General features: G+C 62.0%; 45 protein-coding genes (1 of these 45 running past the window's edge). 26 read left to right on the top strand and 19 right to left on the bottom strand.

Features of this window, described 5'->3' with window-relative positions; genetic code table 11:
* The 4 genes in view from GAL_RS20855 to GAL_RS20840 are tightly spaced (at most 20 nt apart) and all read left to right on the top strand, a layout consistent with a single transcriptional unit that may run on beyond the window.
* A protein-coding gene (locus GAL_RS20855) for a carbohydrate ABC transporter permease (protein ID WP_024099577.1) crosses the window boundary here: on the top strand, window positions 1-309 show its final stretch. It extends 621 nt beyond the left edge of the window; only the last 309 of its 930 coding nucleotides appear in the window; the start codon falls outside the window, past its left edge; the stop codon is at window positions 307-309.
* 6 nt (window positions 310-315) lie between these two features.
* The gene (locus GAL_RS20850) at window positions 316-1,401 is read left to right on the top strand and encodes an ABC transporter ATP-binding protein (protein WP_024099576.1); all 1,086 of its coding nucleotides are present in this window, start codon (window positions 316-318) and stop codon (window positions 1,399-1,401) included.
* 20 nt (window positions 1,402-1,421) lie between these two features.
* Window positions 1,422-2,165 carry a sugar phosphate isomerase/epimerase family protein gene (locus GAL_RS20845; RefSeq protein WP_024099575.1) on the top strand — a complete coding sequence of 248 codons (744 nt, stop codon included), beginning with the start codon at window positions 1,422-1,424 and terminating at the stop codon, window positions 2,163-2,165.
* 9 nt (window positions 2,166-2,174) lie between these two features.
* Complete coding sequence (locus GAL_RS20840; RefSeq protein ID WP_024099574.1) at window positions 2,175-3,308, top strand: Gfo/Idh/MocA family protein; 1,134 nt, start codon at window positions 2,175-2,177, stop codon at window positions 3,306-3,308.
* 35 nt (window positions 3,309-3,343) lie between these two features.
* Here the strand turns inward: GAL_RS20840 and GAL_RS20835 are convergent, their stop codons facing one another.
* Complete coding sequence (locus GAL_RS20835; protein WP_024099573.1) at window positions 3,344-4,231, bottom strand: LysR family transcriptional regulator; 888 nt, start codon at window positions 4,229-4,231, stop codon at window positions 3,344-3,346.
* Window positions 4,232-4,349: 118 nt separating this feature from the next.
* On the opposite strand from GAL_RS20835, the gene GAL_RS20830 reads away from it, so the two are divergent.
* A complete protein-coding gene (locus GAL_RS20830) occupies window positions 4,350-5,900 on the top strand; it encodes a proton-conducting transporter transmembrane domain-containing protein (RefSeq protein ID WP_024099572.1) in 1,551 nt (516 codons plus the stop codon).
* Window positions 5,901-5,918: 18 nt separating this feature from the next.
* Window positions 5,919-8,369, top strand: coding sequence for a YbcC family protein (locus GAL_RS20825; protein ID WP_024099571.1), 2,451 nt, complete (start codon window positions 5,919-5,921; stop codon window positions 8,367-8,369).
* A gap of 99 nt (window positions 8,370-8,468) precedes the next feature.
* Here GAL_RS20825 and GAL_RS20820 read toward each other — a convergent pair whose 3' ends face one another.
* The gene (locus GAL_RS20820) at window positions 8,469-9,080 is read right to left on the bottom strand and encodes a helix-turn-helix domain-containing protein (protein WP_024099570.1); all 612 of its coding nucleotides are present in this window, start codon (window positions 9,078-9,080) and stop codon (window positions 8,469-8,471) included.
* A 165-nt stretch (window positions 9,081-9,245) separates the two neighbouring features.
* Here GAL_RS20820 and lpdA point away from each other — a divergent pair, with 165 nt between their 5' ends.
* The 7 genes from lpdA to GAL_RS20785 all read left to right on the top strand — a co-directional run bounded on the left by lpdA (window position 9,246) and on the right by GAL_RS20785 (window position 18,808).
* Window positions 9,246-10,628 (top strand): dihydrolipoyl dehydrogenase, encoded by a 1,383-nt coding sequence (lpdA, locus tag GAL_RS20815; protein WP_024099569.1) that lies wholly within the window; start codon window positions 9,246-9,248, stop codon window positions 10,626-10,628.
* Between the two features lie 37 nt (window positions 10,629-10,665).
* Complete coding sequence (lipA, locus tag GAL_RS20810) at window positions 10,666-11,628, top strand: lipoyl synthase (protein ID WP_024099568.1); 963 nt, start codon at window positions 10,666-10,668, stop codon at window positions 11,626-11,628.
* A 154-nt stretch (window positions 11,629-11,782) separates the two neighbouring features.
* Window positions 11,783-13,159 carry an alanine/glycine:cation symporter family protein gene (locus GAL_RS20805; protein WP_024099567.1) on the top strand — a complete coding sequence of 459 codons (1,377 nt, stop codon included), beginning with the start codon at window positions 11,783-11,785 and terminating at the stop codon, window positions 13,157-13,159.
* A 78-nt stretch (window positions 13,160-13,237) separates the two neighbouring features.
* Window positions 13,238-14,335 carry a glycine cleavage system aminomethyltransferase GcvT gene (gene gcvT / locus GAL_RS20800; protein ID WP_024099566.1) on the top strand — a complete coding sequence of 366 codons (1,098 nt, stop codon included), beginning with the start codon at window positions 13,238-13,240 and terminating at the stop codon, window positions 14,333-14,335.
* Window positions 14,336-14,353: 18 nt separating this feature from the next.
* Window positions 14,354-14,719: a glycine cleavage system protein GcvH gene (gcvH, locus tag GAL_RS20795; protein WP_014889455.1), complete on the top strand. Its 366-nt coding sequence runs from the start codon at window positions 14,354-14,356 to the stop codon at window positions 14,717-14,719.
* A gap of 100 nt (window positions 14,720-14,819) precedes the next feature.
* Entirely contained in the window at window positions 14,820-17,675 is a 2,856-nt protein-coding gene (gene gcvP, locus GAL_RS20790) for an aminomethyl-transferring glycine dehydrogenase (RefSeq protein ID WP_024099565.1), read from the top strand.
* Window positions 17,676-17,764: 89 nt separating this feature from the next.
* The gene (locus GAL_RS20785; protein ID WP_024099564.1) at window positions 17,765-18,808 is read left to right on the top strand and encodes a helix-turn-helix domain-containing protein; all 1,044 of its coding nucleotides are present in this window, start codon (window positions 17,765-17,767) and stop codon (window positions 18,806-18,808) included.
* Window positions 18,809-18,851: 43 nt separating this feature from the next.
* Here the strand turns inward: GAL_RS20785 and GAL_RS20780 are convergent, their stop codons facing one another.
* Window positions 18,852-19,496, bottom strand: coding sequence for a TetR/AcrR family transcriptional regulator (locus GAL_RS20780; protein ID WP_024099563.1), 645 nt, complete (start codon window positions 19,494-19,496; stop codon window positions 18,852-18,854).
* 138 nt (window positions 19,497-19,634) lie between these two features.
* Between GAL_RS20780 and GAL_RS20775 the strand changes: the two genes are divergently transcribed.
* A complete protein-coding gene (locus GAL_RS20775; RefSeq protein WP_024099562.1) occupies window positions 19,635-20,048 on the top strand; it encodes a DUF4345 domain-containing protein in 414 nt (137 codons plus the stop codon).
* A 93-nt stretch (window positions 20,049-20,141) separates the two neighbouring features.
* Here GAL_RS20775 and GAL_RS20770 read toward each other — a convergent pair whose 3' ends face one another.
* The 5 genes from GAL_RS20770 to GAL_RS20750 form a co-directional block, all read right to left on the bottom strand.
* The gene (locus GAL_RS20770) at window positions 20,142-21,479 is read right to left on the bottom strand and encodes an NAD(P)/FAD-dependent oxidoreductase (protein WP_024099561.1); all 1,338 of its coding nucleotides are present in this window, start codon (window positions 21,477-21,479) and stop codon (window positions 20,142-20,144) included.
* A 97-nt stretch (window positions 21,480-21,576) separates the two neighbouring features.
* On the bottom strand, window positions 21,577-22,335 hold the full coding sequence (locus tag GAL_RS20765) for an iron ABC transporter ATP-binding protein (protein ID WP_024099560.1): 759 nt from the start codon (window positions 22,333-22,335) through the stop codon (window positions 21,577-21,579).
* Window positions 22,332-23,333, bottom strand: a complete 1,002-nt coding sequence (locus GAL_RS20760; protein ID WP_024099559.1) for an iron chelate uptake ABC transporter family permease subunit — start codon at window positions 23,331-23,333, stop codon at window positions 22,332-22,334. The genes GAL_RS20765 and GAL_RS20760 overlap by 4 nt, the downstream gene beginning before the upstream one ends.
* Window positions 23,326-24,330, bottom strand: a complete 1,005-nt coding sequence (locus GAL_RS20755) for an ABC transporter permease (protein WP_096596935.1) — start codon at window positions 24,328-24,330, stop codon at window positions 23,326-23,328. Before GAL_RS20755 ends, GAL_RS20760 begins: the two co-directional genes overlap by 8 nt.
* The gene (locus tag GAL_RS20750; RefSeq protein WP_024099557.1) at window positions 24,323-25,306 is read right to left on the bottom strand and encodes a siderophore ABC transporter substrate-binding protein; all 984 of its coding nucleotides are present in this window, start codon (window positions 25,304-25,306) and stop codon (window positions 24,323-24,325) included. The genes GAL_RS20755 and GAL_RS20750 overlap by 8 nt, the downstream gene beginning before the upstream one ends.
* 270 nt (window positions 25,307-25,576) lie before the next feature.
* On the opposite strand from GAL_RS20750, the gene GAL_RS20745 reads away from it, so the two are divergent.
* The 6 genes from GAL_RS20745 to GAL_RS20720 all read left to right on the top strand — a co-directional run bounded on the left by GAL_RS20745 (window position 25,577) and on the right by GAL_RS20720 (window position 34,985).
* Window positions 25,577-27,571, top strand: coding sequence for a TonB-dependent receptor plug domain-containing protein (locus GAL_RS20745; protein ID WP_024099556.1), 1,995 nt, complete (start codon window positions 25,577-25,579; stop codon window positions 27,569-27,571).
* A 363-nt stretch (window positions 27,572-27,934) separates the two neighbouring features.
* Window positions 27,935-29,770, top strand: coding sequence for an IucA/IucC family protein (locus GAL_RS20740; RefSeq protein WP_024099555.1), 1,836 nt, complete (start codon window positions 27,935-27,937; stop codon window positions 29,768-29,770).
* On the top strand, window positions 29,757-31,517 hold the full coding sequence (locus GAL_RS20735; protein WP_024099554.1) for an IucA/IucC family protein: 1,761 nt from the start codon (window positions 29,757-29,759) through the stop codon (window positions 31,515-31,517). The genes GAL_RS20740 and GAL_RS20735 overlap by 14 nt, the downstream gene beginning before the upstream one ends.
* A gap of 2 nt (window positions 31,518-31,519) precedes the next feature.
* A complete protein-coding gene (locus GAL_RS20730; RefSeq protein WP_024099553.1) occupies window positions 31,520-32,824 on the top strand; it encodes an AMP-binding protein in 1,305 nt (434 codons plus the stop codon).
* Window positions 32,821-34,140 carry a DUF6005 family protein gene (locus tag GAL_RS20725; protein ID WP_024099552.1) on the top strand — a complete coding sequence of 440 codons (1,320 nt, stop codon included), beginning with the start codon at window positions 32,821-32,823 and terminating at the stop codon, window positions 34,138-34,140. Before GAL_RS20730 ends, GAL_RS20725 begins: the two co-directional genes overlap by 4 nt.
* The gene (locus tag GAL_RS20720) at window positions 34,137-34,985 is read left to right on the top strand and encodes a sugar phosphate isomerase/epimerase family protein (RefSeq protein ID WP_024099551.1); all 849 of its coding nucleotides are present in this window, start codon (window positions 34,137-34,139) and stop codon (window positions 34,983-34,985) included. The genes GAL_RS20725 and GAL_RS20720 overlap by 4 nt, the downstream gene beginning before the upstream one ends.
* A gap of 53 nt (window positions 34,986-35,038) precedes the next feature.
* Here GAL_RS20720 and GAL_RS20715 read toward each other — a convergent pair whose 3' ends face one another.
* Window positions 35,039-36,934 (bottom strand): ABC transporter ATP-binding protein, encoded by a 1,896-nt coding sequence (locus tag GAL_RS20715; protein WP_024099550.1) that lies wholly within the window; start codon window positions 36,932-36,934, stop codon window positions 35,039-35,041.
* A 274-nt stretch (window positions 36,935-37,208) separates the two neighbouring features.
* On the opposite strand from GAL_RS20715, the gene GAL_RS20710 reads away from it, so the two are divergent.
* Entirely contained in the window at window positions 37,209-37,508 is a 300-nt protein-coding gene (locus tag GAL_RS20710; RefSeq protein ID WP_024099549.1) for a DUF2218 domain-containing protein, read from the top strand.
* 7 nt (window positions 37,509-37,515) lie between these two features.
* On the opposite strand, the gene GAL_RS20705 is transcribed toward GAL_RS20710, so the two are convergent.
* Window positions 37,516-38,622, bottom strand: coding sequence for a Fic family protein (locus GAL_RS20705; protein WP_024099548.1), 1,107 nt, complete (start codon window positions 38,620-38,622; stop codon window positions 37,516-37,518).
* A 480-nt stretch (window positions 38,623-39,102) separates the two neighbouring features.
* Here GAL_RS20705 and GAL_RS20700 point away from each other — a divergent pair, with 480 nt between their 5' ends.
* Window positions 39,103-39,900, top strand: coding sequence for a helix-turn-helix transcriptional regulator (locus GAL_RS20700; RefSeq protein WP_024099547.1), 798 nt, complete (start codon window positions 39,103-39,105; stop codon window positions 39,898-39,900).
* 138 nt (window positions 39,901-40,038) lie between these two features.
* Window positions 40,039-41,241 (top strand): helix-turn-helix domain-containing protein, encoded by a 1,203-nt coding sequence (locus GAL_RS20695; RefSeq protein WP_024099546.1) that lies wholly within the window; start codon window positions 40,039-40,041, stop codon window positions 41,239-41,241.
* Between the two features lie 61 nt (window positions 41,242-41,302).
* On the opposite strand, the gene GAL_RS20690 is transcribed toward GAL_RS20695, so the two are convergent.
* From GAL_RS20690 to GAL_RS20675, 4 genes are all read right to left on the bottom strand, one after another.
* Complete coding sequence (locus GAL_RS20690) at window positions 41,303-44,443, bottom strand: efflux RND transporter permease subunit (RefSeq protein WP_024099545.1); 3,141 nt, start codon at window positions 44,441-44,443, stop codon at window positions 41,303-41,305.
* Window positions 44,440-45,846: an efflux RND transporter periplasmic adaptor subunit gene (locus tag GAL_RS20685; protein WP_024099544.1), complete on the bottom strand. Its 1,407-nt coding sequence runs from the start codon at window positions 45,844-45,846 to the stop codon at window positions 44,440-44,442. The genes GAL_RS20690 and GAL_RS20685 overlap by 4 nt, the downstream gene beginning before the upstream one ends.
* Window positions 45,847-45,849: 3 nt before the next feature.
* Window positions 45,850-46,602 carry a MipA/OmpV family protein gene (locus GAL_RS20680; RefSeq protein ID WP_024099543.1) on the bottom strand — a complete coding sequence of 251 codons (753 nt, stop codon included), beginning with the start codon at window positions 46,600-46,602 and terminating at the stop codon, window positions 45,850-45,852.
* A gap of 209 nt (window positions 46,603-46,811) precedes the next feature.
* Window positions 46,812-47,378, bottom strand: coding sequence for a hypothetical protein (locus GAL_RS20675; protein ID WP_024099542.1), 567 nt, complete (start codon window positions 47,376-47,378; stop codon window positions 46,812-46,814).
* Window positions 47,379-47,672: 294 nt separating this feature from the next.
* Here GAL_RS20675 and GAL_RS20670 point away from each other — a divergent pair, with 294 nt between their 5' ends.
* Complete coding sequence (locus GAL_RS20670; RefSeq protein WP_024099541.1) at window positions 47,673-48,047, top strand: ArsR/SmtB family transcription factor; 375 nt, start codon at window positions 47,673-47,675, stop codon at window positions 48,045-48,047.
* Window positions 48,044-48,457: an SRPBCC family protein gene (locus GAL_RS20665; RefSeq protein ID WP_024099540.1), complete on the top strand. Its 414-nt coding sequence runs from the start codon at window positions 48,044-48,046 to the stop codon at window positions 48,455-48,457. Before GAL_RS20670 ends, GAL_RS20665 begins: the two co-directional genes overlap by 4 nt.
* A gap of 60 nt (window positions 48,458-48,517) precedes the next feature.
* On the opposite strand, the gene GAL_RS20660 is transcribed toward GAL_RS20665, so the two are convergent.
* The 5 genes from GAL_RS20660 to GAL_RS20640 form a co-directional block, all read right to left on the bottom strand.
* Window positions 48,518-49,441 (bottom strand): hypothetical protein, encoded by a 924-nt coding sequence (locus GAL_RS20660; protein WP_024099539.1) that lies wholly within the window; start codon window positions 49,439-49,441, stop codon window positions 48,518-48,520.
* 257 nt (window positions 49,442-49,698) lie between these two features.
* Window positions 49,699-51,711, bottom strand: a complete 2,013-nt coding sequence (locus GAL_RS20655) for an ATP-binding protein (protein WP_024099538.1) — start codon at window positions 51,709-51,711, stop codon at window positions 49,699-49,701.
* 225 nt (window positions 51,712-51,936) lie between these two features.
* Complete coding sequence (locus GAL_RS20650) at window positions 51,937-52,785, bottom strand: PRC-barrel domain-containing protein (protein ID WP_024099537.1); 849 nt, start codon at window positions 52,783-52,785, stop codon at window positions 51,937-51,939.
* 320 nt (window positions 52,786-53,105) lie between these two features.
* On the bottom strand, window positions 53,106-54,188 hold the full coding sequence (locus GAL_RS20645) for a ParB/RepB/Spo0J family partition protein (protein ID WP_024099536.1): 1,083 nt from the start codon (window positions 54,186-54,188) through the stop codon (window positions 53,106-53,108).
* A 1-nt stretch (window position 54,189) separates the two neighbouring features.
* Entirely contained in the window at window positions 54,190-55,560 is a 1,371-nt protein-coding gene (locus GAL_RS20640; protein WP_024099535.1) for an AAA family ATPase, read from the bottom strand.
* Between the two features lie 809 nt (window positions 55,561-56,369).
* Here GAL_RS20640 and GAL_RS20635 point away from each other — a divergent pair.
* Window positions 56,370-57,647 carry a replication initiation protein gene (locus GAL_RS20635; RefSeq protein WP_024099534.1) on the top strand — a complete coding sequence of 426 codons (1,278 nt, stop codon included), beginning with the start codon at window positions 56,370-56,372 and terminating at the stop codon, window positions 57,645-57,647.
* Window positions 57,648-57,671 lie beyond the last annotated feature (24 nt).

The following is a 57,671-nucleotide window of genomic DNA, read 5'->3' as shown; positions in this document are numbered from 1 at the left end:
GGCGCCGGGTTCTGGGGCATCTACCTGCGCGTCATGGTGCCAATGTCGATCCCGATCTTCGTCGTGGCCATGATCCTGCAAGTCACTGGGATCTGGAACGATTTCCTGTTTGGCGTGATTTATACCAAGCCGGAAACCTACCCGATGACAGTGCAGCTCAACAATATCGTCAACTCCGTCCAGGGGGTGAAGGAATATAACGTCAACATGGCCGCAACCCTTCTTACCGGGTTGGTGCCGCTGGTGATCTACCTCGTCTCTGGCAAACTGTTTGTGCGCGGCATCGCTGCTGGCGCTGTGAAAGGCTGATCTCTCATGACACTTATGACCCACTCCGTTGAGATCCGCGACCTGGACCTCCATTTCGGCGAGCTGCAGGTGCTGCATCAGCTGAACCTTGATATCGAACAGGGCGAATTTCTGGTGCTGCTCGGCTCATCCGGCTGCGGCAAGTCCACTTTGCTGAACTGTATTGCGGGCCTGCTGGATATCAGCGACGGGCAGATCTTCATTCAAGGCCAGAATGTCACCTGGGCGGAACCGTCGGAGCGCGGCATCGGCATGGTGTTCCAGTCCTATGCGCTTTACCCGCAGATGACGGTGGAGGGGAACCTCTCCTTTGGCCTGAAAAACGCCCGCCTTCCGAAGTCGGAGATCGCCAAACGCGTGGCCCGCGCCGCCGAGGTGTTGCAGATCGAACCGCTGCTGAAACGCAAACCCGCCGCCTTGTCGGGCGGGCAACGTCAGCGCGTCGCCATCGGGCGGGCGCTGGTGCGCGATGTGGATGTGTTCCTGTTCGATGAACCGCTGTCCAATCTGGATGCCAAGCTGCGCGCCGATCTGCGGGTGGAGCTGAAGCGGCTGCATCAGCAGCTGGCCAACACCATGATCTATGTGACCCATGATCAGGTCGAGGCGATGACACTGGCGGACCGTATCGCCATCATGAAGGGCGGGCGGATCATGCAGCTGAGCAGCCCGGATGAGATTTATAACCAGCCCCAGAACCTCTATGTCGCGGGTTTCATCGGCAGCCCGGCCATGAACCTGATCGAGGGGGTGCTGATTGACGGCGTGTTCCATGCCGGCGATCTCGCCCTGCCAATGCAGGGGTACGCCTACCAGAACGGGCCGCATCATGGCGCCGCTGTAATCGGCATCCGCCCGGAGCATATCCTGACCGGAGAGCAGATCACCCGCGCGGATACCACCGCCGAGGTGCTGGTGGATCTGGTCGAGGGGCTGGGGTCGGACACGTTGGTCTATGCGACCCATGGCACGCAGAATTTCCGCCTGCGCATGGATGGGGCCAGCCGGGTGTCGGCAGGCGACCGGCTGCGCATCGGCTTTGACACGGGCCGCGCCTCACTCTTTGACCCCAACACCGAAGCGCGCCTGTGACGGCGCCGGAAGGACTTACTATGACTGCTATTTCCTACCAACTCTATGGCTCGCGCAACTGGCCGCTGGCTGACACACTCACCATGCTGACAGAGGCTGGCTACACAGATGTTGAGGGCTATGGCGCGCTGTTTGCGCAGGTGCCGACGTTGGCCGAGGATCTGCGCGCGGCGGGGCTGAGTATGCCGACGCTGCATTACGGGCTGGACGATCTGGAGCGCGATCCGCAAACTGCCATCGCAATTGGGCGCGTAGTGGGCGCCGAGGCGATTTTTGCACCAATGCTGCAGGCTCCAGACCGGCCTGCGGATCGCGCTGGCTGGGAGGCGTTTGCCGCCCGTCTGGTGGCCGCCGGGCGACCGGTGCAGGAGGCCGGATTCGTCTTTGGCTGGCACAACCATGATTTTGAGTTGGTGGATCTGGGCGCTGGGGTGATGCCGCTGGATCTCATCGCCGGGGCCTCGCCCGAGTTGAAACTGGAACTGGATCTGGGCTGGACGGCCCGCGCGGGTCACAACCCGGTTGCCATGGTGGAGCGTTTCGCAGGTCAGATCCACGCTGCCCATATCAAAGACGTCGCGCCGGCCGGTGCCTGCGCGGATGAGGATGGCTGGGCCGATGTCGGCCATGGCACGGTCACCTGGGCCCCAGTTCACGCCGCCCTGCAAAAGGCTGGCGTGGATCGTTACGTGATCGAACATGACAACCCCAGTGATCATCGCCGCTGCGCCCGTCGGTCGCTGGCGACGGTACAGGCATTCTGAGAGGTCACCATGAACGAGCTGGGCATTGGCATCATCGGATGCGGAAATATCTCTCTCACCTATCTGAAAATGATCCCTCTTTTCAGCGGGATGACTCTTTGTGCGGTGGCAGATATCAACCCCGAGGCGGCACAGGCGCGGGCGGCGGAACACGGGCTGCGCGCCGAAACCGTGGAGGGTCTCCTGGCGGCTGAAGATATCGACGTGGTGGTGAATCTCACCATCCCGGAGGCGCATTATCCGCTGACCCGGCGCATTCTGGAGGCAGGCAAACACGCCTATTCGGAAAAACCGCTGGCGCTGACGCTGGATCAGGCCATTGCCCTGCGGGATCTGGCTAATCAGCGTGGCCTGCGTGTGGGATCTGCGCCTGATACATTTCTGGGCGGTTCCCATCAACTGGCCCGCGCCATGATTGATGAGGGACGGGTTGGCCGCGTGATTGGCGGCACCTGTCATGTGATGTCGCGCGGGATGGAGCACTGGCATCCGAACCCGGACTTCTTCTTTCAGCCGGGAGGCGGGCCGGTTCTGGATCTCGGACCTTATTATATCGCCAATCTCATTCAGTTTCTTGGCCCGGTGCGATCGGTGGCGGCGATGACGGCGGCCAGTTTCCCCACCCGCACCATCGGCAATGGGCCGCGCCACGGCGAGGAGATCCCGGTCGACACCGTCACCAATATCCATGCGCTGCTGGAATTCGACACCGGCGCGATCATCACCTTGGGGGCCAGCTGGGATGTCTGGACCAGCAGCCATCCCAATTTGGAGCTTTATGGGACCAAGGGCACGCTGCAGCTGCCCGACCCCAATTATTTCGGCGGCGTGGTCAGGATGAGCGAAGGGGATGGTGGTCTGACCCCCCTGGCGCCCGGTGATCACCCCTTTGCCCAGCCGAATGAAACGCGCCCCGACGGGCGCCGTCAGGCCAATTACCGCGCTGCCGGTCTTGCGGATATGGTTGCCGCCGTCACCCAGAACCGGCCCCATCGTTGCGACATTGAGCTGGCAGCCCATACGGTTGATGTGATGATGGCCATTCTGAAGGCCGGCGAGACCCGTGCCTGGGTCGCGACCACCACCAGCTGTCCTCGCCCGGCCCCGCTCCCCCCGCAAGAGGCCCGCGCGCTGATGCGCTGAAGGTGGCCGGAATCTTGCTGGTCAGGTCAGCGGCCTCATTCATCCAGAACGGAGGTGCCGACGGCCAGCAACTCCTGAACCAGCGGGTTCGGGAAGCGGCGTCTCAGGGTGATGGCATAGAAGGTTTCGCGGATGCGGGGGTGCTCTTCTGCTTCCAGCAACCGCCCGGAGGACAGTTCATCCTGCACCACGATCGGGGCCACCAGCGCCAGGCCGATGTCTTCGCGGGCCAAGAGACGCATCATCGCCATGTCGTCGACTTCCGCCGCGACCTGCGGCACCACGGACAGGCGACTGGCCATGGCATCAAAGGCGGTCCGCACCGTAGTGTCGGTGGTCGGGAGCACAAAGGGCTGGGTGGTCAGCAGTTCCCGGATGGGCAGGCGCGGGTTCAGCCGGTCCGGGGTGCCGACGATGCTGACCGCCTGATCCGCGATTTGATGGGTTTCATAAGGCGTCAGGCTGTCATTGGGCGGCTCTCGGTTCATTAGAACCAGATCAAGGTTCAGCGTCGCCAGCCCTTCCAGCAGTTCGGTCGGGCTGCCGGATCTGAGGATCACCTCAACATCGCTGCGCGCCAGCATCGGGCGCAGGAATCCGATCTGAAAGTTCCGGGACAGGGTCGCCAGCGCACCAACGCGCAGCGCCTGACGGCTGCGGCCCGTGTCTTCAAGCGTGGCGATCAGCTCCTGCCCGGTGGCAAAAATCGCATCCGCATGATCCAGCGCGATCCGCCCGGCTTCGGTCAGATGCAATTGCCGCCCGCGCCGGTCAAACAGGGGGTGCCCCAGCCGCTCCTCCAGCTGTTTGATCTGCACAGACAGGGCTGATTGCGACAGGTTCAGCCGCTGTGCGGTGCGGGTCAGATTGCCGTCATGGGCCACCGCCCAGAAATAGCGCAAGTGATGATAGTTCAGGGGCACTCATTCGTTTTAATAGAACGAATTCAGCATAACAATGAATTTTTATTAATACCCATACCGCGATAGCTCTCTCGCTGACGCAGCGTCGCGTGCTGCATTGTGATTGGGAGAGCCTCTTATGCTGTATCTGTTTCTGCCGCTTCTGGCCCCGGCCCTGCTGCTGGCGGTGGCGGTCCGTGCCCGCCGCAGCCCCGGTCTGCGCCCTGCTGCATTGCCGCGTCTGGCGGAATATGCGGGGCTTGGTGCCTTTGTTGTCTCGGTGATGTCGGCGGGTTTGCTGATGATGGAGGGTCCGGGCAGCTCGCCGCTGCTGGGTCTTTTGGGGGTCGGGCTGTCGGTGCGGCTGGATGTGGTCAGCGTCGTGATGCTCTGCCTGGTCAGTTTCATTGGCTGGATCGTGCTGCGTTACAGCGCCACCTATATGGATGGCGAGGCGCGGCAGGGTGCCTTTACCGGTTGGATGGCGGCCACTTTGGCGGCGGTTCTGCTTCTGGTGATGTCGGGTAATCTGGTGCAGCTGGTGCTGGCCTGGACTGCCACCAGCCTGTGTCTGCATCAGCTGCTGTTATTTTACCGCGACCGGACCACAGCGCGCCGCGCCGCCCGCAAGAAGGCTTTGGTGGCGCGGGCCAGCGAAGTGTCTCTGGCCATCGCCGCGCTCTTGCTGATCATGAGTTATGGCACCAGCGATATTGCCACCATTCTGGCCACCGCTGCGCCAGATCTGCTGACAATCACGGCCGCCGTGCTGATCGCGCTCGCGGCGGTACTCGCCTCGGCGCAGTTTCCTACCCATGGCTGGCTGACCGAGGTGATGGAGGCCCCGACGCCGGTGTCTGCATTGCTGCATGCCGGGGTGATCAACGCCGGGGGCTTCCTGCTGATCCGCTTTGCCGATGTGATGCTGGCGGCCCCTGCGGTGATGGCGCTGCTGGTGATGCTGGGCGGATTTACGGCGCTGTTTGGCGGGCTGGTGATGCTGACTCAGTCGGCGGTCAAGACCTCGCTGGCCTGGTCTACCATCGCGCAGATGGCATTCATGATCATGCAATGTGGTCTGGCGCTGTTCCCGCTGGCGCTGCTGCATATCGTGGCGCATTCGCTCTATAAGGCGCATGCGTTTCTCAGCGCCGGTGAGGCGGTGGCCAATGTCGCCGCGATCCGGCGCCCCGGCCCCGTCGCGGTGCCGAGCGGGCGCAATGTGATGCAAGCCTTTGGCATTGGTATTGTGATCTATGCACTGGTTGGCGCCATCTTCGGCTTTGATGGCAAATCGGTGCAGGCAATTGCGCTGGGGGTGATCCTGATTTTTGGTGTGGCCTATATTCTGGCACAGGGGCTGGCCGATGCCGCCCCCGGCGCGCTGACCCGGCGCACGGTGATCTATGCCACTGCGACCTCGGTCAGTTACTTCCTGCTGCAACTGGCGGCGCTGAAGCTGACCGCAGGCACCCTGCCCGCCACCCCGGCCCCTGGCCCGCTGGAATGGGCATTGATCCTGCTGGCGCTGGTCAGCTTTGGCGCGGTGGCCGTGGCGCAGGCGACTTTCCCGCTCTGGGCGATGCACCCGGCGGCCGCGGGGCTGCGGGTTCACCTGTCCAACGGGCTTTATGCAAACGCGATTTTTGACCGGCTGCTGGGTGGCTGGTCAAAGCGGACACAGCTCTGAAACCGGGAGATTGAAGCGATGTTGATGAAGCACGAAACCTATCCTGCGGCCCTGTTGGAGCTGGTCACCTGCGCCAATCAGGCCTCCCGCGCAATCCCGCCGCTGTTTCCGCTGACTGCCAGCGTTGCGGTGAACCCATTCCTTGGCCAGAGCGAGGAACCACTGGCGGTGACTTCGGCGCGGTTGGCGCGGGTCGCGGGCACCCGGGTGACCCCGCAGCGCAGCCACTGGGCGGCAAAACAGGCCGCGGGGGAACTCACCGACAGCGATCTGCGCGCCGCGCTGGCGCGGACCGACGCTCAATTCAGCGGGGTGACGCTGGCGGATCTTCATGCGGCACTCGCCCCGGCGGAGGCTGCGGGCGACCCGGTGGTCCTGCCCACGGTGGCGGACCTGGCGGCCGATGTCTCCGGGCTCGACTGGCCCGGCCTTATCGAAGATCGGATCGGTGCCTTCGCCACCAGCCATTTTGATCAGGGTCAGGCGCTGTGGCAGCCCGACCGCACCGGGGGTACCTATGCTGCGTGGCGCCAGTTCGCCACCCGCGACCTGACGCCGGAAGTCCACGGGCTGCGCGGCTTTGGCAGTTTTGTCAGCGCCACCAACCGGTCCCATTGGCGCGCGATTGGGCGGGCCTCGGAAACGCTTGGCCTGACCTCAGAGGCGGCGGGCACCGGGTTTCATCGCTGGCTGGTTACCCTTCAGGGCTGGGCACAATATGGCCGTTATCTGTCGTGGCAGGCAGAGCTGGAGGGCAGCAGCGACACCACCACGGTGGAGCTGCTGGCGATCCGGATGGTGTTTGACGAGGCGCTGTTTCATCAGTACCGCGACGCGATTGAGACACGCTGGCAGGCTGTGATCGCCCAGCATGAAGCCCCGGTAACGCCAAGCCGCGATCACATCATCGACGCGATCCTGCAGGAGGCCGGAGAACGGGCCGCCCAGCGGCATCTGGCCACCACGCTTGCGGCCGTCCCGCGTCAGGTGACTGAGGATGGCGCCGAGGGTACGGCTGCGCGTCCGGCGGTGCAGGCAGCGTTCTGTATTGATGTCCGCTCAGAGGTGTTTCGCCGCGCGCTGGAGGCGCAGGACAGCGGTGTGGAGACGATCGGGTTTGCCGGGTTCTTCGGACTTGCGACAGCGCATAACGCAGCCGGATCCGATGTCATCGAAGGCCGGGGGCCAGTGCTGCTGACAGCGGGTGTCTGTTCCAATGCTGCGGAACCCGGCAGGCTTGATCTGGCGCGGCGCTATGCGGCGCGGGCCAGACGGGCCTGGGGGCGGTTCAAACTGGCGGCAGTCTCGTCCTTTGCCTTTGTTGAGGCGACGGGTCCGGTCTATGCGGGCAAGCTGCTGCGCGACGCCTTTGGTATCAGCGGTCACGCAACCACCGATCCGGTGCCGCAACTGGACCCATCGGTGGATCTGGATAGCCGCATCGCGATGGCAAAAACCATCCTGTCGGCGATGTCACTGACCGATAATTTTGCCCCGGTGGTCCTGTTGGCAGGCCATGGCGCGGATGTGACCAACAACCCCCACGCCAGTGCCCTGCACTGCGGCGCCTGTGGCGGTCATGCGGGGGATGTGAACGCGCGGCTTCTGGCCCAGCTGCTGAATGACACCGGGGTGCGCGCGGGCCTGACTGCGGTGGGGATCGTGATCCCGCAGGACACGGTTTTTCTGGCGGCGTTGCATCATACCACCACCGATCAGGTGACGCTCTATGAGCAGGATCTGCCGACCGGATGTGAGACCCGGCTTGCCCGCGATCTGGCGCGCCTGCGCCGCTGGGTTAAGGCTGCGGGGGCACTGGCGCGCAGTGAGCGCGCCGCCCGGCTGCCCCGCGCCAAGGCGGGCGGCGATATTTTGCGCCGGTCGTCAGACTGGGCTGAGCTACGCCCCGAATGGGGGCTGGCGGGGTGCCGGGCCTTTGTCGCGGCGCCACGCAGCCGGACCGAGGGCACGGCGCTGGACGGGCAGTCCTTTCTGCACAGCTATGACTGGCGCGCGGATGAGGGGTTCGGCGTGCTGGAGCTAATCATGACCGCGCCGGTGGTGGTCGCCAGCTGGATCAGCCTGCAATATTATGGCTCCAGCGTTGCCCCGGCCCTGTTCGGCGGCGGCAACAAGCTGTTGCACAATGTGGCTGGCGGCATCGGCGTGCTGGAGGGCAACGGCGGCGCGCTGAAACCCGGCCTGCCTTGGCAGTCGGTGCATGATGGCGAGGCGCTGCAACATGACCCGCTGCGCCTGACCGTGGTGATCGAAGCCCCACGTGAGGCCATGACCCAGATTCTGGAGCGTCACTCGCAGGTGCGTGACCTGTTCGACAATGGCTGGCTGCATTTGATTGCGATGGATGAGCACGGGCAGCTGGCCTGGCGCTACGATGGGGGCCTCAGCTGGTCACGGTTCGACGCGGGCGAAGGTGCCGCAGCCTCGCTTGGCATCGCTGCCGAGTAACTGAACCGCCTGAATCCAAAGCCTGAACCAAGGCGCCGTCCCAGCGACAGCGCGGGCGGCGTTTTTTGTTGCAGGTAATCTGGTGCCGACAGACCGGGATCAGTCCAGCGAGACCCAGAGGACATGCGCGTCCTCCTCGCTGGTTGAGACGCAGCAGTGGCCCATACCGCTATCATAATAGACCGTATCGCCGGCCTTCATCGGCAGTGGGCGGTAATGTTCTGTATAAAGGACTAGTTCCCCGCTGATCACCAACATGAATTCCTCACCACTGTGGCGGATCCAGGTTTCAAACTCCGACACATCCCGCGCCTTGATCCGGCTGAAATAAGGCAGCATCCGTTTGCTGGTCAGCTCGGTGCAGAGCAGCTCATGGTCGTAGGTCTCGGTTTCCTGATGCTCGCCCTCGCCCTTGCGGGTGTAGTCGCGCCGACCGGAAATATCGCTCTTGGCGGATTGCACGAAGAGTTGCGGGGTTTGCAGATCCAGCGTCTGCATCAGGCGGCGAATGATCTCGAAACTGGGGCGGGTCTGGTTGTTCTCGATCTTCGACAGGGTGGAGCGCCCGATATTGGCAGCCTTGGCCGCCTCCTCCAGCGTCAGGCCCTTTTCCTTCCTCGAATCTCGAATCATTTTCCCCAGCGCATCGCCGTCCGGGGCCTCGGCAACCTCTGCCACGGGGGCACCGTCTTCCGGATTGATAGGTTCCATTGGCGTGCAATCTCCTGAGTTTCCCAATGTTTAACCCCCTCTCAAACTTAGGTCAAAGTTTCTATGTGAAACCAATAGTTGCTTATGGTGGAAAAGTTTCTTAAAGGAAATTCACGGGAGAGTTAGGGACATATGTTCCCTGACAGACAAACTGGAGGGCAGATTATGAGCCTATATGACCTGATCGTTATTGGTGGTGGCCCGGGCGGCTATGTTGCAGCCATTCGCGCGGCTCAGCTGGGTCTCAAGGTGGCCTGTATCGAAGGGCGCGGAACCCTGGGCGGTACCTGTCTTAATGTCGGCTGTATCCCCTCCAAGGCGATGCTCTCCTCCTCCGGTAAATATGAAAGCCTGTCGCATTTGGCCGGTCACGGGATTGCTATTGATGGCGCCCGGCTGGATCTGGACGCGATGATGGCGCGCAAGGACAAGATTGTCGGCGATCTTACCAAAGGCATTGCCTTCCTGTTCAAGAAGAACGGCGTTGATCTGATCGAAGGCTGGGCCAGCATTCCCGCTGTCGGCAAGGTGAAGGTTGGCGACGAGATCCACGAGACCAAGAACATCCTGATCGCCTCCGGCTCCGAACCCACCCCGCTGCCGGGCGTCGATATCGACGAGGGCGACGTGGTGTCCAGCACCGGCGCGCTGACCCTGCCAGAGGTGCCCAAGCATCTGGTGGTGGTCGGTGCCGGTGTCATCGGGCTGGAGCTGGGTCAGGTCTGGTCGCGTCTTGGTGCAAAGGTCACCGTGGTCGAATATCTCGACCGGATCCTGCCGGGCATCGACGGCGAAATCGCCAAACTGGCACAGCGCGCCCTGTCCAAACGGGGGCTGAAGTTCCAGCTGGGCCGCGCGCTGAAATTCATCGACCGGGGTGAGGAGGGACTGACCCTGACGCTGGACCGCGTCGGCAAAGACAAAGAAGAGCAGCTGGTCGCAGACAAGGTGCTGATCGCCATCGGCCGTCGCCCGGTGATCCGGGGTCTGGGGCTGGAAGCGCTGGGTGTTTCCGTCAATGCGCGCGGCTTTGTCGAGGTGGACGAACGCTTCTCCACATCTGTCGAAGGCATTTATGCGATTGGTGATTGTGTGCCTGGCCCGATGCTGGCGCATAAGGCTGAGGAGGACGGCGTGGCCTGTGTCGAGATGCTCGCCGGTCAGGCGGGGCATGTGGATTACAACACGGTCCCCGGCATCGTCTATACGGACCCCGAAGTGGCATCGGTGGGCAAGACCGAAGAGGCGCTGAAAGAGGCGGGCACGGATTACATTGTCGGCAAATTCACCTTCATGGCCAATTCCCGTGCCCGTGCGCAGGGCGAAACCGACGGCGCGGTCAAAGTGCTGGCAACGCCCGAAGGCCAGATCCTGGGCGCCCATATCTGCGGCGCACATGGCGGTGATCTGATCGCCGAACTGGTGCTGGCCATGACCAAAGGCGCCACCGTTGGTGAGGTGGCGGCCACCTGCCACGCGCATCCGGCGATGGCCGAAGCGGTGAAGGAAGCCTGCCTTGATGCCATGGGCCGGGCCATCCACGCCTGATCGCAGCCTGATCTCTCGCCCTGAGGAGGTACCCCAGATGAACGTCCCGATGCCGCGGCTCCGCCACCCGGAAAAGTCGAAAAAGGCCGATAGCGAGATCCCGCGCAAGCCGAAGTGGATCCGCCGCAAGAAAATCGAGAGCGCGGAATATTTCGAAACCCGTCGTCTGATGCGGGACCACAATCTGACCACCGTCTGTGAAGAGGCCGCCTGCCCCAACATCGGTGAATGCTGGTCCAAACGCCACGCCACCATGATGATCATGGGCGAGGTCTGCACCCGTGGCTGTTCCTTCTGCAACGTCTCCACCGGCCGCCCCGATGCGCTGGACGCCTTTGAGCCGGGCCGCGTGGCCTTGGCAGTGAAGAAACTGGCGCTGCGTCATGTGGTGATCACCAGCGTTGACCGCGACGATCTTGAGGACGGCGGCGCCGAGCATATTGCCCAGACCATCCGCGCCGTGCGACACCAGACCCCCGACACCACGATTGAGGTGCTGACCCCGGATTTCCTCGGCAAAGGCAACGCCGCAGAGATCGTGTTTGAGGCCGCGCCGGATGTGTTCAACCACAATCTGGAAACCGTGCCGCACCTCTACCCCCGTGTCCGCCCCGGCGCGCGCTATTACAGCTCGCTGCGCCTGCTGGATGACGCCAAACGCGCCAATCCGCAGGTGTTCACCAAATCCGGCCTGATGGTTGGCATGGGCGAAACTTTGGAAGATCTGCGTCAGGTGATGGACGATCTGCGCGCCGCAGATGTCGATTTCCTGACCGTGGGCCAATATTTGCAGCCCACCCCGAAACATCATCCGATTGATCGCTTCGTCACCCCTGAGGAGTTCGAGCAGATTGAGCGGATGGCCCGCAGCAAAGGGTTCCTGGGTGTCTCGGCGACACCTCTGACCCGCTCATCCTTCCACGCGGATGAGGATTTTGCAGCGCTGAAAGAGGCCCGGAACAGGCAGCTCGCCAGCGTCAATGTCGGGGGTGAACAGTAACCCGTCACCCCCGGATTGGGGTCTGCCCCGCGGCTGGTCGGTCGCGGCAGGAGGGGCGGAACCCAGAAAACGACTTGTCATCGGTCGCGAACCGCAGCAAAGGCCGGGACAGGCAATCTAAGGCCAGAGAATACCACCTAAAGGGAGGAAAAATATGGAAGTTCTGAATTCAATTGTGGGCTATATCAACGGGATCGTCTGGGGCCCGCTGATGTTGGTCCTCATTCTTGGCGTTGGCCTGTTTTTGCAGGTCGGGCTGAAGCTGATGCCCATCCTGCGCATCGGCACCGGCTTTGCGCTGCTGTTCAAAGGCCGCGAGGCGGGCGATGGCGAAGGCCAGATCTCACCGTTTAACGCGCTGATGACCGCGCTGTCCGCCACCATCGGCACCGGCAACATCGCCGGCGTTGCAACCGCCGTGTTCCTCGGCGGTCCCGGCGCGCTGTTCTGGATGTGGATGACCGCACTTGTGGGTATGGCCACCAAATATTCTGAAGCCGTGCTGGCGGTGAAATACCGTGAGCAGGACGGTCAGGGCAACTACGTCGGTGGCCCGATGTATTACATCAAAAATGGTCTTGGCCAGAAATGGGCCTGGCTGGGCTTTGCCTTTGCTCTGTTCGGCGCAATTGCGGCCTTTGGCATCGGCAACGGTGTGCAGGCCAATGGTGTGGCGCAGGTGCTGGAAACCAACTTTGGCTTCAACCCGTCCATCACCGGTATCGTGCTGATGGCGCTGACCGGTGCCGTGATCCTCGGCGGTATCACCCGCATTGGGGCTGTGGCCGGTAAGCTGGTGCCGTTCATGGCCGTGAGCTACATCACCATCGGTCTGTTGGTGCTGATCATCAACGCCGACCAACTGGGCAACGCCTTGGGTCTGGTTTTCACCTATGCCTTCACCCCTTCCGCTGCTGAAGGTGGCTTTGCCGGGGCTGCGGTCTGGGCCGCGATCCGCTTTGGTGTGGCGCGTGGCGTGTTCTCGAACGAAGCCGGTCTGGGCTCCGCTCCGATTGCGCATGCCGCAGCTGAGACCAAAGGTCCGGTAAACCAGGGTCTGATCGCGATGCTGGGCACGTTCATCGACACCATCATCGTCTGCTCCATCACCGGTCTGGCGATCATCGCCTCCGGCGCCTGGACCTCGGGCGAAAGTGGCGCTGCGCTGACGTCGCTGGCGTTTGAAACCTCCCTGCCCGGCTTTGGTGGCTATGTGATTGCCATCGCGCTGTCGATCTTTGCCTTTACCACCATTCTCGGCTGGTCCTACTATGGCGAGAAATGCGTCGGCTACCTGCTGGGCGCCAAGGTGCTGATCGGCTACCGTGTGCTGTGGATCGTCGCGATCTACTTTGGGGCCACCGCTGATCTGGGCTTCATCTGGCTGCTGGCAGACACGCTGAACGCCATGATGGCGATCCCGAACCTGATCGCCCTCGCCCTGCTGAGCCCGGTTGTCTTCAAGGTGACCAAGGAGTTCTTTGCCTCCAACGGGCAGACCGAAGAGCCGAGCAAAGGCGCGGCAGAATAACCAAAATCAACCTACATCGGGGCGCGGCAGGCGTCGCGCCCCGGTTCCTTTCAAATTCCAATTCAAGGGCAAGACGCTATGACCGACGCGCCGAAACGTACTCCGCTCTATGACCTGCATGTCGCCCTCGGCGGCAAGATGGTCGACTTTGCCGGCTGGGAAATGCCGGTCCAATACCCCATGGGCATCATGGGAGAGCACAAGCAGTGCCGCGAGAAAGCTGCGCTGTTCGATGTCAGCCACATGGGTCAGGTGATCCTGCGCGGCGACAACGTCGGCGAGAAACTGGAAGCGATCTGCCCGCAGGCCTATGCCACCCTCAAGGAAGGCAAGGCGCGCTATGGTTTCTTCACCAATGAAGACGGCGGCATCATGGATGACCTCATCGTCTCCAACGCTGGCGACCATTATTTCGTCGTGGTGAACGCAGCCCTGCGTCATCAGGACATTCCCCATATGAAGGCGCATCTCGACGGCGTCGAAGTAACTGAGATCTTCGACCGGGCACTGGTCGCTGTTCAGGGTCCCGCCGCCGAAAACGTCGTAGGCGATCTTTGCCCTGCTGCCCGTGAGATGAAGTTCATGGAAACCATCGTCGCTGATATCGACGGTGTGGAATGCCGCCTGTCACGCCTCGGCTACACCGGCGAAGATGGCTATGAGATTTCCATTCCCGATGCAGACGCCGAACGCATCACCAAACTGTTCCTGGCCCATGAGGATTGTGAGCCGGCTGGTCTAGGCGCGCGTGACAGCCTGCGTCTGGAAGCCGGTCTTTGCCTCTATGGCAACGACATCGACCAGTCGACCTCCCCGATTGAGGCGTCGCTGGCCTGGGCGATCCAGAAACGCCGCAAGGAAGAAGGCGGCTTCCCCGGTGCCGACCGCATCCAGAAAGAGCTGGCCGACGGCGCTGCCAAGAAACTGGTCGGGATCAAACCCTCCGGTCGCGCCCCTGCCCGTCAGCACGTCGAGATCCAATGCGCCGAAGGCAACACCATCGGTGAGATCACCTCCGGCTGCTTTGGCCCCACCGTCGGCGGCCCGGTTGCCATGGGCTATGTTGCGGCCCCGCACGGCAAAGCCGGCGAACAAGTCAAGCTGATCATTCGGGGCAAGGCCCATGACGCAGAAATCGTCGCCCTGCCCTTCGTCACCCAGAATTACAAACGCTAAGCTCCAGGAGTACCCGAGATGACCACCTATTATTCCGAAGATCACGAATGGATCACCGTCGAGGGCGACACCGCCACGCTCGGCATCACCAAACACGCGGCTGACCAGCTGGGCGAAGTTGTCTTTGTCGAGCAGCAGGACACCGGCGAAGAGTTCGAAAAAGGCGGCGAGATCGGCGTCATTGAATCGGTGAAAGCGGCGTCGGAAATCTACGCGCCTCTGGATGGTGAAATCACCGCCGTGAACGAAGATCTGGCCGACAACCCCAGCGCCCTGAACGAAGACCCGGAAGGCGCGGCCTGGATCTACAAAATCAAGCTCTCCGACAGCGCCCAGCTGGAAGATCTGATGGATCTGGACGGCTACAAGGCCCTGATCGGCTGATCCTGCTGATGGGCCGGGCCGGCTGTCGTGCTGGCCCGACCCCTCCCTTGATTACCCGCCGGTATGGTCCGGCGGGACCACCACGAATTAGGACATTCCCATGGCCTTCAAACTGACTGATTACGAAGCCTACGACTTTGCCAATCGCCGCCACATCGGGCCCAGCCCGCGTGAGATGGCTGATATGCTGAAGGTGATCGGCTTCAACACCCTCGATGAGCTGATCGACGCCACCGTGCCGTCCGCCATCCGCCAGAAAGAGGCGCTGGACTGGGGCCCGGCGATGACCGAACGCGATGCGCTCTTCCACATGAAAGAGATCGCGGGCAAGAACAAGGTGCTGACCTCCCTGATCGGTCAGGGCTACCACGGCACCACCACACCCGCCCCGATCCTGCGCAACATTCTGGAAAACCCCGCCTGGTACACGGCTTACACGCCCTATCAGCCCGAGATTTCGCAGGGTCGTCTTGAAGCGCTGTTGAACTTCCAGACCATGGTCAGCGATTTAACCGGCCTGCCGGTGGCCAATGCCTCGCTGCTCGACGAAGCCACTGCCGCCGCCGAAGCCATGGCGATGGCGCATCGCGGCTCGCGCTCCAAGGCGAATAACGCGGCCTTCTTCGTGGATAAGAACTGCCACCCGCAGACCGTCGCCGTGATCAAGACCCGCGCCGAGCCTCTGGGCATCGATGTTGTCGTTGCCGAACCGGCAGAACTGGATGCGGGCGCCGTCTTTGGCGCGATCTTCCAGTATCCCGGCACCCATGGTCACGTCACCGACTTCAGCGACCAGATTGCCGCCCTGCACGAGCACAAGGGCATCGCGGTTGTGGCCGCCGACATCCTGTCGTTGGCGCTGCTGAAATCCCCCGGTGAAATGGGCGCGGACATCGCCATCGGTTCGACCCAGCGTTTTGGCGTTCCGATGGGCTACGGCGGCCCGCACGCTGCCTATATGGCGACTTCGGACAAGCTGAAACGCTCGATGCCGGGCCGGATTATCGGCGTGTCCATCGATGCCCGCGGCAACAAGGCCTACCGCCTGTCGCTGCAAACCCGCGAACAGCACATCCGCCGCGAGAAAGCCAACTCCAACGTCTGTACCGCACAGGCGCTGCTGGCCGTGATCGCGTCGATGTATGCCGTCTACCACGGTCCCGATGGCATCAAGGCGATTGCCCAGTCCGTCCACCGCAAGACCGCGCGTCTGGCGGCTGGTCTGGAAGAGGCCGGGTTCAAGGTTGAGCCGGAAGTCTTCTTCGACACCATCACCGTCGAAGTTGGCCACCTGCAGAAAACCGTCATGGAAGCCGCCGTCCAGCGGGGCATCAACCTGCGCCGCGTCGGCGAAACCAAGGTTGGCATCTCGCTCGACGAACAGACCCGCCCCGAAACCATCGAGGCCGTCTGGGGTGCCTTTGGCATCGAGCGCAAGGACGACAGCTCCAACAAGCAGTACCGTCTGCCCGAAGCCATGCTGCGCGACAGCGAGTATCTGACTCACCCGATCTTCCACAAGAACCGGGCCGAGGCAGAGATCACCCGCTACATGCGCCGTCTAGCCGACCGCGACCTGGCGCTGGACCGTGCGATGATCCCGCTTGGCTCCTGCACCATGAAGCTGAACGCGACCATCGAAATGATCCCGGTCACCTGGCCGGAATTTGGCAACCTGCACCCCTTCGTTCCCGAAGATCAGGCGCAGGGCTACCACCAGATGATCGCCGATCTGAACGACAAGCTGTGCCAGATCACCGGCTATGATGCGATCTCCCAGCAGCCGAACTCCGGTGCGCAGGGCGAATATGCGGGCCTGCTGACGATCCGCAACTACCACGCATCGCGTGGCCAAGCGCATCGCAACGTCTGCCTGATCCCAACCTCGGCTCATGGCACCAACCCTGCGTCCGCGCAAATGGTAGGCTGGAAAGTGGTTCCGATCAAAGCGGACGACAACGGCAACATCGACGTCGCAGATTTCCGCGAGAAGGCAGAGAAACACTCTGACCACCTTGCGGCCTGCATGATCACCTACCCGTCCACCCATGGCGTGTTTGAGACCACCGTTCAGGAGGTCTGCCAGATCACCCATGATCACGGCGGTCAGGTCTATATCGATGGCGCCAATATGAACGCGATGGTGGGTGTGTCCCGTCCGGGTGATATTGGCGGCGACGTCAGCCACCTGAACCTGCACAAGACCTTCTGCATTCCGCATGGCGGTGGTGGCCCCGGCATGGGTCCGATCGGCGTCAAGGCGCATCTGACCGAGCACCTGCCGGGTCACCCGGAATACGGCACCGCCGTGGGTCCGGTCTCAGCGGCGCCCTTCGGCTCGCCTTCGATCCTGCCGGTCAGCTGGGCGTATATCCTGCTGATGGGTGGCGCTGGCCTGACCCAGGCGACCAAGGTGGCAATTCTCAACGCCAACTACATCGCCGCGCGTCTGCAGGATGCCTATCCGATCCTCTACACCTCCGAATCCGGTCGTGTGGCGCATGAGTGCATTCTGGACACCCGTCCGCTGAATGACGAGGCTGGCGTCTCCGTTGACGATGTGGCCAAGCGCCTGATCGACAGCGGGTTCCACGCGCCGACCATGTCCTGGCCGGTGGCTGGCACGCTGATGGTGGAGCCGACGGAATCCGAACCCAAGGATGAGCTGGACCGCTTCTGCGAAGCCATGCTGTCCATCCGGTCGGAAGCGCAGGATATCATCGACGGTAAGATCGATGCTGAAAACAACCCGCTGAAGCACGCCCCACACACGGTGCGCGATCTGGTTGGTGAGTGGGATCGTCCCTACTCGCGCGAGCAGGCCTGCTTCCCTCCGGGCAACCTCGGCGTTGATAAATACTGGCCGGCGGTGAACCGCGTCGACAACGCCTATGGCGACCGCAACCTGATCTGCACCTGCCCTCCGATGGAGGACTATGCAGAGGCGGCTGAATAAGCCTCCCTCCCAAGACCCGAGGTGTCGCCGGTCTCGACCGGCGGCCCTCCTGTCCGGACCAATCCACGTACAGTACGAGAGGCAGACAGATGACCATCCACTCCCCGCACCACGGCGATACCGATTTTGCATTGGCCCATGGCCGCGCCTTGCGCCACATCGACGTCGTCCTTCCCGAAGGCGCGCCGCGTTCCTCCGCCCAGATCATCCTGGATCTGTTCGAGGCCGCGAATGAGCTGTTGGACGGGGTGCAATACCGGGTGCGTGTCTGTGGTCTGGATATGCTCTCCAGTGGTCCAGCCGGTGCCCGGCCGCGCTCTCTCGTGGTGTTTCTCGGCGATATTCACAGCCGCTGGCAGCTGTCTCCCAAGGAGCGCGCCCGCGTCAATCAGGTGATGCGACTGGCAGACCGCAGCGCCTTTGTCGGCGGTGCCGTGTTCCTGTTGGATGCGCTGGCGCGTGGCGATGACCATGATCTGGCAATCCACCCGAATTTCCTTGCCTCAGCCGGGGAATGCAGCCTGCGTCAAGATCAAGACGGCGCCGCAACCGCTGTCTCCGGCACGGTGCATTCGGCGATCTGCAATTTCGCCACACCGCGGATGCTGCTGGACATCGTTGCCGCCGATTGCGGACGTCTGGCCGCTGATGGCATGGCGCATTACCTTGGCCTTGATACCGGCAAACGCCCGACCAAAAGCCGCGTTGCCCTGAACCTTGAACAGAAATCCGCAGGCGATACGCTGATCACCCAATGCCTTGCGGTGATGCAGGACAACATCGAGGTGCCGCTCTCAGTCGCTACCTTGGCTGACACTCTCAATGTCTCCACCCGCTGCCTGCAGCGCCGATTTACCCGCCATTTCGACCGCTCACCGCTCAGCGTGTATCGCGCGCTGCGGGTGGAGCGCGCCCATCAGCTGCTGACCCAGACCGATATTCCGGTGCGTCAGGTTGCTGTGGCCACCGGATTTGGCAGCTATCAAAGCCTCAGCCAGCATATCCGCGAAACCTATGGCCATTCCCCCGACGTGATCCGCCGCAGCGCCTTTCGCGGCGTGGCCCCCGAAACCATGCGCCCGCGCCGGTTTCGCCAGTCCGAGACCACAGCCCTCGAACCCCGCACAATGTAACGCAAGAGCTGTGGCGTGACGGCCATCCGTCATCCTGTCACGGTCACCGGTCTATGTGCCCCACCACGCTATCGACAGCCAGATCAACAAGTTGCCCGCGAGGGGTCCACTCAACCCCCTGCATGGTGATCAGCGAATGCATGATCCCGTGAAGTTGGCAAATCAGGCCATCGGTTGCGATCTTCACCCGTTCGTGACAGCGCGGAAGCTCCAGCCCGCTGGCGACAGTATTGAAAAAGATCTCATAGGCATCGATCACGGACTCCCGCGACACAAATGAGGTGACGTCCTTTTTGCTGACACCTGAACTCATGAAGACAAGGTGATAGTGGTCAATATTGCGGAACCAGTAGTCGACATAGGAATGGCTGGCGCTGCGCAATCTGTCCACTGGCGTCTGCACGCCCGTCGCGGCGGAATCTACCTCCTTGAAGGCTGCGCCGAGAATATGCGCCCAGATCGTGGATAGGATCTCCATTTTGCTGGGGAAATACCTGTAGAGCGCCATCGGCGTTAGCCCCACCTCCTTGCCAAGCCGACGCATCGAAACCGATGCGAACCCCTCCTGTATGAACAGATGCAGGGCTACGGTGGTGATCTCCTCCCGGCGCTGTTGCAACGCATCTTCGGACAAGGCAGGCCGCCCGCGCCTGGGCGTTGCCCCTTGCTTGGTCACATCACCGGTCATGGCAGGGCTCATCTCTCAACATAAAAATAAATTATACGCGTATAATTTTAATTGCCAAGCGCGACCAATAACTATACGCGTAAGATAATACCTATTCACGCTTCTGCCCTCACACCTCAATCAAGACAGAGAGCCATCATGCACTACGCCTTGAGAACAGTTTTGACCCTCACCGGGATCATCATTATCGCACTGGGTCTGAATGTTGCTCTGGGCGGGATACAGACACTTGGATGGCAGGGCGCAGACCCGTTTCTTGAGGTGACTGACCTGGAGATATTCGCCGTGCGCGACAACCATGTCAGGTTCATTGCTGGTGTCTGGATGGCCGTTGGCATACTCATGATCCTTGGCGCCACGCGCTTGCGTCAGATGCGATCCATCTTGCTGACACTCGTCGCAATGGTGTTCACAGGCGGGGTGATGCGGCTGTCCGCTGCCGATACCGGAGTGCTCTTCAGCATGGACATCGCGCCATCACTCATCGCTGAGCTTGTTCTCTTCCCAATATTGGGATGGTGGATTTTTGTGGCGACCCATCGGCCAATCTGATGAAAGCAGATGTTGCATCACGCTCAGCCCGCTAGGGATTGCGCTGCCCTGTGCCAGCCTCCGTCGCCACCTGCGCGCCGATCCGGCATCGGATCAGAGCCGATCCTTGATATGATACCAGCCAAAGGCCAGCGGCAGCGACAACCGCCGCCAGCGGCCCAGCTCAAACCGGCGCAGGGGCCGCTGCATCAGATCCGGGTGCGGCCGCGTGTGACGCCCCAACGCCTGATCGGCGATCAGCGCCCCGGCATAAGGTGCCATACAGACACCGCTGCCATGATAGCCAAGCGCCGCAAAGGCATTATCCATCCCCGGTATCGCCCCGGCAAAGGGCACCAGATTGCGGGTCATGCAGATGAGGCCGGACCAGAAATGCTCTGTCTCGACCGCACGCCAGGCCGGGAACATCCGGTCAAAATCGGCCCGCGCCTTCGCCTCGGTGACGGCGATATTCTCCTCGCTTACCCGAACCGAGCCGCGCAGCCCCAACAACAGGCGACGATCCGGCAACAGACGCAGATAATGCAGCAGCGTGCGGCTGTCGCAGACCATCTGCTCACTCCACCAGCCCTGATCAGCAATTTCTGCCTCGCTCAACGGGCGGGTCACCATGATATTGGACTGCACCGGCAGATAGCGCCCCGCCAGCGCCCCGGGCAGATCATCCGAAGAATAGCCATTGGTGGCAACCAGCAGATGCCGGGCGCGCACCTGCCCTTTCGGTCCCTGCAACAGATAGCCGCCCGCCGCCGGGATGATGGCCTGCACCGGCGTGTCGGAGAACATCCGCACCCCGGCAGCCTCCACCGCGCGGGTGAGGCCGAGCACGAATTTCATCGGGTTCAGCGCAAAGCCAACCGGCAGGTTGACTGCGCCATGAAACTCCGGGCTGTTCAGCCCATGGGCGGCCATCTCTTCCTGCGGGATAAACTCATAGGGCAGACCATAGCGACGGGTGTACTCCTGCCCGTAGTCATGCAGCTCCGTCAGGCGATCGGGGCGGTGGGCGACGAATGTATAGCCGCGTGAGTGACGATCGACCTCCAGCGCCAGCCGCTCCACATAGCTCTCCACCAGATCAACGGCGGCCCGCTCCGCTGCGAAAAACTGTTCCGCATCCGCCTGCCCATAGCGGCGCAGGATCGCATCATCCGCCAGCTTCGCGCTGCCAACGGACACCAGCCCGCCGTTGCGCCCAGACGCCCCCCAGCCCGGGCGCTGCGCATCCAGAAGCACCACATCGGCCCCGGCCTCCGCCAGTGTCAGCGCCGCCGACAACCCGGTGTAGCCGCCGCCAATCACGGCAAATTCTGCCGTGACCTCGTCCCGCAGCGGCGCGTATCGTGGCGCCGGATCCGGTAGGAAACGGTCCCAATACCGCCCGCTGATAGGCCGGTCGGTATAGGCAAGGGGTTCGTAAATACGTCTCATCCGGGCGCGCCCTCACAATCAGGTCCTGCCCCGGATCTATCCGCAGCAACCGGGGCGCCGTCAATCCCGCGCAGAAGCCTTGGGCAGGCGGGCCGCGTCAGCCGTGATAGCAGGCGATGGGGCGGCCTTCGACCTCGCGCAGGGCAACCGGCGTCTGATAAAGCGCGCTGAGGCTTTCGCTTGTCGCCACCTCCGCCACCGGTCCGGCAAAGGCAACGCGGCCAGCAGCAAGAGCGACGACATGATCAGCCCAGCTGATCGCATAGTTGAGATCATGCAGCACGATCACGATGCTCTTGCCGCGGGTATCCGCGAGATGCCGCAGCTGCGCCATCAGATTGCGCGCGTGGTTGAGGTCGAGATTGTTGAGCGGTTCATCCAGTAGCAACCAATCGGTATCCTGCGCATAGGCCATCGCGATAAACGCCCGTTGCCGCTGACCGCCGGACAATTCATCCAGGAACCGGTCGCGCAGATCCTCCAGTTCAAACAGCGCCAGCGCATCGGCAATGGCGGCCTGATCCTCCGCACCCAGCCGCCCCCGGCTGTGCGGCCAACGCCCGAAACCAACGAGATCGCGCACTCGCACCCGGCTCGCGACGTCCAACTGTTGACCGACCACCGCCATTCGGCGCGCCAGCTCTTCCGGTTTGATACTGCGCAGATCACATCCCGACAGGCTGATCCGCCCCCAGCTTGCCGTCAGCTGCTGCGCGATCAGCTTCAGCAACGTCGATTTCCCGGCCCCGTTCGGACCGATCAGCGCGGTGATCTGACCTGCGGGCAGGCAGGCATCCACCGTGTCCAGAATTGGTTTACCCCCCAGCGTGAACGACAGGCCTGTCACATCGATCATCTCAGTTTTCCTTTCAGCAGCAACAGGATGAACAGCAGGCCACCGCAGAATTCAATCACGATCGCAAGGCTGGATTGGAGCTGCAAAAGCCGCTCAAACAGGGTTTGTCCGGCGACCAGAATAATGGCGGCAATCAACGCCGAGGCGGGCAGCAGCAATGCGTGCCGATGGCTTTGCATCAGGCTGTGAGCGAGGCTGGTGACCAACAACCCGAGAAAGGCAATCGGCCCCACCAGCGCCGTCGAGACCGAGACCAGCGCGGCGATAATGCACAGCAGCTGCATTTGCAGCCGGTCGTATCTGACCCCCAGACTGCGGGCCTGATCGCGTCCCAATGCGGCCACATCCAGCAGCGCCGCGCGTCGCAACAGCCAGGGCGTCGCCAGCAGGGTCACTACCGCAGCGGCCAGCAGCGCGCCACGGTCGATACTGCCGAACTGCGCAAACATCCGCGTCTGCACCACGGCAAAGGCCGAGGGATCCATCAGCCGTTGTAGAAACACCGCCAGGGTGCGCAGCAATACAGCAATCACCACACCAACAAGGATCATCAGCTGGATGTCACCGCGGGTGCGCCGCAGCAGACCGGTGAACAACACCAGCGCGGCCGCCATCATCACGCCGGCATTCAACAGAAACCCCGCAAACCCCGACAGCTGGGCCATCGACGCCAGCCCGAACATCATCACTAGGACCGACTGCATCAGCAGAAACAGCGCATCAAATCCCATGATCGAGGGCGTCAGAATCCGGTTGTTGCTCAGCGTTTGAAACAGCACCGTCGCCAGGCCAATGGCCGTACCGACACATATTAGCCCCGCCAGCTTTGTTGCCCGCAGCTGCAGGATATAAGCCGACGGCACCCCGTCGGACCACGGCAACCCCCAGCTGATGAAACCGGCAGCCGCACCAATCAGCAGCCCCACCAGTACCAGCAACCGGCGGTCCAGCGGCACCAGCCGCCGCCCTTTCATGCGCGACAGAGCTACCTCAGCCATGGGCGGACCGTCGCAGCAGCATCACCAGAAACAGCGCCGCCCCAAACAGCCCGAAAACCGTGCCCGCCGGGATCTCGTAAGGGGCGCGCAGCAATCGGCCCAGCATGTCACAGACCAGCAGCAACCCCGCCCCAGTCGCCGCCACCACCGGCAGGCTGTCACGCAGGTTGTCGCCCATGATCCGTGACACCAGATTGGGCACCACCAGCCCGACAAAGGGCAGAACACCAACAGTCACGATCACCAACGCCGACACCAGCGACACCACCACCACGCCAAAGCCAAGCACCTGCCCGTAACGCAGGCCAAGCCCCCGGCTGGCCATCTCGCCCAGCCCCACAATGGTGAATTGATCCGCCACCAGATAGGCCAGCCCCGCCAGCAGCCCGGCCAGCCACAACAACTCGTACCGCCCAGACAGCACGCCGGAGAATTCGCCACTCATCCAGATCGCGAGATATTGCAGCAGATCGGCCTGAAACGCGATGAACCCGGCAGCGGCGGCCAGAATGCCCCCATAGACCAGACCCACCAGTGGCACCAACAGCGGCTGATGCGGGGGGATGCGCCGGGCCAGTGCCAGAAACACCAGCGTCCCCAGCAAGGCCGCCACCGCCGCACATAGCATCTTGGCAAAGATCGGCAGCGCGGGTGCCAGCAGAGTTGCCCCCAGCAACCCCAGCATGGCCGCCTCATTGGTGCCGGTGGTGCCCGGTTCGACAAAGCGGTTGCGCACCAGGAGCTGCATGATCACCCCGGCAACCGCCATCGTGGCTCCGGTCAGGATCACCGCCAGTGTGCGCGGGATGCGGCTGATCAGCAGCAGCTGCGCCGCCTTGGGGTCCTGCAACAGCGCAAGCGGTGAGGCCTGATTAACCCCGATCGCGCAGCTCAACCCCGCCAGCAACACCAAAAGCAACAGGCACAGGCAGATCGCACCGCGTGCGGATCTGCCCGGCTTGCCTAGCCCGATTGTTGATCCCGTGGCCTCAGCCACCGGCGGCAAAACCTGCACGGATCTGCTCCAGCGTGGCGGTCATCGACTGAATGCCACCGCCCGCAATGTAGATCGCAGCGGAGTCGAGATAAATGACCTGACCTTTTTTCCAGGCTTCGGTTCCGGTCACCAGCGCATTGTCCAGCGTCGCCGCAGCGGCTTGATTGTCCTGCCCGATGGCGTTGGCCCGGTCGATGACAATCAGCCAGTCGGGATTGGCCTGCGCGATATATTCAAAGGAAATCGCCTCACCATGAGTTGCGGCCTCTGCTGCCTTTGCGGCTTCGGCTGCATCGCCAGAGGTTGCCTCCGACTGCTCGATCATCGCCTCCGGCAGGTTGAGCGCGCCGTGCAACCAGCCAAAGCGAGACTGCGCGCCATAGGTGGTCACTTTCGGCCCATTTGTCATCACGATCAACGCCCGTCCGCGCCCGTCTACGGCAGCCCGCGCCGCCTCCAGCTTGGCCAGAAACGCGGTTTCAAGGGCTGCCGCCGCCTCCCCGCGCCCCATCAGTGCGCCATAGCTGCGCAGTCGCGACAACGCCAGATCGACGTGGCTGGCGCCCCAGATGGTCATATCAATGGTGGGCGCGATCTCCGACAGCGCCTCAACTTGACGGGAGGAACGCCCACCCGCCACGATCAGATCCGGCGCCAGTCCTGCAATTGCCTCGAAATCCGGCTCAAACAGCGTCCCCATTGGCGCCGCCTCAGCCTGCTGTTTGTCCAGATAATCCACATAAAGCCGCGACGGCAGCCCGGCCATGGGCACGTCCAAAGCTGCCAGCGTATCGACGGCAGCGATGTCCAGCACCACAATTTTCTGGGGCTGCGCGGGCAGATCCCGCATACCCAAAGCGGTCATGACAGGCACGGTGGCGCGGTCTGTCCCTGTGGTGGTCTGATCTGCCGTGGCCGTACCCGCCAGTCCAAGCATCAATGCAGCGGCCAGCTGCAATCGCGTCCATTTTGCCATGTGTTCAATCCCGTCAGATGGATAACGGCTGGCAATCAGGCTGGCTCAAAATCGCCCGTTTGTTAGGCCGGGCGCCAGCAAAAGTCCAGAGATCATTCCCACCGGCGCTCTGTCCCGCGCGACAAGTGACGCAGGGTTTAGGGAGACAGCAGAAAATAATTTTATCGCCCTGCTTGCACGAGGGCGTATTGCTCACTATGAGATCGACAGTCCGAAAGCGGGCGCAGCCAGGTTTCCCCAAGCTAACACCAGTTTATCACGCGGGTTACCATGGCACATACCACAGCACAAAAATCATCCATCCTCCTGACCGGTCTGCTGTGCAGCACGGCCCTGACGGTGTTTTCCGCAACCAAAGGCCACGCAGAGGACGATGGCGTCCTGTCGCTGGACCCGATCATCGTGAAGCAGCGCGACGCCGATGGTGATGCCGCAGACCGCGCCACCGCCGTCTATGTCGCAGATGCCGAAATCGAGCGCGCCGCGATGGGTGATCTTAAGGATCTGTTTGCGGGCATCGCATCCGTTTCGGTTGGTGGCGCCATTCCCGTCGCACAGAAAATCTACGTCAACGGGATCGACATGCTGAAACTGGCCATTCAGGTGGACGGCGTCAGCCAGAACAACCGCGTGTTCCACCACGCCAGCGCCAATGCCTTTGACCCCGGTCTGATGAAATCCGTTCGGGTTGACCCCGGTGTGGCCCCCGCCGATGCAGGTCCCGGTGCGCTTGCTGGCCGGGTCGTGATGGAAACCATCGATGCCGAAGATATCCTGACCGAAGGACAGGCCATTGGCGGCAAAACACGCCTCAGCTACGGCGAAAATGGCGATACCTTCGGCACCTCGCTGACGCTGGCAGGGCAGTCCAACGGCTTTGAGATCCTGCTTTATGGCAAGCGCATGACTGGCGACGACTACACCGATGGTGCTGGCAATGTCGTCAGCGGCACCCGCAGCGACCTGACCGCAGGCTTGCTGAAACTGGCCTATGAAAGCGACACCGGGCACCGGTTCGAATTCTCCGGCCAGCAGATGCAAGACACCGCTCTGCGCAACCGTCGCGCAAACTTCGGCACAGCACCCTTCAATCCGCTCGGCACGGTCTACGACACCAAACGTACCGTCTATTCGCTGCGCTATGAGAATGTGAACGGCGGCGGCAACTGGGATCCCTCGGCCACCATCGGCTTTTCCGAGAATGAGATCGGCAGCATCGGCACCACCGAAACCAGCGTGGGTGTCACCCGGACCTATTCCGCCACATTCCAGAACCGCTTCCACCTGTCGGAGAGCGACACCATCACGGCCGGGATCGATTTTCAGGATCAGAAAAGCTCCGCCAGCGGTGACTTCTGGGGCACCAACCGCCCCTCCGAGACCAGCCAGACCATTGGCGTCTTTGCTCAGGCCCGCCTACAACCTAGTGACCGGCTCAAAGTCTCCGCCGGTCTGCGTTATGACTGGAATGCCTTCACCGGGCAGGATTTTGGCCAAAGCGGCAGCCCCTATGAGCAGGACAGCTCCGGTCTGAGCGGCAACCTCTCGATCGTCTATGACGTCAATAATGCACTGTCGTTGCGGGCAGGTTATTCCAACGTCTTTGGCGGTATCGGGATTGAGGACAACTTCCTGTTCTATCGCGACTGGGATTACTCAGCTCTGAAACCCAGACGCGCCAGCAATGTGGTCGTCGGCGCGGACTGGCAGAGCGGCAATTGGACCCTCGGCGCTGAGGTCTTCCAGACCAAGATCGACGATACCCGCGACCTCGCGGGCCCTTCCGTCACCAACTTCGATTTTGAAAGCAAGGGCTACAACCTTGGCGCGACTTATGGTTGGGATGGCGGCTTTGCCCGTCTGACCTTCAGCGACAGCGAAACTAAGGTGAACGGCGCCGCAACCTCCAGCTACTATGTGCTGGATTCAGGCGCTCCGCTTGGTCAGGTCCTCGCGCTGGAGGTTCAGCAGGAGCTGCCACAGTGGAACCTTGTTGTCGGCGGCCATGTCGATGCTGCCTTCAGCTATGACCAACAGCTGAACGAAGTCGACCCAACAACCAAGCTGGAAGGTTACGAGGTGCTCAACCTCTTCGCTGAATACCGCCCGGCGGCCTACGACAACGTGACGATCCGTGCCGAGATCAACAACGTCTTTGATCGTCAATACGCCGACCGCGCCACCTATGGCGGCGACTATCCCGGCTTCCCGACCCTCAAAGAGCCAGGCCGTTCTGTCTCGCTCGTGGCCAATGTCTCTTTCTGAGACGCGGGCCTGATCGCCCATGATCCTGACCTGCGGGCGCGCCTTTTCTAAGGGCGCGCCCGCTTCGGCAAGAATACACCTATAGCGATAAAACACCTTTTGAATCATGCTGGAATTTTCTAGTTAGCGCGCATGACATCATGCCAATGCGGTCGGGACCTCACCGCCGCTTAGCCGCCAGCATCTCGCTAGTTCCCATTTCAAATCGCCAGTCAGAGCCACCTGCCGGGATCACTATGCCTGGTGGACATTTGCCCCTGTCTGGCACGGCTGCGGAACGCTGTGAGAGATGCACCAAATTCAACACCACCCCACCCGGCTTACCCGGTTTTCGGGGACCGCCGGGCTTGTGGGGCCACACCCATGATCGCCTATCAACCCGCGCTTATCCCCGCGCCAACATCGGCACAGGCCGATACTTCTGGTTGTGCCATCGCTGCAGAGACGGCGCTGGCCGCCAGTCTTCAGGCGCTGGTCAATGGTTTCTTGCGGGAATGCCCCGCATTACCCGGAGACCGAAAGCCATCATCCGCGGATCATCGCCCTCAGGTCGACATCGCGCTGGGGCATACCCCAGCAACGCTGCGCCTTCACCTGCGCTACATCTCGATGACCGGTCCGCTGAAATTCGGCACCGCTCAGCTGCGCTTCAACGGTGAGCGCTACTGGCAGTCGGCCCCGCCGACGCAAGTGATTAGCCTGATCGCTCAGGAGTGTTTCCATCGCACCGGGGCAACGGATCCCGCCAAGCTCCCCGCGTTTCTGCGTGCCATTTTCAACAGCAATGCCGAGATCGAAGCCGCCCTTCACCACACAGCGACCACCGCCCGCCCCACCGGGTTTCATCAGGCCGAACAATCGCTGGTTTATGGCCACTGGCTGCATCCCACACCCAAAAGCCGGGATGGCCTGACAGACTGGCAACAGGTTGCCTATGCCCCTGAGTATGCCGGTGAATTCCAGCTGCATCTCTTTGCCGCGCGGGCCGATATCATCCGTCACGACAGTGTTGTCGCACCGATCTCAGAAATCCTGAACGAAATTCCCGGCCTCAAAGACAACCTGCTGGATGACCTCTCCCTGCGCCCCGATGAGCAGCTGATCCCGGCGCATCCGTTGCAGGCGCAGGCGCTGTTATTGACCCCTACGGTGCAAGCTCTGCTCGCCAGCGGTCAGCTGCGCGACCTTGGTCCTGCTGGCCCCCGTTTCACACCCAGTTCCTCTCTTCGGACGGTCTTTTCCGCAAACTGTCCATGGATGCTGAAATTCTCGGTTCCCGTGCGGCTGACCAATTCGCTGCGCGTCACCCTCACCAGCGAGTTGCAGCAGGGCGTCGCTATGGCCCGACTGCTGCGCAAGTTGAACGTCGCGGACAGCCTGCCGCAGTTTCAGATTATTGACGACCCCGCCTATCTGACCGTGACCGACCCAAAGGGCCGCGAAAGCGGGTTTGAGGTGATCTTCCGCCGCAATCCGTTTCAGGGCACGGCCGGGGACGGGATCTTTACGCTAGCGGCCCTCACCGCTGATCCCCACCCCGGGCGCGCCTCGCTGCTTGCCACGCAGATCCGCGATCTTGCCACTCGCAGCCGGACCACGCGCAGGCAAACCGCAGCGCGTTGGTTCAAGGCCTATCTCGCGTGCATGCTGACCCCGGTTCTGACGCTCTATGACCGGCATGGCATCGCGCTGGAGGCGCATCAGCAGAACGCACTTCTGGACCTTTCCACAGGCCTGCCGCAACGCGGATACTATCGTGACAATCAGGGTTATTTCATCACCGAAGACGCGTTCACCCAGCTGCGCGAGATCGAGCCGAGCCTCGCCAATGTGCCCGCTCTGGTGTTCAGCCGCGGCCATATCAATGCGCGGCTGACCTACTACCTTGTGGTCAATCAGATCTTTGCAGTGATCTGGCGCATGGGCTGTGATGGGCTGGTGCCGGAACAGGCTCTGCTGCTCCAGCTGCGGGACCATCTGCAGCAGATGATGCCCCGGTTGACCGGCGCCGCCCGCGCATTGGTCAGCGAGCTGTTGCAGGCCCCCAGACTGGCGACAAAAGCCAATTTGCTGACCCGCTTGCATGATCTCGACGAGTTGCAAACCGAGACGCAGGAGGGGGTTTTTCTCGATATGCCCAACCCGCTTGCTGCGCTGCAACCCCAAACCACGGAGGCGGTTGCCGATGTCTTTGCCTGACTATGCCACGCCGACGACCACCCCGGACGCTGCCCTCCCGCTCCACGGCTCGACCGTTGCGATGCAGCGCGTGCTGCGACAGCTTTGTGAAGCGCTGCTGAGCGAAGGTTGCGCAAGGATGATCACCGAGCAGGACGGCAGGCTGTGCTGGCATCTCGGCCCTGCAATGTTTCGCGCGCAGGGTCGCTGCGGCGCTTTCAGCCGCTACCGGCTGGCGCCCGGCAGCATCGAAATCGCGCGCGATCACAGCTGGCAACCTGCCGATCTGGAGGATGTGCTCTCGTCGATCGACGCCCCTGATGCTGCGTTGGCGGGCCTGCGGACCGATCTGCGGCGCACCGCGGAACTGGATGACCTAAACCACCAGCAGATCCCCCGGTTGATCCGGCGGCACCAGCTGGGCGTCGCGCAGATGGAGCGCGCCCTTCACGAAGGTCACCCCTACCATCCGTGCTACAAGGCTCGCAGCGGCTTCAGCGATGACGATCATCTGCGCTTTGGGCCGGAAGCAGGCCAGCGCTTTCGCCTGATCGGGCTGCTGTTCCACCCTGATCTGATCCAGCAAAACCTACCTGATGATGAGTTCTGGCCCCGCGAGTTGGGACAGCCAGAATGGAACCGCATCCAAGGGATCGCTGCAAATCATGACATTGATCTGGGGACGCGAGGCTATGCCCTGCTGCCGGTGCATCCTTGGCAATGGGGCCAGCTGGCGCAGGATCCGCTCATCCTTGCGTGGCAATCGGATGGCCAGCTGCTGATGATTGGCGAAATCGGTGATCACTACAGCGCCACGCAATCGGTCCGCACGCTGATGAACGCCGACCAGCCGCAGCGCGCCCATGTCAAAACCGCACTGGCGATGCGCAACACCTCGTCCCTGCGCACGCTGATCCCCGAAACCGTGGCCATTGCACCGGTGATATCTGACTGGCTGGCCAAGGTGATTGCCGCCGACCCGCTGCTGCAGCACGACTACCCGCTGACTTTGCTGCCAGAATACGCCGGGATCATCGCCGGGCGCGGCACAGCGCTGGAGGGTCATCTGGCAGCGATCTGGCGGCGCAGTCCGGCTGCGCTTGGCCTGCCGGATACGCAGATGATGCCCTTCAACGCACTTTCCCTGACCGAGGATGACGGCCAACCCCTGATCGCGCCCTGGATCGCGACCCATGGCCGCGACCGCTGGCTGGCTCAGTTGATCGAGACGGCAGTGCTGCCAGTCTGGCATCTGATGGTGGCCCATGGCATCGGGCTGGAGGCCCACGGCCAAAACCTCATCTTGCAGCATGATAATGGCTGGCCCACCGGCATCATCACCCGAGATTTCCACGATGGTGTGGAATATGTGGCGCCGCTGCTGTCACGTCCGGACCTTTGCCCGGATCTGGCAGAGATTGACCCCGTTTTTGCCACCGCACCGCTGGATCAGTTCCACGCGCTGGCCTGCGGTGACGGGCTCCGGGAGCTGGTGATGGACACCCTGTTTGTCTTCAATCTTGCGGATCTGTCGGACCTCATGCAGCGCCAGTTCGACCTGCCTGAATCCTGTTTCTGGCAGCGCCTGCGCGCACGGCTGGACCGCTACGGCGCCGACCACGGACAGGTCCAGCGCATGGCCGCTCTCTCCCCCTTTGCGCCGCAGATCCATGCCGAAAGCCTGATCACCCGCAAAATCGACCCCGACCGGACCGGCGCCTATCGCCATCTGATCGACAACCCTCTGGCCACTGCAAAGGACAGCTGACCATGTTTGTGTTGAATGACACCCCCCTTGATCCCACCGCCCTGCACCCACGACTGCAAACGGCGCTTGGCGACGGTCTGCAGCACCGCTACGCCCTGCGGATGCGCGACACCGGCCTCGGCCTCGCAACCCTGCTCTACCTGAAGAACCACAAGGCCGGCGTTTTCCCGATCCACGCCGATATCCCGGCAGAGGCCGCTAAACAGATGGCGACCAAAGCTGGATGCAATTGGTTTCTGGAGGACGATCTTGTTCCACAGCCGCTGCCCCTGCAGCCCAGCCAGACCGTCAGCGCACACCCCCGTACCGATGTTCTGGTGCAGATGAGTTCGGGCACCACGGGCGCGGCCAAAGTGATCACCCGCAGCTGGGACAGCATCGCAACAGAGGTCAGCCACTACGCCAACTTCTTTGCCAGCGCCGCTGAGATGACGCCGGTGATCGCCTGTCCGGTCACCCATTCCTATGGGCTGATTCCGGGGGTTCTGGTAGCCCTGCACCGCGATCATGTGCCGGTCATCATTGACGCCGTGAACCCGAAATACATCCTACGCCGCCTGCGCGAAGTGCCAAACCCGGTGCTTTATACATCGCCCGCAATGCTGCATACACTTGCCAAACTGCTGCCGCGCGACGCAAAGCTGAATGCCGCCGTCACCTCGGGCACGGTGCTACCCGATCCGTGGTTCCAGCTGATCCGCGCCCGCACCCGACATTTGTTCCAGCAATATGGCTGCTCCGAAGTGGGTTGCATTGCCATCAATCAGGATCTGCAGGCGCCCTGCGACGTTGGACAGCCGTTGCCACATCTCGACCTGCAGGCAGGCGCGCCTGACACCCCCGGCCCGGTTCGCGTTCGACTGGCGGCGGAGGAACCAACCCCCATGGACGCCATCAGGGCCAACTGGGTCGAGACCGGCGACCTGGGTTATCTCGCCGCCGATGGTGGGCTGGTCTTCACCGCCCGTGCGGATGATATGATCAACGTAGCCGGGCTGAACGTCTATCCGCAGGATGTCGAACGTGCGGTCATGGGCCTGCCGGGGATTGAGGATGCCGTCGCCTTTCGCCTGCCCGATCCGCAGGCAGGTGCCCGGGTGGGGCTGCTATTTGTCAGCGCCACCGTCAGCGAGGCGCAACTGCGCACCCAATGCGCCAATCTGCTGGCGGATCACCAGAAACCTGCCCTGCTGCACCGCCTCCCCGTCCTGCCGCGTCAGGTCAATGGCAAGATCAGCCGCCGCGAAATCGCCCGCGGCTATGCCGAAACTGAAAACCAAAGCCCAGAAAATCAGGTGCCCGCATGACCTTCGACACCGTGCTCAGCGCCATGCGGCAGACCCTTGCAGGGCCATTGGCCAATCCGCATATGGCGCAATTCGGCCCTGAGGCCATGCTCAACGACGATCTGCATATCGATTCCGTGGTGCTGATCAACCTGTTGGTCCATCTGGAAACCGATCATGGCATCGACATACCCGAGCGTGATTTCCGCAAAGAGGATTTCGCAACCGTTGCCGATCTGATCCACGTGCTGATGGGCCGCCCGTCCGCTGCGATATCCTCCGAACCGCAGGCAGCGCCCGCCAATCAAGACCCGAGCGAGATCACCGTACATTGCTTTGTCAGCTGTCTTTGCGCCGCAATCCGGCGTCACGAGGGGCTGGATTTCCGGCCCTTCTACTTTGGCACATGGGACAGTGATTTCGCTATCACCCCTCATCAGCATCTCGCCTATCACGACGCCAATATGACCCAAGATCACTATATCGACTGGATCAACCGGCTCTATGAGATCAACGTCAGCCCGTGGTACGATCACACCCAGTCAAAGGCTGACAATCTGGCCCACTTCGAAACGCTGCTCCACAGCACCTCAGGTGATCGCCAGTTGGTGGTGATGCTCGATATGTTCCACCTACCGGAACGGGACACAAAGTATAATCAGGACCCGTTTCCACATTTCGTGATCCTTGAACCGACCGACAACCCCGAGATCTGGCATATGAACGATCCAGATTACCGCTGGCAGGGCGAGCTGCCGCGTGCCGCCATCCTCAAGGCGATGGCGCAACCCAGCGTGGCGGGCGGCTATATCATCGACAGCACACACGCTCGCGCGCCCGAACCTCAGGACCTCGTGGCCTATTTCAATGCAACCTTCCGTCCAGACGACAATCCGCTGACGGACGCCCTGTGCCAGATCATAACCTATCACGGCCACCCCGAGCGGCCGCTGGCGCTACCGGATCTGGACATCGCCCTGCGCGAATTGCCAGTGCTGTCTCTGCGCAAATATGCCTATGAACACGCTTTCGCCTTCTTCTGGCGCGCGCTGGGGCTCTCTTTTGCGGAGTTTGATGCTCATTGCGATCAGGTCGAGGCTCTGTGTGAAGGATTCCGCAGCCTGCATTTCCTGGCCGCCAAAGTGGCCCATACCCGTGACCGCGCCCTGCTGCCTGATCTGCTTACGGCTCTGGATGCGTTGAACGTCCTGGAAATCACCATCAAGGCCGCGCTTCAGGCGCAGTTTCAGACCTGGTGCCGCGCGACTCAGACCGCATCCATCGCTCCCAATTCAAGCCCTGAAACGGGGACCATGCTCAAAGGGGAACCGGCATGAAGATTTCGCTCTGCACGATTTCCTTTCGCCATCAGCTGATCGACCTGAAGGACATTGCCTTCTGGGCCCGGGATACCGGCTTTCAGGGAATTGAGCTTTGGGGTGTTCACGCCCGCAATCAGTCACCGCTGGCGATCCATAACGCACAATGGATGGCTGCACAGGGGCTGTCGATTCCGATGGTCAGCGACTACCTGCCCCTGCAGGACCAGCAGGAACTGACCCGCCGAACCCGTGCCCTGTGTGCGCTGGCGCAAACCTGGGGCGCGGGCAAAATCCGCACCTTTGCCGGCATGCAGGCCAGCGCTGCCCTCACCGCAGGGGCACGGCGAGAGACCACCCGCGCCCTGCGTCACGCCTGCGCTATCGCCGCTGATCACGGCCTGCGCCTTCTGGTGGAGACCCACCCCGGCACGCTCGCCGACACGCTGGCCTCCACAACGGCGCTGCTTGACGCCACTGACCACGATGCATTGGCCATCAACTTCGATGCGCTCCACGTCTGGGAAGGCGGTGATGATCCGGTGACGGCGCGCCGGGCCCTGTTGCCCAGAATTGCGCATTATCACCTGAAAAACGTCTCCGACCGTACCCGACTGCCCGTCTTTGCCCCCGCGAATGTCTACAGCGCGGCAGGCTGTCGGACCGGCATGGTACCGCTGATGGAAGGGGCCTATGACTACCGCGCCCTGCTGCGGGAGATGTGGCAAGACGGTCCCTGCGAGGCCTCACTGGAATGGTTCGGCGATGATGTGTTTCAGACCCTGAAAAATGACCTCGCGGAGATCCGCGCCCTGACTGCTGCGGAACCAATCGCTGCAGGCCAAACCGGCACTGCGGGCTAGCATCCGCTAAAGGCACCGGCGCGGACCTGAAACCGCACCGGTGTCTGTGCTCCTCAGCCGATCACAAGAGCGTCGGGCCTGTTCGGCCCTTGGTCCAGATCAGCGGCATCCCGATTGATCTCACCCCGCCCGGACTGGCGCGACCACAACATCGCATAGGTTCCCCCCAGCGCCAGCAGCGCGGCATGGCTGCCATCCTCGGTGATCCGGCCCTGATCCATGACAACAATCCGGTCCATCTGAGCAATCGTGGACAACCGATGCGCAATGGCGATCACGGTCTTGCCCTGCATGACATCCATCAGCGTCTCCTGAATCTCCGCCTCCACCGCGCTGTCCAGCGCCGAGGTCGCCTCATCCAGAATCAGGATCGGCGCATTCTTCAGCACCACCCGCGCAATCGCAATCCGCTGGCGCTGCCCGCCGGACAGCGCCACACCGCGCTCGCCCACATGCGCATCATAGCCGGTCCGCCCGGCCTGATCGCGCAGCCCCAGAATGAAATCATGGGCGCGGGCGCGTTTGGCTGCCATCACCATCTCCGCCTCGCTGGCGCCGGGGTTGCCATAGAGGATATTGGCCCGCACCGAGCGGTGCACCAGCGCGGTGTTCTGCGTCACCACGCCAATCTGCGCCCGCAGACTGTCCTGTGTCACGCCAGTGATCGGTTGCCCGTCGATCAGAATGCGCCCCCGCTCGGGATCATCAAACCGCAACAGTAGCGACACCAGCGTCGACTTACCCGCACCGGACGGCCCGGCAATGCCAATGCGCTGCCCGGCCCCGATCGTCAGATCAAGCCCTGCCACGCCCCGGCTGCCATCCTCGGTTGCTTTACCATAGTTGTGATACAGCCCCTCCACCCGGATCTCTGCCTGATTTACGTGCAAGGCAGCCGCGTCCTCTATATCGGTAATCGCATGCGGCGTGGCCAGCGACCGCAGCCCCTCACGGATGACGCCCATATTCTCAAACAGGCGGATCGTCACCCAGAGGATCCAGCCACTCATCCCGTTCAGCCGGATGGTCAGCGCCGCGACGGCGGCCACCTCGCCAACGCTGACCTGACCCGCCGTCCACAACCAGATCGCCGGCGCCACCACGATCAGGATCAACACACCATTGATGGCAATGCTGCCAAAGGCCAGCGTGGTCATCATCCGCATGAACCGCTGATAGCGCGTCCGCAGCCGTCGCAGCGCCGACAGCGCATACCCCAGTTCCTGCCCGCCTTGGGCAAACAGCTTCACGGTCTCGATATTGCCATAGGCATCGACAATACGCCCGGTCGCCGCAGAGCGCGCGTCAGACCATTTCTCCGCCGTCGCCGCAACACTGCGGGCAACATGGCGCACATAAATGGCGTAGATCACCACCCAGATCAGCAGCGGCACCGCCAGTCGCCAGTCGATCTGCGACAGCACCACCACCGCGCCCAGCATATAGGTCCCCGCAAAGAGCACCGCCTCAAACATCATATGGACGCTGTCCTGCACCGCAGGCCCCATCTGCATCACCCGATTGCTGAGTCGCCCGGCAAAATCATGCTGAAAGAAGCCAACCGACTGCCCCAGAAGATGCCGATGTGCCTGCCAGCGGACCTGCTCTTGCAGGTTCGAGGACAGCGTCTGCTCCAGCAGCAAATGGTTCAGCCCGACCAGCGTCGGGCGCAGCAGCAACACGCAGACCAGCGCCAGGATCATCTCCGTGCCATGGTCATCCCAGAACGCCGCGGCGCCACTCTCCGTCATCAGGTCCACCAGCCGCCCCGCATAGAAGATCAGCCCGCTTTCCATCAGCGCGGTCAGCACGCCAGTGACCAGCATCAGCGGCAGCCATTTGCGATAAGGCGCCAGCTGCTGCATCAGATATCGCCAAAGACCCGCGTGCGGAGGCGCCATCTGTGACGCCGCAAAAGGGTCGACAAGGTTTTCAAAAGCCCGGAACATAAGGCCCCTCTCAAGGATGAAGTGAAAATCGCCTGAGATGTGGGTCGCCTGTCCTTCGTATCATCCGGGACCCGCGCGCCCTGCGTCGCTGTGTTTCCCGGTGTCTGACACGACATCTGCCTGCACCATAGCGCCGCTGTTCTAATCCCGCAGCGCCATCTTGTCAGCCGGATAATCCACCGTGGGCAATGTTCTGCAACCGGGAAATCGACTTGCACCACGCGGGGGAATCCCTATCTTTCAAATCTGATAGAAAAACTAAGGATTACGGCAAATGCTTACGGACAGCGGCCATTTCGACACACCAAATGCCTCCAAATACCTGCAACAGCTGTGCAAACATTTTGCTCATAGGGTTACCGTCAGCCATGACGATACCAAAGGCACCGTGGCCCTGGGCATGGGGCCTGCGACCCTGACCGCAGAGGGCCAACACCTCCGCGCCGAGGTCACCGCCCCCACTGCCGAAGAGCTGGATCACGCCCGCCAGATCATCGACAATCACCTGAAGCGCTTCGCTTTTCGCGAGGGGTTTGAGGCGATGACCTGGGCCTCTGCTGTCGCCCCTGCCTGACCAGAGGTCAGAACTGGATCTCATAAGCGGTGGAGCGCCCGCCCGCCTCCATCCTCGTCACCACACCGGCTGCTTCCAGCGCGCGCAGATCGCGGGTGGCGGTGGCCGGAGAGGTTTTGGTGATCTTGCGATAGGATTTGGCGCTTAAGCCGACCGCCAGCCGCTCCGGCCCCTGCTCAAACAGCAGGCGCAGCGCATGAGCCTGACGCTCGTTCAGCACCGGTGCAAAGCGCAGAAAGAACTGATTGCGGCGCAGGATAAACCCCGCCTCATCGCGGGCCGAGGCCGCGGCCCGTGTCAGCGTGCGCAGAAACCAGAGCACAAATTCGGTGGCGTCAATTTCAGCCGCGCCAGTGTCCGGATGGCCCCCAACCCGCTCTCTGCGCCCGGCCTGCAACGCCTCATAATAGGCCTTCTTGTCCCGCTCCACCTGCCGCGACAGCGAAAACGGCAATGCGCGGTTGCGGGCAAACACATGTTCGATCAGAGCCCGCCCGATGCGGCCATTGCCATCTGACAGCGGGTGAATGGATTCAAACCACAGATGCGCCAGCGCCGCCTTCACCGCTACCGGCAACCTCTGATCGGTATTCACCCAATCAAGGAACTGCGCCATCTCTGCCTCCAGCCGGTGCGGCGGCGGTGCCTTATAGAGAACGTCGCCCGGCCCCGCAGCGGCGGACCGCACAATCTCCATCTCAAACCGCCGCCAGCGGCCCAGATCCTCGACCTCCATGCCGGTGAACAACAGACGGTGCCAGGTCAGGATCCGGGCGCTGTCCAGCGGCTGATCGGCCTGGCGCGCCGTCAGCATCAGCTCAGCCACCGCGTCCGAGCGCCGCGAGATCGCCGCCCGGTCACGATGGCGCAGCGAGGCCACAACCGAGGCTTCGATCTCGCTGGCATCCAGCGCCACCCCTTCGATCCCGAAGGAAGCCATCGCCTCCTGCACGATCTGGCGCAACAACAGGTCCTCTTGTTCATCCGGCGCCAGCCCATGCACGAGGCCCGTCACCTCGCCCACCGCCTCGGCGGCGCGGGCCAGCTCCGGTTCGATACGCGCGTGATCATAACCAAATCGCGGCCAGGCAGGCGTTTGCCAGATCTGTGACATGAGGGGATTGGCATCCTTATTCAAATCAAAAGTGACGCCAATATGATCTGAATACACCCTCTAATCAAGTCACCCCTGCGAGGGATGGACCGAGCCGGGAGACTGCCAACATTGCAAGACTGCTGCCAATTGGCCGTGGCCTTGCCCCCCGGCAAGCGCTGCCACGGCCCTGGCAGTGGAGCTGGCCGCCAAATTCGACCCGTCCCTGCGCCTCCCCCAACCATACGCCATGCGGAAATGCGACGTCTGATCAGGCCCATCAGGCTTTGCTGTCTTCACCCCCCGGCGCGCTGGCCTCACACCAGATGCACCGTCTTGCAAAAACAAAAGGATGCCCCGCCACTCACAACGGGTCACCAGCGCCGCGCTCACGGCCTGCCGAAACAGATCCGAGGACCAGCAGGAGATGCACGCAACACCTTGGTCACGCTAGCAATGGTGCCGAGCAGGTGTTATCCCTTAACATTAGGGGGTAACTCAGTGGATTGGACCGATATCGACAGTCTGGAACGCTGCAACAGCACCAATGCGCTATGGGCGCAGGCCCTGCGAATCTTTGCCACCATGGGTTTTGACTATGCCATCTACCTCACCGTGGAGGGCGACCGCAGCCATCCCCATATCCAGACCAACCTACCGCAGATCTATGAACAGCTGCCCAGCCATCAGGATCCGTTTCTGGATCACTGCTGCAACAGCTATGAACCGCAATTCACCGGCACGGAGTTCCTCTCCGATCATCCCTATCTGGGGGCCGAGGAAAGAGCCTTCATCCAAGAGGCCTCAGTCAAAACCGGGTTTCGCGCCGGCATTGCCATCCCGGTGCGGCTGCAAGGGTCAGATCGGTTTGGCGGTTTCAACCTCGGCACCGCACGGACCCGCGACAGCTTCATCGCGCATGTGGCGGGCAAGACCGACAGCCTGCGGTTTCTCTGCCTGATCATTCACCGCCGCATGGAGGAGCTGCGTCAGAGCACCAGCAGCCCCACCCCTAATCCAGCCGAACCGGATGCGGAGGGCGCTGGATTTGACCGGTCCTTGATCGCGCCGCCCCCGGCCGCCCTAACCCGGCTCAGCCCGCGGGAGCGGGAGGTGCTCTACCTGTTCAGCCAGGGCCTCACCTCCAAGGAATGCGCGGCGGTCTGCAAGATCTCGCCGCATACGGTGTCGGAATACGCCAATTCCATTTACCGCAAACTGAACGTCCGCAACCGGGTCGAGGCGATCCGCGTGCTCGCCGCGGCAGAGCGTACTCCGGACCGCGACGCCCCGCTCTAGCCTGCCGCCAAAACCCATCTTCGCCCCTGTCCGGCGTTCTTCCCTGCTGGCAAGGACAGGGAAACCGCCTGCAGATCTGTCCCTTGTCGCCCGCCACTGCTAAAGCCCTAAGAAGGATTTTGAGGATCGGGCTGCGCGATGGTCGACGATAAATATCTGCTGGCTTTGTCGGCCTTTCACCTTGGCATGGCGCTGTTTTGCACCAATCAACTGCTGCTGCATCAACGCCACCAGCGCGTCTATGTCCCTCTGGCGCTCTTCTTCCTGACGCAATCGGTCGGCGAAATACTTATCATCGTGGATTTGGTGGTTGCGGATGATGCCTATGATTATCTGATTTCTCGGTTCAACAGCCTGCATGTGCCCGCCGTCTTTGCCCAACCGCTGCTCCTATGGCTTTATGTACGCGCCCTCACATCGGAGGATGATGGCCCCCCCATCCCCCAAAGACTCTGGCATGCGGTGCCCATTCTACTAGCGATCAGCATGGTTGGCCTGTTCTGGACCATCCCAAAATCCCTGTTCGCCCAGAACGACCTCGAGTTCGCCGACCTCAGCCAGTACATTCAGGCGATCCTGATCTACTTCCAGCTGGTCGAGGTCTTATTCTACATTCAGGTGACCCTCTATCTGGTCTTGATCATGAAAATGCTGTCGCGGTATCGCGCGCGGCTGAAGGATCTGTTTGCCACCACCGAGGACCGCGAGCTGACCTGGGTCTGGTGGATCACCACCACTGTCGGTGCCTATCTCCTGATCAGCGTCGCCGAAATTCTCGCCGATCTCTTCGGGATTGAGATGTTTCAGCTGTTCAGCGACGCCTCGGATCTGACCAACGGTCTATCCAGCCTCGCCATCACCTGGGTGATCGGCATTTGGGGGGTGCGGCAACAGCCCGGTCTGATGCCCAAACCCGGGGGCGACACCCCGCCCGCCACGGAGCGAGAGCTGGCCGCCGCAAAATACGAGCGTTCCGCCCTCACCGATGATCACGCGGCCCGCATCGCCGCCAAGATCGAACGCGCCATGACCAAGGATATGCTCTACCGCGATCCCAATCTGTCGCTCTGGGATCTCGCCAAACATATCAGCGTGACCTCGAACTACGTGTCGCAGACGCTGAATATGACGCTGCAATCGAACTTCTTCGACTACGTCAACAAATGGCGCATTCAGGACGCGGTGACGCAATTGCATGACACCGATGAAACCATTCTGGTGATTGCCCATGATGTTGGCTTCAATTCCCGCTCGTCCTTCTACAACGCCTTCAAACGCGAGATGAACACCACTCCCTCAGCCCTCAGGGCCAACCGCGCAGCCGCCGATCCTGCGAGCTAAGGGGCGCTGCGAGGTCGGCACGGTGACCGCCCCGGCGTTGTTGGGAAGTCGGCAGGCCGGTTCATGCCGTGACCTCAGCACCAAGTCCCTGCCGCGCCGCCCGACGACGCGCCCGCCGCTGCTGGCCGCGCGCGCCCAGCACCAGCATCGCCGGGGTGACCAGCAGCGTCAGCAGCGTCGCCGCCACCAGCCCGCCCGCAATAGTTGTCGATAGCTCGGTCCACCACTGGCTGGAGGGCGCCCCAAACACCATGCTGCCGGTCAGCAGATCCAGCTTCATGCCCAGCACCATCGGCATCAAGCCCAGCACCGTTGTCAGCGAGGTCAGCACCACAGGGCGCAACCGCAGCGCCCCAGCCCGCAACGCCGCCTCACGAGGGGACTGCCCGGCGCGGCGCTGTGCGTTATAGGTGTCGATCAGCACGATATTGGTGTTCACCACGATGCCCGCCAGCGCAATCACCCCGATGCCGCCCATCACCACGCCAAACGGCCGCCCTGCCACCAGCAGCCCCAACAGCACCCCCGCAATGGAGAAGATGATCGCCGACATCACCACCGCGGCCTGATAGAAACTGTTGAACTGCGCAATCAGGATCACCGCCATCAGCACCACCGCCGTCACAAACGCAAGGATGAGAAACCGCATCGCGGCATCCTGCTCCTCGGCCTCGCCCTTGAACCGCCAGTTGGCCCCCTCGGGCAGATCCGCCACCGCCATCGCCTGGCGCAGCCGTTCGATCTGCGCATCCGCCAGCAACCCCGGCGCCACATTGGCCGACAGCGTCAGCACCCGCGATTGATCCCGCCGCTCGATCGAGCCGGAGCGCGGCACCGGTGCAAAGCGGGTAAAATTGGCAATCGGCACCAGCCCGGAGGCGGTCGGCACGCGCAGAGCCCGCAGCCCGTCGAAATTGCGCTCCGCCACCGGGAACCGCACCCGCACATCCACCGACTCCGCCACATCATCGGGGCGAAAGCTGGTCACCATCACGCCATGGGTCAGCAATTGCACCGTCTGGCCCAGAAGATTGAGGTCGGCGCCATAGCGCGCGGCCTCGGCACGGTCGATCTCGATCCGCCATTCCACTCCGGGCAATGCCCGGCTGTCGGCCACATCGGTGAAACCACCGATCCCGGTCATGATCTCGCGGATCTGTGCCACCGCAGCCTCCGCCACGGAGGGGTCGCGGGCGGTGATATGCAGATCCAGCGGCTTGTCACCGCTTGGCCCGTCGTCGGTCTCCACCCGCACCTCGACCCCCGGCAGATCCGCCACCTCGGCACGGATCCCCGCGCCAATCTCAGCGGCGGGCGGCCGCTGGTCCCAGGGGTCCAGCTCCAGCTGGATGGTGCCGATCAGGTCCAGATCATCGCCCCCGCCAAGCGAGGCCACTGCGTAAACGCTGGTGATGCCCTCGGTCTGCAACAGCTGATCCTCCACCACGCGCACCAGCGCATCACGCTCATGGATCGAGAAATTGTCCCGCGCGCGCAGCTGCACCTGCATGAATTCAGGCTCTATTTTGGGGAAAAACGTCAGCCCCGACCCGTATTTCCCATAAAGCCCAAACGTCCCCAGCAACAGAGCAAGGCTCAACAGAACGGTGGTGCCGGGAAACAGCAACGCCCGCTGCAACATCCGTGCATAGATCCCGGCCATCCCGCGCCCCAGACGCGGATCGCCATGTTCCGCAGCATGGAGCGCCTGTTTTGCCGCCGCAGTTTGGGGGGACCGACGCGCGATCACCCCGCCCAGCACCGGAATGAACACCAGCGCCATCAACAACGATGCCGCCAGCGTCACGATCACGGTGATTGGCAGGAATTTCATGAACTCACCAGTGGTGCCGGTCCAGAAGAGCAGTGGCACGAACACGCTGAGCGTGGTTGCTGTGGACGACAGCAGCGGTCCCGCCATACGCCCCGCCGCCGCGCGGTAGGCCTCGGCCGCTGTCCGGCCCTCCTGCAGGTAGCGGTCGGCCAGCTCCGTGGTGACAATGGCGCCATCCACCAACATTCCGACCACCAGGATCAGCGAGAACAGCACCACGATGTTCATGGTGATCCCCATCGCCCAGAGCAGCGCCACACCGGCTAGAAACGCACCGGGGATCGACAGCCCGACCAGCAGCGCCGGCCGCAGTCCCAGCGCATAGATCACCACCAGCATCACCAGCACGATCGCCGCCACCACATTGGCCTCCAGATCACCCAGCATGGTCTCCACCTCGCGGCTCTCATCCAGCAGATAATCAATCCGGACGCTCTGCGGCCAGTCCTGCTGCGCGGTGGCGATCACCGCCTTTGCCGCCGCCACGGTCTCGATGATATTGGCGCCGCTGCGTTTGGTGATATCCAGCGTCAGCGCCGACTGGCCATTGATCCGGGCAAAGCTGCGCGGGTCCTCAAACCGGCGCCGCACCACGGCGATATCGCCAAGGGTCACCACCGCGCCGCCCTCCACCTTCACCGGCATCTGCATCAGATCCGCGGCCCCATCGACCAACCCGGGCACCTTCAGCACAAAGCGCCCGGCGGCCCCGTCGATGGCCCCGGCGGCAATCATCGCATTGTTGCGGTTGATCTGACCGACCAGCGCCTCAAACGACAGGCCATAGGTGGCAAAGGCGACAGGGTCGATCAGCACCTCCAGCAGATCCGACCGCCCGCCGCCGATGTCAACCTCCAGCACGCCGGTCAGCGCCTCCAGCCGGGTTTCCAGCTCCCGCGCCATGCGGTTCAGGCTGCGCTCCGGTACCGGGCCGGACAGCACCGTGGTCAGCACCGGAAACAACGCCGTATTGATCTCCACCACCACCGGCTCGGTCGCGGCCTCCGGCAGGTCGGGGCGGGTCTGATCCACAGCCACGCGCACCCGGTCCAGCGCCTCCGCCACATCGGCGCCCGCCTCAAATTCCAGCGTCACGCTGGCATAACCCTCATAGGCGTGGCCCTTCATTTCCTTCAGATCCGCCAGCCCGCTCAACCCGGTTTCCAGCGGCTTCACCAGCAGCCGCTCGCTGTCCTCCGGCGAAATGCCCGACAGGCTGGTGCTGACATAGACAAAGGGGATCGGGATATCCGGATTGCTTTCCTTCGGAATACTCACATAGGCATAGGCCCCACCGCACAGCAGCGCCGCAAAGATCAGGATCACCGCCCGGCTGCGGGCAAAGATCACCGCGAGACACCCGCTCATCGCCGCTCCTCCGCGCCTGCGACCTGTCCCTTGGTTTCTCCTGCATCTCGGGGCCGCACCTCCTCGCCTGCGGTGACAAATCCCTGCCCCACAGTGATCAGCCGCAGCTGATCCGGCAGTCCGCTGACCCAGACGCCATCCCGCTCGGACTGGACGATCTCCACCGGGGTAAAGACCACGCGATCCGTGTCATCCACGCTCTTGATGCCGAGCACCCCGGCCATGTCCAGCGAGAGTAGCGCCGGAGACAGAAAATGCGCCTGCACAACGTCCAACGGCACCGCAATCCGGGCGCTGATCCCCGCCGGGATCGGGGGCGCATTGGAACTGGACGGATTGTCCAGGACCACCTCAGCGGCAAAGCTGCGGGTATCGGCCTGCGCGCTTTGCCCTAGAAAACTCAGACGCCCCTCGGCGCTGTTCCCGTTCAAAAACCGCACCTGCGCCAAGGCCCCGGCACGCAAGGCCCCTCGCTGGTGCTGCGGCACCTGAAAACTCACCCGCAGAGGATCCAGCGCCACCACCCGCGCCACTGCCGCCCCCTCCTGAACATAGGCACCGGGGGTGAGGTCGAATGCCTCCAAATGACCGGCGAAGGGCGCGGTGATGCGCGTCTCTGCAAGGCCCTGACGGGCGGCGGCCAGATCCGCCTTGGCCACGGCCAGCGCCTCGCGCGCCTCGCTCAGCCGCTGTTCCGTGGTGGATCCACGCTGATGCAACGCGGCGGCCCGCGTATGATCCCGCTCCGCCCGCAGCAAAGACGCCTCCGCTCGCGCCAGCGACGCCGTGCGCTGCGCAGGCTGCAAATTAGCGAGGAGCTGCCCCGCCTCTACCCGCGCGCCCTTAGCCACCGCTACGCTGGCCACATGGCCGGACATCTCGGCCCTCAGGGTTGCATCCCGGTCGGGTTTGCTGACCCCTTCGGCACGCAGCATCCGGGTCACCGGGGCGGCCTGTGACAGGCGCACCGCGACCGAAACAGGCTCTATTGCAGGAGTTTTCGCATTACCGCCGCTTGCCACAGGGGCGGCAGGCCAGACCAGACCAGCCGCCATCCAGATCACCAGCCCGGCGCAAATCATCGCCGCCAGACGCGGCGGCCATTTGGCCTCCGGGTCGCTGACAAACTCCAACCCCGCAGAATCCGCCCCGCCCGCGCAGCCGGGGGGCTGCGGGGCTGAGGCGGGCTGTGCCACAGTTGCCGTTGCAGGCCGGATCACCTGAGGGTCCGGCGCCGCTGGGGGTACAGTCGGGGCACGTGTCTCAGCGGCCTGCGACGTTGGGGACGTCTCGTTCACGGCAGAGACTGGTGGCACAGCGACAGCAGAGCCTGCCGGAGACGCGGTGTCACCCCGCGCCCCCTCTGCCCTACCCTGCTGGTTCGCATGAAGCGGGGTGGCCATGGATCAGAAGCTGTAGATCAGGCCAAGCCCAACCGAATAGCGATCCTTGTTGTTGGTCAGCGGGCTGTCGTGCACCTTCTTGTCGACCAGCTGATAATCCACCGTACCCAGCACCGACACTGTGTCGCTGATCGGATAGATCACGGTCATATCGACAAACGGCTCGGTGGTGGAGCCGACATCATAGGCGGCGCGCTGCGCGTTAGCCTCGCTCGCCGACACCCCGTAAAGGAAGTTGTTCAGCTTGCCGTCCCGCATCCGCGCACCGGCGCCGATATCGACCCCCAGCTGGCCCATCTGGAACTCGGTCCCGAACTTGGCCTCGACGTGATAGCCGTCATGCTCATTTGAGACATCCGCCATCGCGCTACCGGCCACATAGAAGCCGTCAAACCGATAGGTAACATCAAACCCGGCCTCAATCGGGGTGCTGCGCTTCAACCCGGCAAACAGCGGCTTGTTCTCCGGGAAATCCGGTTTCTCACCTGCGCCCACACGCACCGAGACCTCCAGATCCTCACTGTTCAGGAAATGATAGGCGACCCCGTCCCATCCGATATGCAACCGATCACTGTCATAAGACACAAACGGCAGCGCCGCGGCCTCCGTGCCTTCGCCTTTATACTGATCGGAGGCCGCAAACGCCCCCAGCCCAAGGGTGAACTGCCCGTTGGCAAACAGCCCCTCAGCGGCGGCGCCTGATGCGCCCGCCAGAAAACACGCGGTCACGAGAGCGGCGCTGCGTTGAAAATTCATTGTCGTATCCTTTTTCAGGTCTTGGTTGGGTATCTGTGATTTGCCCCCCGCTGCGCGTGTTCCGCAGCAAGCGTCGGGGCGAATGAAAGCAAGGTATTCGGCGTCTTTAGATCAGGCGCCAGACGGAGATCGTCTCAGCCGTCAGGCGCGGGCGCAGATCCCTGTCCGTGCGGACACATCCGGACAACGGACAACAGGTCCGGCGCGGATCAGCGCCGCCGATGGGTGATATCGGCATGAACCACACAGGGCTCCGCAGAGCCGATCTGCCGGGCGATGCGCGGCGGGAAGGTGATCGTGGCCACCGCCTTCTGATCGATCAGCCCCTCCGAGATCACCCGTGTCTTCAGCGCGGTCACCGTTGTGACCTTGCCAAACAGGGTGCGCTCAACCTCTGTCATCACCCCTTCCCAGCGGTTGGGGCTGGTGCGGGTCCAGTCGATATCGACCTCCCAGGCCGCATTCAGATGGTTGAGGTCCAGCGGGGTAGAGAATGTCAGCGGCTTGGAATACAGCACCTCATCCTCGGCGTCGGCCTCAATCTCGCGCCGCAGGGTGGCTGAACAGCCACTGACCGAGCGGAACTGCATCAGCGCCAGCCAATGACCATCACGTGGCTGGATATCATCAGCACCGGCGCCGGCACGGGTCGCAGGTGACACTCCGATGGCAAGCCCCAGCGCGATGCAGACCATCACCGGCAGCAGGGGCACATTGCGCCGGTACTGCCGCAGGGCCGCGGTCAAGTGACGGGGATGAAAAGAAGCTCTGAGCATGGCGCGGTCTCTCTCTGGCCAGATATCGGGATGGGCGACCACAGCGGGTCATCGGGGCAGCGCATCGGCCACCTTGGACACAGCTGTGACATACCCCCGCGCCCCTGTCGTCCAACCGGGCCGGAAAGGACGTGACCCCTGCCCGTCCCGGCAGGACAGGACGCTGGATAGGGTATTTTGGCCCGCAGATCGGCCATGTCAGTGCTGATCAGTCATCGACTCGCTTGACATGATACCAAAAGGTTTCATATAAAGAGATACCATAAGGTATCATATAGAGGAGCACAGACCGCCATGGCCCAGGCGCCACAGCACCCGTCGGCGACACACCCGCCTGATCAGCCGCCAGAACAGTTGGCTGAGCAGATGGCCTTTCGTGCCCTCGCCGACCCGACTCGCCGCCGGATTCTGCGGCTTCTGGCGCAGGACAGCCTGACCATCGCCGAGGTGGCCGAGAATTTTCAGATGACCCGTGCGGCGGTGAAAAAGCATCTCATCATTCTGGACGAGGGCAATCTGATCTCGGTCCGCACCGAAGGGCGCGCCCGCCTCAATCGCCTCAATACGGACGGGCTGCGACAGGTGTTCGACTGGTTCGGCTTCTTTGATGCCTTCTGGGACGACCGCCTTGCGACGCTCAAATCCGAAATCGAAAAGGACATCCAATGACCGATACGATCCTGCGCAAATCCATCTATCTGAGGGCCACCCCGGCCCAGGTCTGGGCCTATCTGACCGAACCGGAAAAACTGGCGATCTGGTTTCACAAGCCCAAGACCCCGCTGGTCGAAGGCCCCTATGAAATGTTCGGCACCGAAAGCGGAAAAAGGCTGATGTGGGGTGAGGTGCATCTGGCCGAGCCGTACACCCGGCTTGAGTATAGTTTCACCATCGCGCCAATGGGCGATCAGACCAGCACCGTCTCCTGGACCCTGACAGAGGTCCCCGGCGGCACCAATCTATCGCTGAGCCACACCGGGCTGCCGCAGGGGGTTGAGGCCTTCGATCTGTTGCTGGCGCTGGACAAGGGATGGGACGAACATCTGGCCCGCATGCGAAGCTCCGCCCACGAGAGCTGAGCAGAGGGTGACATATGGCAATCTGCTCCCGGCACGCGGATCAGCGGCGCCGCGGGTGGATCAGCCGATCACCGTAACGCCGGGAATGTTGCGGATCAGCTCGACATCCTCGAAATAGCGATCCGTCATCGTATCGACAAAGCCCTGCGACCAGCCGGGCAGGTCGATTTCTTCCTCAACCGCATCTTCGGAGTGGAAGTAGGACAGGAACAGCTCCCGCACCTGATCGCGCTGCGCCTCACTCAGCTGCGGGCGCGCGGCGAGATACGCCTCCAGCCGCCGGGTGCCTTCTTCGGTCATCGCCTGCCGCAGAATATCCGTCTCACCGGCAAAGCGGTAGCCCGCCCCCTGCCCGGTGATTTGCCCCAGCACCCGCGGCCACACCACCGGGGTTTCTTCGTTGCACCAGACGGTGATGCCGCAATCGGGATTGGCGCTCAGGATATCGCCGACCACCTCGGACCAGCGCAGTTCCATCAGATCCGTATCCCCGGCAAACCCGTACCAGTCCTTCTGCGACTGCGCGCCAAAGGCGGTGGGCACCAGTGTCGCCGGATTGCACAGGCCGAGGAAAAACTCACAGCGTGTCTGCGGAAACACCGCGCGCAGCGCGGCCGTATTGGCCCCGGCGTTCTTGTATAGGCGCCCGCCGTTCAGCATCCAGGCCGGTACGCCCAGAATGCTCGACATCGACAGCACCACCCGCGACGCATCCGCCTCGCGCAGCACGCTGTCGAGAAACGCGTCGCAGTCTTCCTCGTCCACGCCCTCCTTGGCAGCGCGGCCTTTCAGATCGGTCAGCTCCTTCAGATAGGTGCCCGGACGCCGCACCAGCACACCCTCCTTCAGCAGCCGCCCCGCATCCTTGCGCAAGGACCAGACCAGCTGATCCTCATCGGTGAACGGCGCGCCGATATGCAGCGCAACGGTCAGCTCTTCCGACCCTTGCGCGGGCGCGGTCGAGAGGCTCTGCTGTTCTGTCATAATCCAACTCCGCCCCAAGGCTGTTGCGTGATAGGTGGCACCGGATCCGTCACCACAGCCGAAACTGCGACCGTTGATCCCTGTCCCCAAACCGGGAAACCCACCCCGCAGAATTGCCGCGGTGTTTGTCTTAGTTTTGTCCCAATTTTGTCCTTTCTGTAGCGAGCGCCCGGAAGAAGAGTCAATGCACCGACCCGACCCCCGCACGCCCAGCCCACAGGATCGGCAATCCCCAGCCGATCGCGGCCGATGGTGGCCTAGCCCGCCAACTGTGGCTGGTCTGCGTCCTCATCCACTGCGACAGACTGTGGAAAGCTGACAGTGAACACTGCGCCACGCGGCTGCGCGGCCGAGACCTGAACCGTCCCGCCCCAGCTCTCAACGGTTTTCTTGATGAAGGCCAGCCCCAGCCCACTGCCCTCGGTCGAGGCAGACAGCCGGTGAAATGGGGCAAAAATCTGCTCCCTGTGCTCTTCAGGGATGCCAGGTCCGTCATCGCGCACCGAAAGCATCACCGCATCGCCGTCGCTCTCCGCGCTAAGGATAATGGTACCACGATCCCGATCGTGGTGCTGCAACGCATTGGCGATCAGATTGCGCATCACCATGTCAAAGGCGATGGGATTGACCCGCAGGCGTGGCATATTGGCCTCGATGATCACCTCAAACCCTTCGCGCGGTCCGGCTAGATCCAGCACCTCCTGCAGGCGCGGCGACGGCTCAATCACCTCGGACCGGTGGCTTTCACTTTGGGTTGTTGAATAGACCAGCAGGTCCTGCACCAGCCGCATCATGCGATGGGACAGCCGTTCCATCTGCAACCAGTTGTCCTCAATTTCCGGCGGCAGCGTGATGCCAGCCTCTTCCATGTCTTCGGCCATGAACTCAATCAGATTGAGCAGGCTGAACAGCGGCGCCTTCAGATCATGCGCAGTAATAGAGGAGAACGTGCGCAGATCCTCATTTGCCGCCTCAAGTGAAACCGCCTGCTGCGCGATGGTGTCCTGCTGTTTCTGCAATTGGCTGACATCCACCCGCAACGATGCGAAATGCCGCGCGCCCAATTTGACATCCCGGGCCTGAAACACCCGGCCATCCTGTGTCCGCACGGTCCGCACCTCTGACCGACCACGCCGCATATCCTCGATAAACAGATCGACCTTTTCCAAGATTTCCGCATCGCTGAGCTTATTCTGAATGGTGCCGTCAACATAGGATTGCACGATCATCTGCCGCATGGTTGCGCCCTTCTTCAAGGCGGGCACCATACTGGGAAAGATCAGTTCAAACCCGTGGTTCCAGTGTATGGCTCGGAGATTGTCATCATAAATCACGATCGCGGCGGCCACCTCATCCAGTGCGCCGATCAGCAGCTGATCACTGGCCCGGTCTCGCGACAGCTCGGCCGAGCGCCGACGGTAGTGAAAGAACCAATAGCTCAGCACCAGGATCGCTGCCAGCATCACCGCTGAAATCAGCAGCCCCCACCGCACCAGCACATTGTCCCACAGCGTCCGCGAGCGGCCAAACCAAGTCTGTTCCAGTTCTGACAGGAATTTGTCTGATACGCTGCTGTAGATCGCTGCATTCAGCACCGTGCGCAGCGGCTCATTTTCAGCAGCCACCACAAACCCATATGGGCTGGTCACCAGGGGCGGCTCCAGCGCAACAATCCGGTCTTCAACTTCAGCCGTCCGCAGGCGCCGCAGAAAGCCATTGTGCGCCGACACCACAGCGTCAATCTCACCAGCCAGCAACGGCAGGATGAGATCATCGCTGGTGTCAAATTCTACCAGTCTTGCAAAGGGGATCAGCCGTGCACCGGAAACTGCGAAGCTGCCACGCACCACGCCAACAGTGGTACCCGTAAGATCACCGAGGTTGGCAATAGATCCATTGCCCCGCACAAAGGCGCGCAATTCAAAGGCGCCCAGCTCCTCCGTTGCCAGCCCCGCCGCCAGCCGTTCCGGGGTCAGCGCCAGCAATGAGGTCACATCCGCCGCACCGCTGCGCAACTCCTCCAGCATACCGGCCGGGTTCTCAGTGGGCTGAAACACGACATCATACCCTGCGGCATCAGCGATCCGGCGCATGATATCAATGGAGACCCCCTGGGGTTGCCCATCGCTATCCGTGAAGGAATACGGATGAAACTCCTCATAGGTCATGCGGATAGGCTCCGCCGTCGCCATGGTCCCAACCGCTGCGCCTGTTGCCAAGAGGATCACAAGCGCGATCTGCCTGATCATGAGAGAATAGAAAATCTGCAAGTGCCGTCCTGCCATGCGTGCCAGTAGTGACACCAATCTGGACGTGAAATACTGAATTGGAGGTTAAAACCGCCAGATAGATACATGTTTAAACATTAATTCGCGCAAAAAGTGATCCAAACCGGGAACCCTTCCAAGACTTGGGGCACAAAGCTGATGCTCTGCGCCCCTGAAGGTGATCAGCAGGCCGCATATTGCCGCCGACTATCGTTTTTCGTACTGGGATTACTGCTCATAGTCGGGCAGCTGTTCCAGTTCTTCTTTGCTCATCGAAACATAGGCCCGCAGGTCGCCACCGTCATCGGCCCGCAGCACGTCCATTTTGCTCAGCTCCAGCTCTACCGGTTTTTCACCCAGCCCCAGGAAGCCGCCGATGTCAGCCACAATTGACTTCACCTTGCCATCATTGGTCAGGTTGATCTGCGATACTTCGCCGATCCACTCGTCGTTGCTGTCATAGAGCGGTGCGCCAGTCAGCTCTTCGCTGGTCAGATCGGTGGCCACGACGTTGGCAAACCCATCACGTTCAAAGACATCTTTGACGGTCTCTTCGGTGTTTTCCGCCATTGCGTCAGCGTCATTTTTGATCTCGCCGGCGGCCGCAGTCGCATCCTGCTTCATTTCATCGGTCGCCGCATCCGCCTGACGGGTCCAATCATAAGTCGGCGCCTCTTTCAGCACGTCAGCCGAAGCTTCCATCACTAGGAAAAAATCACTCAGGTCTTCGGCGGTTGAGCTATCGGCAACAAATTTCACCGATTTCATATCTACAGCGACCTGATTTTCGCCCATGCCGAGGAAGCCGCCGATATCAACCAGAACGGAATCCACGGTGCCGTCGCGGTTCAGCACCACATCGTTGATTTCACCGATGTCGTCCCATTCTTTCTGGACACCATTATACTCGGTCGCATCTTGGCCATTCTCGGCACGGTAGACACGCATACCGATAAATTCAGACGCATGGATCGCCATCGGATCGGCTTCGGCGCGGAACATATCACCATGGCCATCGGCCAGAACGGCAGTTGCAGGTGTCAGGGCAATTGCGGTGGAGAGAAGCAGATTTTTCATTGTTTTCATCCTCTTGTGCTGTCAGCGAAGTGTTTGCTGTTACTGGTGGGATAACTCGACCAGATCAAAGATAGTTCCAACGTTTCTGACTTTTTCTTGCTTAGAAGAACCGGCAGCCGACAGACTCATCATCCACGAAACACGTCTAACAGATGGCTATTCTGCCAAATTCTCCTCTTTGGGATACCGCCCAAAGCCGTTCCCTCACCGCATTTCAGACGGCGCCCCCCCTCAGAACAATCAGACACAGGGCTAAAGTCTCGATATACTTATACGTGTACACCGCATCCACCGATCCCGACCTGGGCCATCCCCAGCCGTTAGCCCAATCTGTCCTCGATCAGCGCCAGCAGTGCCTCAACCTGCTCGGGGTCAAGGCTACGCCCTTTGAGATCAATCCGCACCGTTGTCGGCGCGACTTCTGCAGACAGATCGCCACCGGAAGACAGCCGCCGCGCCGCCAGACGGGTGACCTGACGCGGGCGCCCGCCACGGGGTTTGGCCTCAGGTGTCGGCCCCGCATCTGCCAGTACAGCCTCTAGCAACCGCCACTCGGCGCGCTCATCCACCGGATCCGCCCCGGCCAGCGCAGAGCGCAAGGTCCCCTGCCCGCCCGAGCGCAGCGCGGCGGCTAGTTTCAGCCCGGCCTTCTCCGACAGCGCATTGGGATAGCGCAACAGATCGCCCAGCCCCTCATGCACGGCGGCAAAGCTGCGCACCTTGGAGCGTTTCGCCTTGGAGGCCGCGCCGAACAATGCGTCCACCGCCAACTCCACAGATGGGAATACCCCCTGCCCCGCCACCAGCACCGCGATACGCCCGCGTTCATAGGGCGTCAGATTGGCGCGCAGCTCATTTTCTTCGATCATCGCCACATAGGCGTCCGCACTGTCAGCCCCGCGCCGCAGGAAGGCCGGGATCGCGGCGAAACCGTCTTCGCTCCGGTTCAGCCTCGCATAGGCCTCCAGACGACGGAAGCCGGAGACCAGACCGTAGCCCTCCTCCAGCGCAATCACTTCAACCGGGCTGCGCAAGCCATGGCTGCGGATCGACGCGGTCAACTCGTCCAGCTCCTCCTCATCCATCTGCATCCGGTCCCGGCGCAGATAGTCGCGGTCAATCTCCGCCAACGGGATGCGCAGCACGGTTTCGCCCGCCTCCTCGGCGGCGCGCCAGCGCTCGGCGTCCGCCTTGTCGCGGGCCATTTCCACCCGGTCCGCAACCGATGCCATGCCGTGCAGCTGCGCCGCCTCGGCTGAGACTTTGGCGATGGGGGGTGCGCTGGCCGCGACACCACCGGGCGCCGGATCAAAAGGATTGATGCCGGGTTTCGTCGCGAAACCCTCCTCGATGGCTTCGATCTCGGATGCGTCGGGGGCGCTCAGCCGTCTGCGTTTTGCCATGTTACTCCGCCTCTTCCATCTGGGTATCGCGCCACCAGCTGCCGATGAGCAGCTCTTTGAATTCCGCATAGGTCCGGTCAAAGGTTTCGCGACCGCGTACATAGGTATCGCGGTTGAAGTCGCGATAGTCTGCTTCGTAGATCCCATTCACTTGCTCTCCCGCCTGCCCGACAAGGGCGGTGACATCCTGACGGTAGGCGTTCATGAAATCTCCGAAATAGGCCTGGATCACATTCGCCATATCTGTCTGCTGACTGGCGTCAAAGCGCGTGATCAGCGCCCTTACTACATCCCATTCAAATTTAATTTCCGGCAAACCGGCCGCGCGCTGTGCCATATTCTCCCCCTCCTCAATGGAGGCGAAAGTGGAATAGAGCATATCGAAAAACCGCCCCGTAGAGTCGAACTCAAGGAACGACGCGCCGAGCGGCACCAGCAGAATATCCGCCGCCGCCAGCGCATTGATGGTCAGATAGCCAAGCGCCGGGGGCGTATCAAGAAAGATGATATCGTAGTCATCCAGAATGCCCTCCTGCTCAAGGAAGTTGCTGAGCGCATCCCACAGCGGCCAGCTGCGCAACCCCATGCGCCAGACCGGGATCTGAAATTCCGCCCAGTAGAGATTGAGCTGCGCGCCAATGAGATCAATGTTCGACCAATGGGTTTTCTGGATAACGTTTCGCGACGAAACCCGCAGCGCCTCATTCAGGGTCTCATCCAGTGGTAGCTCGGGTTCTCCGGCGGCAGCGCGCACGGCGTTTTCCGCCACCACCGATTTGGCGTAGTCCTTGGCGATCAGCGGGAAGACGGTGGACCATTCATCTTCCACCGTGCCGCCAAGGATTGAGGTCATCGAGCCTTGGGAATCCAGATCAATCACCAGCACCTTGTAACCATCAAGCGCCGCCGACATCGCCAGATGCGCCGCGGTAGAGGTCTTACCCACGCCGCCTTTGAAATTGGCGACCGCCGTCACCTTTGCGGGCACGCCTTTGGGGCGGTAGGGCAGATATTCTTTGGTTGAGATCCCTTCGGAGGCGAAATGCTGTCGCAGCGCCAGAACCTCCTCCAGCGTGAACCACTTGGAGCCGCCTTCGCCCTCGCCCTGCGGCAAGTCGGGATTGTTCTTCAACACCCGGCGCAGATGCTGCGGCGCCACAGGGATCAGATAGCGGGTGATCTCCCAAGTGGAAAATTTGCGCAGCCGCTTTTCGCCATCGGGAGCATAGCCGCGCCGGGCCAGATCTTCGCGGCCCTTGGTGCACATGGCAGCCGCCTTGGCAAAGCGGGTGGTCTGGATCGGATCCGGCAGCTTGGCAGCGGCCTGTTCCGGGTTCAAATTGAAATAGGGAGGCAAGGTGGGAGAGGTCATGAAGCTGCTCGATCTCTGTGCATAATTTATGCTGGGTCTATGCGCGTGTTTTCTGTTTTCGCTTATATGCCCGAGAATAGGGAACATCTTCGGCGCTGCATAGATAGTATGGACCCATCGCAGGGATTTTTCCGGGTGCCTTATCCGCGCCAAGGGAGGTTTCGCGGCGAAACGTTCCTATTTTCTCTCAAAAACTCAAAAATAGGTCACAGCTAAACGTTTATATTTTTTAGAATCTTTAGAGTCTTTGGCATGGATTACCTACCTGATTACAGTCACTTACCCCAGTTTGGGGACCCGGTTTCGGGTTCAAGGGCACCCAGATACAGGATCAAAGGGACCTATCAGCAGGATAAAAGGGGCCTGAACGCAGGGCAAAAGGCGCCGATTCTCAGGATAGTGATCTTTGCCGATTGGGCCTGTCCTGCCGCGCAAACCACCCTGATGACGCGCCATGATAGACCGCCATAGGGCCGTGATACAGAGCCTGATGCGCTATTTTTGACACTGATCGGGCGAAATATGTGGTGCGCACTGGGCGCGCGCTCTGTGCCTCTGCGGCGCAACACCCGGCGGAATCATGCGATGCTGGGCAGGTGCCACGATTCGCAAGTTGGCCGCCACAATCAGCGGGCGTCCCGTGAACGGGTACCTTTTAGACGACACCCGCCATAGGGGCCAGCTTAGAGGGGGGCGGTGATGCTCGGCTCGGCTGTTCAGTAAAAGGAACCCGTGCGCGGTTGTCGCATGGGTTCCTTTTGTGGCAGGGTATGGCGCAAAAGAGAGCGATGATGACAGGCAGTGATTCCATGGCAGAGCCCAGCTTTGACGAAGAGCGGCTGACCGGCGCGTTGACCCGCGAAACGGTGAAGAAAAACGTGGCTGCGATCCATATCAGTGGTAAGTTGACGCTGCTGCAGCGCAAGCTGTCAAATGTGTTGCTGCTCAACGCCTATGATACGCTGACCTCCGCGCGCAGCCATACCATCGACGCGCGCACTCTGGCGATGATGGTGGGGTATAACTCCAACGATATCGACAGCCTGCGTGCCAGCTTGCGGGCGCTGGCGGAGACCGTCGCGGAATGGGATATGCTGGATGAGCAGGGCCATCAGGAATGGGGCGTCTCCTCGCTGCTCAGCTTTGCCAAGCTGAAAAACGGTGTTTGCGAATATGCTTATTCGCCGGAGCTGGCCAAGAAACTGCATGACCCGAAAATCTTTGCCCTGATCAACGTCAAAATTCAGCGCAACTTCAGCTCTGGTCACGGGCTGGCGCTCTATGAGAATTGCTACCGGTTTGTGCGCACTGGCTCCACTGGCTGGTGGGGGCTGGATATCTTTCGCAAGCTGATGGGGGTGGATGGCTCCGCCTACTACGAGAGTTTCAAACATCTCAACGCCAAGATCATCAAACCGGCGGTGGCTGAGGTCAATAAATCCTCAGACATCATTATCGAACCGCAGACCCGTAAGAAGGGCCGCGCGGTCAGCGAGATCCGCTTTCTGATTCGCGAAAACCCCCAGATGGCGATGTTCCAGATCGACGACAGCGAGGGGCTGCGCCAGCAACCGGTCTATAAGGCACTGCGCGGGCAGGGGGTCTCGGACCGGTTGGCGCGGCAATGGATCACTGAACACGGGGCCGACTATGTGCAGCAGAAGCTGGATTATGTGGCGGGGCAGGGGGCGGTGAAATCACCGCTGGGCTATCTGCGCGCCGCGATTGACGGCGACTACAGCCTGTCGCCGGAGGGGACAGCCGTCCCGCCCATCACCGCTGAGGAAGAGGCCCGCATTCGTGAGGCGCAGGCGCGCCGCGCCGCCGACGCCGCAGCTGAGGCCGCCGCCTTTGACGCGCGCGCCGCCGCCCGCCGTGACCGCGCCCGGTATCTGGATATCGTCGAAAGATTGGTTTCGCGGCGAAACCCGACCCAGCGTGATGCCGACAAGCGGCTGTTCCTGTCGGGGCTGGACAGCGATCTGGACCGCGAGCATTTCCGCCAGCATGGCTGGCGTTCGGCGCTGAATGCCGGGGCGATCATTGCCTTCTGGCAGGAACTGGAGCCGGAGGCATTTGACGGCTAGGGCGGTGGTCGTCGCGGTTGCATT

Origin of the sequence: Phaeobacter gallaeciensis DSM 26640, from assembly GCF_000511385.1 — a bacterium.
In the GTDB taxonomy this organism is placed as follows: Bacteria; Pseudomonadota; Alphaproteobacteria; order Rhodobacterales; family Rhodobacteraceae; genus Phaeobacter; species Phaeobacter gallaeciensis.
This window is presented reverse-complemented; position numbering and strand designations above follow the sequence as displayed.

Coding starts and splice junctions, on each gene's coding strand:
- GAL_RS20680 (WP_024099543.1), bottom strand. CDS start 46,602: ATGAATTTTCAACGCAGCGCCGCTCTCGTGACCGCGTGTTTTCTGGCG.
- GAL_RS20685 (WP_024099544.1), bottom strand. CDS start 45,846: ATGGCCACCCCGCTTCATGCGAACCAGCAGGGTAGGGCAGAGGGGGCG.
- GAL_RS20640 (WP_024099535.1), bottom strand. CDS start 55,560: ATGACCTCTCCCACCTTGCCTCCCTATTTCAATTTGAACCCGGAACAG.
- GAL_RS20665 (WP_024099540.1), top strand. CDS start 48,044: ATGACCGATACGATCCTGCGCAAATCCATCTATCTGAGGGCCACCCCG.
- GAL_RS20840 (WP_024099574.1), top strand. CDS start 2,175: ATGAACGAGCTGGGCATTGGCATCATCGGATGCGGAAATATCTCTCTC.
- GAL_RS20750 (WP_024099557.1), bottom strand. CDS start 25,306: ATGGCAAAATGGACGCGATTGCAGCTGGCCGCTGCATTGATGCTTGGA.
- GAL_RS20650 (WP_024099537.1), bottom strand. CDS start 52,785: ATGAAAAATCTGCTTCTCTCCACCGCAATTGCCCTGACACCTGCAACT.
- GAL_RS20645 (WP_024099536.1), bottom strand. CDS start 54,188: ATGGCAAAACGCAGACGGCTGAGCGCCCCCGACGCATCCGAGATCGAA.
- GAL_RS20770 (WP_024099561.1), bottom strand. CDS start 21,479: ATGAGACGTATTTACGAACCCCTTGCCTATACCGACCGGCCTATCAGC.
- GAL_RS20805 (WP_024099567.1), top strand. CDS start 11,783: ATGGAAGTTCTGAATTCAATTGTGGGCTATATCAACGGGATCGTCTGG.
- GAL_RS20730 (WP_024099553.1), top strand. CDS start 31,520: ATGTTTGTGTTGAATGACACCCCCCTTGATCCCACCGCCCTGCACCCA.
- gcvP (WP_024099565.1), top strand. CDS start 14,820: ATGGCCTTCAAACTGACTGATTACGAAGCCTACGACTTTGCCAATCGC.
- GAL_RS20725 (WP_024099552.1), top strand. CDS start 32,821: ATGACCTTCGACACCGTGCTCAGCGCCATGCGGCAGACCCTTGCAGGG.
- GAL_RS20740 (WP_024099555.1), top strand. CDS start 27,935: ATGATCGCCTATCAACCCGCGCTTATCCCCGCGCCAACATCGGCACAG.
- lipA (WP_024099568.1), top strand. CDS start 10,666: ATGAACGTCCCGATGCCGCGGCTCCGCCACCCGGAAAAGTCGAAAAAG.
- GAL_RS20710 (WP_024099549.1), top strand. CDS start 37,209: ATGCTTACGGACAGCGGCCATTTCGACACACCAAATGCCTCCAAATAC.
- gcvT (WP_024099566.1), top strand. CDS start 13,238: ATGACCGACGCGCCGAAACGTACTCCGCTCTATGACCTGCATGTCGCC.
- GAL_RS20850 (WP_024099576.1), top strand. CDS start 316: ATGACACTTATGACCCACTCCGTTGAGATCCGCGACCTGGACCTCCAT.
- GAL_RS20705 (WP_024099548.1), bottom strand. CDS start 38,622: ATGTCACAGATCTGGCAAACGCCTGCCTGGCCGCGATTTGGTTATGAT.
- GAL_RS20690 (WP_024099545.1), bottom strand. CDS start 44,443: ATGAGCGGGTGTCTCGCGGTGATCTTTGCCCGCAGCCGGGCGGTGATC.
- GAL_RS20820 (WP_024099570.1), bottom strand. CDS start 9,080: ATGGAACCTATCAATCCGGAAGACGGTGCCCCCGTGGCAGAGGTTGCC.
- GAL_RS20760 (WP_024099559.1), bottom strand. CDS start 23,333: ATGGCTGAGGTAGCTCTGTCGCGCATGAAAGGGCGGCGGCTGGTGCCG.
- GAL_RS20660 (WP_024099539.1), bottom strand. CDS start 49,441: ATGACAGAACAGCAGAGCCTCTCGACCGCGCCCGCGCAAGGGTCGGAA.
- GAL_RS20715 (WP_024099550.1), bottom strand. CDS start 36,934: ATGTTCCGGGCTTTTGAAAACCTTGTCGACCCTTTTGCGGCGTCACAG.
- GAL_RS20845 (WP_024099575.1), top strand. CDS start 1,422: ATGACTGCTATTTCCTACCAACTCTATGGCTCGCGCAACTGGCCGCTG.
- GAL_RS20720 (WP_024099551.1), top strand. CDS start 34,137: ATGAAGATTTCGCTCTGCACGATTTCCTTTCGCCATCAGCTGATCGAC.
- GAL_RS20780 (WP_024099563.1), bottom strand. CDS start 19,496: ATGACCGGTGATGTGACCAAGCAAGGGGCAACGCCCAGGCGCGGGCGG.
- GAL_RS20695 (WP_024099546.1), top strand. CDS start 40,039: ATGGTCGACGATAAATATCTGCTGGCTTTGTCGGCCTTTCACCTTGGC.
- GAL_RS20825 (WP_024099571.1), top strand. CDS start 5,919: ATGTTGATGAAGCACGAAACCTATCCTGCGGCCCTGTTGGAGCTGGTC.
- GAL_RS20830 (WP_024099572.1), top strand. CDS start 4,350: ATGCTGTATCTGTTTCTGCCGCTTCTGGCCCCGGCCCTGCTGCTGGCG.
- GAL_RS20765 (WP_024099560.1), bottom strand. CDS start 22,335: ATGATCGATGTGACAGGCCTGTCGTTCACGCTGGGGGGTAAACCAATT.
- lpdA (WP_024099569.1), top strand. CDS start 9,246: ATGAGCCTATATGACCTGATCGTTATTGGTGGTGGCCCGGGCGGCTAT.
- GAL_RS20735 (WP_024099554.1), top strand. CDS start 29,757: ATGTCTTTGCCTGACTATGCCACGCCGACGACCACCCCGGACGCTGCC.
- gcvH (WP_014889455.1), top strand. CDS start 14,354: ATGACCACCTATTATTCCGAAGATCACGAATGGATCACCGTCGAGGGC.
- GAL_RS20670 (WP_024099541.1), top strand. CDS start 47,673: ATGGCCCAGGCGCCACAGCACCCGTCGGCGACACACCCGCCTGATCAG.
- GAL_RS20775 (WP_024099562.1), top strand. CDS start 19,635: ATGCACTACGCCTTGAGAACAGTTTTGACCCTCACCGGGATCATCATT.
- GAL_RS20745 (WP_024099556.1), top strand. CDS start 25,577: ATGGCACATACCACAGCACAAAAATCATCCATCCTCCTGACCGGTCTG.
- GAL_RS20635 (WP_024099534.1), top strand. CDS start 56,370: ATGGCAGAGCCCAGCTTTGACGAAGAGCGGCTGACCGGCGCGTTGACC.
- GAL_RS20785 (WP_024099564.1), top strand. CDS start 17,765: ATGACCATCCACTCCCCGCACCACGGCGATACCGATTTTGCATTGGCC.
- GAL_RS20675 (WP_024099542.1), bottom strand. CDS start 47,378: ATGCTCAGAGCTTCTTTTCATCCCCGTCACTTGACCGCGGCCCTGCGG.